General features: G+C 72.8%; 43 protein-coding genes (2 of these 43 running past the window's edge). 11 read left to right on the top strand and 32 right to left on the bottom strand.

Translation table 11 applies throughout. The features are described 5' to 3' along the window. Positions 1–195, top strand: partial view of a hypothetical protein gene (locus AFM16_RS28240; RefSeq protein ID WP_245177819.1) — the 3' portion only. The gene continues 33 nt to the left of window position 1, outside the view; the window shows 195 of its 228 coding nt (coding positions 34–228); its start codon lies off the left edge, out of view; its stop codon occupies positions 193–195. Positions 196–262: 67 nt separating this feature from the next. On the opposite strand, the gene AFM16_RS28235 is transcribed toward AFM16_RS28240, so the two are convergent. From AFM16_RS28235 to AFM16_RS28205, 7 genes are all read right to left on the bottom strand, one after another. Further along, positions 263–1,966, bottom strand: coding sequence for a proline--tRNA ligase (locus AFM16_RS28235; RefSeq protein WP_078635005.1), 1,704 nt, complete (start codon positions 1,964–1,966; stop codon positions 263–265). Between the two features lie 108 nt (positions 1,967–2,074). Next, the gene (locus AFM16_RS28230; RefSeq protein WP_030797031.1) at positions 2,075–2,608 is read right to left on the bottom strand and encodes a GNAT family N-acetyltransferase; all 534 of its coding nucleotides are present in this window, start codon (positions 2,606–2,608) and stop codon (positions 2,075–2,077) included. 21 nt (positions 2,609–2,629) lie between these two features. Continuing rightward, positions 2,630–3,478 (bottom strand): GNAT family N-acetyltransferase, encoded by an 849-nt coding sequence (locus AFM16_RS28225; RefSeq protein WP_030797029.1) that lies wholly within the window; start codon positions 3,476–3,478, stop codon positions 2,630–2,632. A 202-nt stretch (positions 3,479–3,680) separates the two neighbouring features. After that, entirely contained in the window at positions 3,681–4,838 is a 1,158-nt protein-coding gene (ispG, locus tag AFM16_RS28220) for a flavodoxin-dependent (E)-4-hydroxy-3-methylbut-2-enyl-diphosphate synthase (RefSeq protein WP_078635003.1), read from the bottom strand. A gap of 204 nt (positions 4,839–5,042) precedes the next feature. Further along, entirely contained in the window at positions 5,043–6,347 is a 1,305-nt protein-coding gene (locus AFM16_RS28215) for a M50 family metallopeptidase (protein WP_030797027.1), read from the bottom strand. Next, positions 6,344–7,600, bottom strand: coding sequence for a 1-deoxy-D-xylulose-5-phosphate reductoisomerase (dxr, locus tag AFM16_RS28210; RefSeq protein ID WP_078635002.1), 1,257 nt, complete (start codon positions 7,598–7,600; stop codon positions 6,344–6,346). Before dxr ends, AFM16_RS28215 begins: the two co-directional genes overlap by 4 nt. Before the next feature lie 118 nt (positions 7,601–7,718). Next, positions 7,719–9,656, bottom strand: coding sequence for an acyl-CoA dehydrogenase family protein (locus AFM16_RS28205; RefSeq protein ID WP_078635001.1), 1,938 nt, complete (start codon positions 9,654–9,656; stop codon positions 7,719–7,721). Positions 9,657–10,039: 383 nt separating this feature from the next. On the opposite strand from AFM16_RS28205, the gene AFM16_RS28200 reads away from it, so the two are divergent. Both AFM16_RS28200 and AFM16_RS28195 read left to right on the top strand, forming a co-directional pair. Next, the gene (locus tag AFM16_RS28200; protein WP_030797021.1) at positions 10,040–11,053 is read left to right on the top strand and encodes a LacI family DNA-binding transcriptional regulator; all 1,014 of its coding nucleotides are present in this window, start codon (positions 10,040–10,042) and stop codon (positions 11,051–11,053) included. 95 nt (positions 11,054–11,148) lie between these two features. Beyond that, positions 11,149–13,197, top strand: coding sequence for a glycoside hydrolase family 31 protein (locus tag AFM16_RS28195; RefSeq protein WP_030797019.1), 2,049 nt, complete (start codon positions 11,149–11,151; stop codon positions 13,195–13,197). A gap of 37 nt (positions 13,198–13,234) precedes the next feature. Here the strand turns inward: AFM16_RS28195 and AFM16_RS28190 are convergent, their stop codons facing one another. From AFM16_RS28190 to AFM16_RS28160, 7 genes are all read right to left on the bottom strand, one after another. Next, on the bottom strand, positions 13,235–13,948 hold the full coding sequence (locus AFM16_RS28190; RefSeq protein ID WP_030797018.1) for a glycoside hydrolase family 12 protein: 714 nt from the start codon (positions 13,946–13,948) through the stop codon (positions 13,235–13,237). Next, positions 13,909–16,161: a glycosyl hydrolase family 95 catalytic domain-containing protein gene (locus AFM16_RS28185; RefSeq protein ID WP_078635000.1), complete on the bottom strand. Its 2,253-nt coding sequence runs from the start codon at positions 16,159–16,161 to the stop codon at positions 13,909–13,911. Before AFM16_RS28185 ends, AFM16_RS28190 begins: the two co-directional genes overlap by 40 nt. Beyond that, positions 16,158–18,128 (bottom strand): beta-galactosidase, encoded by a 1,971-nt coding sequence (locus AFM16_RS28180; RefSeq protein ID WP_078634999.1) that lies wholly within the window; start codon positions 18,126–18,128, stop codon positions 16,158–16,160. The genes AFM16_RS28185 and AFM16_RS28180 overlap by 4 nt, the downstream gene beginning before the upstream one ends. Next, a complete protein-coding gene (locus AFM16_RS28175; RefSeq protein ID WP_078634998.1) occupies positions 18,125–20,353 on the bottom strand; it encodes a sialidase family protein in 2,229 nt (742 codons plus the stop codon). Before AFM16_RS28175 ends, AFM16_RS28180 begins: the two co-directional genes overlap by 4 nt. A gap of 89 nt (positions 20,354–20,442) precedes the next feature. Beyond that, positions 20,443–21,357 (bottom strand): carbohydrate ABC transporter permease, encoded by a 915-nt coding sequence (locus tag AFM16_RS28170; protein WP_245177818.1) that lies wholly within the window; start codon positions 21,355–21,357, stop codon positions 20,443–20,445. A gap of 5 nt (positions 21,358–21,362) precedes the next feature. Further along, positions 21,363–22,340, bottom strand: coding sequence for an ABC transporter permease (locus AFM16_RS28165; protein ID WP_051781082.1), 978 nt, complete (start codon positions 22,338–22,340; stop codon positions 21,363–21,365). Positions 22,341–22,437: 97 nt separating this feature from the next. Next, positions 22,438–24,144 (bottom strand): extracellular solute-binding protein, encoded by a 1,707-nt coding sequence (locus AFM16_RS28160; RefSeq protein ID WP_078634997.1) that lies wholly within the window; start codon positions 24,142–24,144, stop codon positions 22,438–22,440. Between the two features lie 225 nt (positions 24,145–24,369). Between AFM16_RS28160 and AFM16_RS28155 the strand changes: the two genes are divergently transcribed. Beyond that, positions 24,370–27,222 carry a glycoside hydrolase family 3 C-terminal domain-containing protein gene (locus tag AFM16_RS28155; protein ID WP_078634996.1) on the top strand — a complete coding sequence of 951 codons (2,853 nt, stop codon included), beginning with the start codon at positions 24,370–24,372 and terminating at the stop codon, positions 27,220–27,222. Between the two features lie 81 nt (positions 27,223–27,303). On the opposite strand, the gene AFM16_RS28150 is transcribed toward AFM16_RS28155, so the two are convergent. The 3 genes from AFM16_RS28150 to gabT all read right to left on the bottom strand — a co-directional run bounded on the left by AFM16_RS28150 (position 27,304) and on the right by gabT (position 32,017). Beyond that, positions 27,304–28,749: an aldehyde dehydrogenase family protein gene (locus tag AFM16_RS28150; protein WP_078634995.1), complete on the bottom strand. Its 1,446-nt coding sequence runs from the start codon at positions 28,747–28,749 to the stop codon at positions 27,304–27,306. Between the two features lie 873 nt (positions 28,750–29,622). Beyond that, positions 29,623–30,282: a phosphatase PAP2 family protein gene (locus tag AFM16_RS28145; protein WP_078634994.1), complete on the bottom strand. Its 660-nt coding sequence runs from the start codon at positions 30,280–30,282 to the stop codon at positions 29,623–29,625. A gap of 400 nt (positions 30,283–30,682) precedes the next feature. Continuing rightward, positions 30,683–32,017, bottom strand: a complete 1,335-nt coding sequence (gene gabT / locus AFM16_RS28140) for a 4-aminobutyrate--2-oxoglutarate transaminase (protein WP_078634993.1) — start codon at positions 32,015–32,017, stop codon at positions 30,683–30,685. Between the two features lie 300 nt (positions 32,018–32,317). Between gabT and AFM16_RS28135 the strand changes: the two genes are divergently transcribed. Continuing rightward, complete coding sequence (locus AFM16_RS28135) at positions 32,318–34,735, top strand: ATP/GTP-binding protein (protein WP_078634992.1); 2,418 nt, start codon at positions 32,318–32,320, stop codon at positions 34,733–34,735. A gap of 121 nt (positions 34,736–34,856) precedes the next feature. Next, positions 34,857–36,443: a PucR family transcriptional regulator gene (locus tag AFM16_RS28130; protein ID WP_078634991.1), complete on the top strand. Its 1,587-nt coding sequence runs from the start codon at positions 34,857–34,859 to the stop codon at positions 36,441–36,443. 677 nt (positions 36,444–37,120) lie between these two features. Here AFM16_RS28130 and AFM16_RS28125 read toward each other — a convergent pair. The 7 genes from AFM16_RS28125 to AFM16_RS28095 all read right to left on the bottom strand — a co-directional run bounded on the left by AFM16_RS28125 (position 37,121) and on the right by AFM16_RS28095 (position 44,863). Then, a complete protein-coding gene (locus AFM16_RS28125; RefSeq protein WP_030796986.1) occupies positions 37,121–37,573 on the bottom strand; it encodes a hypothetical protein in 453 nt (150 codons plus the stop codon). Between the two features lie 120 nt (positions 37,574–37,693). After that, on the bottom strand, positions 37,694–39,130 hold the full coding sequence (locus tag AFM16_RS28120) for an NAD(P)/FAD-dependent oxidoreductase (protein ID WP_078634990.1): 1,437 nt from the start codon (positions 39,128–39,130) through the stop codon (positions 37,694–37,696). Between the two features lie 22 nt (positions 39,131–39,152). Next, the gene (locus tag AFM16_RS28115; protein ID WP_030796982.1) at positions 39,153–39,953 is read right to left on the bottom strand and encodes an ABC transporter permease; all 801 of its coding nucleotides are present in this window, start codon (positions 39,951–39,953) and stop codon (positions 39,153–39,155) included. Next, a complete protein-coding gene (locus AFM16_RS28110) occupies positions 39,954–40,883 on the bottom strand; it encodes an ABC transporter permease (protein ID WP_030796981.1) in 930 nt (309 codons plus the stop codon). It lies immediately after the preceding gene. Continuing rightward, complete coding sequence (locus tag AFM16_RS28105) at positions 40,883–42,040, bottom strand: ABC transporter ATP-binding protein (protein ID WP_179123392.1); 1,158 nt, start codon at positions 42,038–42,040, stop codon at positions 40,883–40,885. Before AFM16_RS28105 ends, AFM16_RS28110 begins: the two co-directional genes overlap by 1 nt. A gap of 5 nt (positions 42,041–42,045) precedes the next feature. After that, a complete protein-coding gene (locus AFM16_RS28100; protein ID WP_030796977.1) occupies positions 42,046–43,293 on the bottom strand; it encodes an ABC transporter substrate-binding protein in 1,248 nt (415 codons plus the stop codon). 55 nt (positions 43,294–43,348) lie between these two features. Further along, complete coding sequence (locus AFM16_RS28095; protein WP_078634988.1) at positions 43,349–44,863, bottom strand: gamma-aminobutyraldehyde dehydrogenase; 1,515 nt, start codon at positions 44,861–44,863, stop codon at positions 43,349–43,351. Between the two features lie 212 nt (positions 44,864–45,075). Between AFM16_RS28095 and ybiA the strand changes: the two genes are divergently transcribed. Beyond that, positions 45,076–45,651: a riboflavin biosynthesis intermediates N-glycosidase gene (gene ybiA, locus AFM16_RS28090; RefSeq protein ID WP_078634987.1), complete on the top strand. Its 576-nt coding sequence runs from the start codon at positions 45,076–45,078 to the stop codon at positions 45,649–45,651. Between the two features lie 22 nt (positions 45,652–45,673). On the opposite strand, the gene AFM16_RS39490 is transcribed toward ybiA, so the two are convergent. Continuing rightward, positions 45,674–46,429 (bottom strand): DUF4190 domain-containing protein, encoded by a 756-nt coding sequence (locus tag AFM16_RS39490; RefSeq protein ID WP_179123315.1) that lies wholly within the window; start codon positions 46,427–46,429, stop codon positions 45,674–45,676. Between the two features lie 212 nt (positions 46,430–46,641). Here AFM16_RS39490 and AFM16_RS28080 point away from each other — a divergent pair, with 212 nt between their 5' ends. Beyond that, positions 46,642–47,739 carry an adenosine deaminase gene (locus tag AFM16_RS28080; protein WP_370628078.1) on the top strand — a complete coding sequence of 366 codons (1,098 nt, stop codon included), beginning with the start codon at positions 46,642–46,644 and terminating at the stop codon, positions 47,737–47,739. A gap of 16 nt (positions 47,740–47,755) precedes the next feature. Beyond that, positions 47,756–48,442: a glycerophosphodiester phosphodiesterase gene (locus AFM16_RS28075; protein ID WP_078634986.1), complete on the top strand. Its 687-nt coding sequence runs from the start codon at positions 47,756–47,758 to the stop codon at positions 48,440–48,442. Here AFM16_RS28075 and AFM16_RS28070 read toward each other — a convergent pair. Then, positions 48,439–48,978, bottom strand: coding sequence for a hypothetical protein (locus tag AFM16_RS28070; RefSeq protein WP_078634985.1), 540 nt, complete (start codon positions 48,976–48,978; stop codon positions 48,439–48,441). The two genes, AFM16_RS28075 and AFM16_RS28070, sit on opposite strands and share 4 nt — an antisense overlap. Positions 48,979–49,110: 132 nt before the next feature. On the opposite strand from AFM16_RS28070, the gene AFM16_RS28065 reads away from it, so the two are divergent. After that, on the top strand, positions 49,111–50,049 hold the full coding sequence (locus AFM16_RS28065; protein ID WP_078634984.1) for a DUF8832 domain-containing protein: 939 nt from the start codon (positions 49,111–49,113) through the stop codon (positions 50,047–50,049). Positions 50,050–50,068: 19 nt separating this feature from the next. Here AFM16_RS28065 and AFM16_RS28060 read toward each other — a convergent pair whose 3' ends face one another. Genes AFM16_RS28060 through AFM16_RS28045 form a run of 4 tightly spaced genes read right to left on the bottom strand, consistent with a single transcriptional unit; the run spans position 50,069 to position 52,089 of the window. Beyond that, complete coding sequence (locus AFM16_RS28060; RefSeq protein ID WP_107419166.1) at positions 50,069–50,569, bottom strand: hypothetical protein; 501 nt, start codon at positions 50,567–50,569, stop codon at positions 50,069–50,071. Next, positions 50,553–51,053: an RNA polymerase sigma factor gene (locus tag AFM16_RS28055; protein ID WP_030796961.1), complete on the bottom strand. Its 501-nt coding sequence runs from the start codon at positions 51,051–51,053 to the stop codon at positions 50,553–50,555. Before AFM16_RS28055 ends, AFM16_RS28060 begins: the two co-directional genes overlap by 17 nt. After that, complete coding sequence (locus AFM16_RS28050; RefSeq protein WP_030796959.1) at positions 51,050–51,706, bottom strand: class F sortase; 657 nt, start codon at positions 51,704–51,706, stop codon at positions 51,050–51,052. Before AFM16_RS28050 ends, AFM16_RS28055 begins: the two co-directional genes overlap by 4 nt. Continuing rightward, positions 51,703–52,089 (bottom strand): hypothetical protein, encoded by a 387-nt coding sequence (locus AFM16_RS28045; protein ID WP_030796957.1) that lies wholly within the window; start codon positions 52,087–52,089, stop codon positions 51,703–51,705. Before AFM16_RS28045 ends, AFM16_RS28050 begins: the two co-directional genes overlap by 4 nt. 186 nt (positions 52,090–52,275) lie before the next feature. Between AFM16_RS28045 and AFM16_RS28040 the strand changes: the two genes are divergently transcribed. After that, positions 52,276–53,235, top strand: a complete 960-nt coding sequence (locus AFM16_RS28040) for a 5'-nucleotidase (RefSeq protein WP_078634983.1) — start codon at positions 52,276–52,278, stop codon at positions 53,233–53,235. Positions 53,236–53,263: 28 nt separating this feature from the next. Here AFM16_RS28040 and AFM16_RS28035 read toward each other — a convergent pair whose 3' ends face one another. Continuing rightward, the gene (locus AFM16_RS28035; protein ID WP_078634982.1) at positions 53,264–56,206 is read right to left on the bottom strand and encodes a poly(A) polymerase; all 2,943 of its coding nucleotides are present in this window, start codon (positions 56,204–56,206) and stop codon (positions 53,264–53,266) included. Beyond that, positions 56,206–57,671 carry the 3' portion of an RNA ligase family protein gene (locus AFM16_RS28030; protein ID WP_078634981.1) on the bottom strand. 256 nt of this gene lie beyond the right edge of the window, so the window shows 1,466 of its 1,722 coding nt (coding positions 257–1,722); its start codon lies beyond the right edge, outside the window; its stop codon occupies positions 56,206–56,208. The genes AFM16_RS28035 and AFM16_RS28030 overlap by 1 nt, the downstream gene beginning before the upstream one ends.

Below are 57,671 nucleotides of genomic sequence, written 5' to 3'. Positions count from 1 at the left end.
GATCCCGACGAGGTGAGTATCCACATCGCCAGAGGTTTCCAGGTCCGTGACGTGCTCCGGGAAGTACGGGACATCCTCACGATCGACCTGGGCGCCCCAGTGTCGCGCGGCGGACCGCTGCGCTGCTTCTGCGGAATGCGCGTGGACCTCCCGCGGGAACTGTTCCCCTGTGACTTAGAGGCACAGGCCGGCTGATTCCCCCACGGCGGCGCGATCACGCCGGCCTCCCCCGCCGGCGTGATCGTCGCGCACGCGTGAGCCGTCAGACGGTGAGGCGGGCGATCGCCTCGTCCACCGTCAGCTCCTCGCGCTCACCGGTACGACGGTCCTTCAGCTCCAGGACGCCCTCGGCGCTGCGGCGCCCGGCCACCAGGATCTTGGGCACGCCGATCAGCTCGGAGTCGGTGAACTTCACGCCCGGGGAGACGCCCGCGCGGTCGTCGACCAGGACCCGCAGCCCGGCCGCCCGCAGCTTCTCGGAGACCTCCAGGGCCAGCTCGGTCTGGAGCGCCTTGCCCGCGGCGACCACGTGCACATCGGCCGGGGCGACCTCGGCGGGCCAGCACAGGCCCTTGTCGTCGGCCGACTGCTCCGCGAGCGCCGCGACCGCGCGGGAGACGCCGATGCCGTAGGAGCCCATGGTGACGCGGACCGGCTTGCCGTTCTGGCCGAGGACGTCGAGCTTGAGGGCGTCCGCGTACTTGCGGCCGAGCTGGAAGATGTGGCCGATCTCGATGGCACGGTCCAGCTTGAGGCCGGTGCCGCACTGCGGGCAGGGGTCGCCCTCCTGGACGACCACGACGTCGACGTACATGTCGACCTCGAAGTCACGGCCCGCGACGACGTTCTTCGCGTGCGTGCCTTCCTTGTTGGCGCCGGTGATCCAGGAGGTGCCGGGGGCCACCCGCGGGTCGGCGATGTAGGTGACCTTCTCGCCCAGGCCCTGCGGTCCGACATAGCCGCGCACCAGGTCCGGGCGGCCCACGAAGTCCTCGGCGGTGACCAGTTCGACGGCGGCCGGGGCGAAGTGCGCCTCCACCTTGCCGAGGTCGACCTCACGGTCACCGGGGACGCCGACGGCCACGATCTCGCCGTCCACCTTCACCAGCAGGTTCTTCAGCGTCGCGGAGGCCGGGACGCCGAGGTGGGCGGCGAGGGTCTCGATGGTCGGGGTGTCCGGGGTCGGGATCTCCTCCAGCGCGGCCACGCCCTCGGCGTCCACCGGGCTCAGGGCGTAGGTGATCGCCTCGGTGTTGGCGGCGAAGTCGCAGTTCGGGCAGTCCGCGAAGGTGTCCTCGCCGGCCTCGGCCGGGGCCAGGAACTCCTCGGACTTGGAGCCGCCCATGGCACCGGCGGTGGCGGCGCAGATGCGGTAGTCGAGGCCGAGGCGCTCGAAGACGCGCCGGTACGCCTCGCGGTGCAGGGCGTAGGACCGGGCCAGGCCCTCGTCCTCGGTGTCGAAGGAGTACGAGTCCTTCATCAGGAACTCGCGGCCGCGCAGGATGCCGGCGCGGGGACGGGCCTCGTCACGGAACTTGGTCTGGATCTGGTAGAGGATCACCGGCAGGTCCTTGTAGGACGTGCACTGGTCCTTGACCAGGAGGGTGAAGATCTCCTCGTGGGTGGGGCCGAGGAGGTAGTCGCCGCCCTTGCGGTCGTTGAGGCGGAACAGCTCGGCGCCGTACTCCTCCCAGCGGCCGGTCGCCTCGTACGGCTCCTTCGGCAGCAGCGCGGGCAGGGACACCTCCTGCGCGCCGATCGCGTCCATCTCCTCACGGACGATCCGCTCGACGTTGGCGAGGACCTTCTTGCCGAGGGGCAGCCAGCTCCAGATGCCGGCGGCGGTACGGCGGACGTAGCCGGCGCGGACCAGGAGCTTGTGGCTGAGCACCTCGGCGTCCGCCGGGTCGTCGCGCAGGGTCTTCGCCATCAACTGGGACATGCGCTGGACCGGTGCGTTGGCCATGGTTCTCGTACTCCTGCCGATGGGGGTCCCCCCGCTCGAGCGCAGCCGAGAGTGGGGGAGGGTGATGGCTAGGAGGTTAGCCGGGAGCGCGGTGTGGCCGGAAATCCGTTATCCGCGCAGCAGCGGCAGGGGGGCTCCCATGACGGCGTACGGGCGGGGCGCGCTGGGGAAGAGGACCCTGCGGGCCAGGTCCTGGTAGCCGAGGGAGCGGTAGAGGGCGCGGGCCGGGCTCTCGATGTCGATCGCGGAGAGGATCGAGCGGGGTTCGGCGGCGCTGTCGGTGATCGTGGTGATCAGGGCCCGGCCCGCGCCGCGGTTCTGGTAGGCCGGGTGGACGTGGAGTTCGGTGATGACGAAGGAGTCGTCGAGCCACAGTTCGTTGCGCTGGGCGCGGAGATAGGGCTCCACGACGGTGGACCACCAGTGGGTGCGGTCGTTGGGCATGCCGTAGACGAAGCCCACGAGGCGGCCCTCGGGGGTCGTCGCGCCGTAGGCCCGCGCGCCGTTGTGGGTCATGTGGCGCAGCACGATCTGCCGCCGGACGGCCACCTCGTCGGGCCCGAGTCCGAACGCCACGGCTTGGACCGCGAGGGCCTCGTCCACGTGGGCGGGGAGGTCCAAGGGGCCGATGACGAGGTCCATGGCCGGGAGCCTACAGGGGGTCTAGAAGAGGATGCTGGTGAAGGCGCCGACCTCCTGGAACCCCACGCGACGGTAGGTCCTGCGGGCGGCCGTGTTGTAGTCGTTCACGTAGAGGCTCACGACCGGTGCCACGTCCGCGAGCGCGTAGCGCAGGACGGCGGCCATACCGGGTGCGGCCAGGCCCCTGCCCCGGTACTCGGGGGCGACCCAGACGCCCTGGATCTGGCACGCCCGCGCGGTCGCGGCGCCGATCTCGGCCTTGAAGACGACCTTGCCGTGCTCGTCGAGACGGGCGAAGGAACGGCCGGACCCGACGAGTTCGGCGACCCGGGCCTGGTAGAGCAGACCCCCGTCGCCGGCCATCGGGGAGACGCCGACCTCCTCGGTGAACATGGCCACGCACGCCGGCATGATCGTGTCCATCTCGTCCTTGCGGATACGGCGGACGTAGGGATCCGGGGTGATGTCGGCGGGCATCCGGTCGGTGACCATGAGGGGCTGGTGGGCCCGGACCTCGCGGGCCGGACCCCAGTGGGGTTCGAGGAGCCGCCACAGCCGGCCGGTGGCCTCGGCGGGGCCGACGATCGAGGAGCAGCGGCGGCCGGCCCGGCGGGCGCGGTCCGCGAAGGCGCGTACGGCGCGGGGGGTGGCGCAGATCGGGACGAGGTTGGCGCCCGCGTAGCACAGGGAGGTCAGCATGCCGTCCTCGTACCAGCCCCACATCTCGCCGCCGAGGCGCCAGGGGTCGAGGCCGGCGACCTGGACGCGGGAGGTCACGAAGGCGTTGGCGACCGGGTCGCGGTCCAGGACGGCGAGCGCGGCGTCCAGGTCGCTCGGTTCGAGGACCCGGGAGGTGGTCTGGGTCAACACGTGCGGGGCCTCACCCTCAGGACTGCTCTGGTCTCCGCACTGTACCTGCGGAAGCTGAGCGGTGGGGTGGTGCGGGCGGCGTCCGGGTGCTGGGGGCTGCCGCCCCCAGGCCCCCGCTGTCGGCCCTGGACGGGCCTCGTCCTCAAACGCCGGACGGGCTGAAAACCAAAAGCCTGGCCTGCCCGGCGTCAAGACATGAACCTCAGCCCGCCACCGACACCGACGGCTCGCCCGAGGCGATTCCCTCCGCCTCCATCTGTTCGGCCAGCTTCATGGCCTCCTCGATGAGGGTCTCCACGATCTTGGACTCGGGGACGGTCTTGATGACCTCGCCCTTGACGAAGATCTGGCCCTTGCCGTTGCCGGAGGCGACGCCGAGGTCGGCCTCGCGGGCCTCGCCGGGGCCGTTGACGACGCAGCCCATGACGGCGACGCGGAGGGGGACCTCCATGCCGGTGAGGCCGGCGGTGACCTCTTCGGCCAGCTTGTAGACGTCGACCTGGGCGCGGCCGCAGGAGGGGCAGGAGACGATCTCCAGGCCGCGCTGCTTGAGGTTCAGGGACTCCAGGATCTGGTTGCCGACCTTGACCTCCTCGACCGGCGGGGCCGAGAGGGAGACGCGGATGGTGTCGCCGATGCCCTGGGAGAGGAGGGCGCCGAAGGCGACGGCGGACTTGATGGTGCCCTGGAAGGCGGGGCCCGCCTCGGTGACCCCGAGGTGGAGCGGGTAGTCGCACTGGGCGGCGAGCTGGCGGTACGCCTCGATCATCACGACCGGGTCGTTGTGCTTGACCGAGATCTTGATGTCCCGGAAGTCGTGCTCCTCGAAGAGGGACGCCTCCCACAGGGCGGACTCGACGAGCGCCTCGGGGGTCGCCTTGCCGTACTTCTGGAGCAGACGGCGGTCCAGGGAGCCCGCGTTCACGCCGATGCGGATGGGAGTGCCGTGGTCGCGCGCGGCCTTGGCGATCTCCTTGACCTTGTCGTCGAACTGCTTGATGTTGCCCGGGTTCACGCGGACCGCGGCGCAGCCGGCCTCGATCGCCGCGAACACGTACTTCGGCTGGAAGTGGATGTCGGCGATGACGGGGAGCTGCGACTTGCGGGCGATGGTCGCGAGGGCGTCGGCGTCGTCCTGGGTGGGGCAGGCGACGCGGACGATCTGGCAGCCGGAGGCGGTCAGCTCGGCGATCTGCTGGAGGGTCGAGCCGATGTCGGACGTGCGGGTCGTGGTCATCGACTGCACGGAGACCGGGGCGTCACCGCCGACCGCGACGGAGCCGACCTGGATCTGCCGGCTCTTGCGGCGCTCGGCAACCCTGGTCGGAACGGACGGCATGCCGAGAGAAATCGCAGTCATCTGCTGTGCAACCCCAAGTCGTGGATCAAGGCCCAGGTCCCGTCGATGGCGGGTTCCAGGCTTCGAGATTACGGCACGGGCCCCGGCGCGGGCACATCACGGCGGTCAAACGCACTCGATGGAAGGCGGCCCGGCACAGAAGTGCCGGGCCGCCCTGAACGCCGTATGACCGGCGGATGTCCGCGCGGAGCCGCCGATGGCCTCTCAGGAGATCTTCACCGGGTTCACCACGTCCGCGATCAGGACCAGGAGCGTGAAGCAGACGAAGATTCCGGCCACCACATAGGCCACCGGCATCAGCTTCGCCACGTCGAACGGGCCCGGGTCCGGGCGGCGCAGCACCTTGGCGATGCCTCGGCGCAGCGACTCCCACAGGGCGCCCGCGATGTGGCCGCCGTCGAGCGGGAGGAGCGGGAGCATGTTGAACAGGAACAGGGAGAGGTTGAAGCCGGCGACCACGAAGACGGCCATGGCGAGCTGCTGCGAGGCGGGGATGTCCAGCGTGGCGATCTCGCCGGTGACGCGGGCGGCGCCGACGATGCCCATCGGGGAGTCGGGCTCGCGGGGGGCGTCGCCGAAGGTGGCGTCCCACAGGGCGGGGATCTTGGCGGGCAGGGCGATCAGGGAGTCGACGGCGTCGCCGACGCGGTCGGTCATCCAGGACACGGAGCCGCCGAAGTCCTGCTTGACCACGCCGGTGGCCGCGCTGAAGCCGAGGAAGCCGGCGGTGACGTACTCGCCCTTGACGTAGGTGCCGGCGGAGTCCTTCTTGGCGACCTGGTTGGTGGCGATCGTGGCGTGCAGGGTGACCTTCTCGCCGCCGCGCTCGACGACGATCGCCACGTTCTTGCCGGCGCTGTCGCGGATGAGGTCGGAGAGGGTGGCCCACTGGGCGGTGGCCACCCCGTCGAAGGAGACGATCTTGTCGCCCTTCTTCAGGCCCGCCGCCTCGGCCGGGGAGGGCTTGTCGGTGCTCTTGCAGGTGTCGCGGTTCTCGCTCTGCGCGATGACGCAGGGCGAGACCGAGGCGACGCTGGTGGTCTCCTGCTGGATGCCGAAGCCCATGAGCACGGTGAGGAACAGGCCGATCGCGAGGATCAGGTTCATGAACGGTCCGGCGAACATGACGATGACGCGCTTCCACGGCTTGCGCGTGTAGAACATGCGCGTCTCGTCGCCGGGGCGCAGCTCCTCGTAGGCGGCGGAGCGGGCGTCCTCGATCATGCCGCGCCAGGGGGAGGTGGAGCGGGCGGTGACCCGGCCGTCCGCGCCGGGCGGGAACATGCCGATCATGCGGATGTAGCCGCCGAGCGGGATGGCCTTGACGCCGTACTCGGTCTCGCCCTTGTGCCGCGACCAGAGGGTGGGGCCGAAGCCGACCATGTACTGGGGCACGCGGATGCCGAACAGCTTGGCCGTGGAGAGGTGGCCCAGCTCGTGCCAGGCGATCGAGAAGAGCAGGCCCACGAAGAAGACCAGAATCCCGAGGATGAACATCAGGGTCGTCATGCGCGGGCCTCCGCCGTCCGTGCCGTCAGTTCCCGGGCCCGGGCGCGGGCCCAGGTCTCCGCTTCGAGGACGTCCGGCACGGTGAGCGAGGTTCCCGTGCGCGGGGTGCCGTGTTCCTCGACGATCCGCGTCACGGTCTCCATGATCCCGTTGAAGGGCAGCGCGCCCCGGCGGAACGCCTCGACGCACTCCTCGTTGGCGGCATTGAACACCGCCGGTGCCGTCCCGGCCAGCTCGCCCACGTGCCGGGCGAGGTTCACCGAGGGGAAGGCGTCGTTGTCGAGCGGGAAGAACTCCCAGGTCGACGCGGTGCTCCAGTCGAAGGCGGGGGCCGCGTCGGGGACGCGGTGGGGCCAGCCGAGGCCGAGGGCGATGGGCCCGCGCATGTCGGGGGGCGTCGCCTGGGCCAGTGTCGATCCGTCCGTGAACTCAACCATCGAGTGGACATACGACTGCGGGTGCACGACCACCTCAATCCGCGAGAAGGGAATGTCGTAGAGGAGGTGTGCCTCGATGACCTCCAGCCCCTTGTTGACGAGGGTCGCGGAGTTGATCGTGATCACCGGGCCCATGGACCAGGTGGGGTGGGCGAGGGCGTCCTCGACGGTGACGTGCGCCAGCTCCGCCTTGGTGCGGCCACGGAAGGGGCCGCCGGAGGCGGTGACCACGAGCTTGCGGACGTCGGCGCGGGTGCCGGCCGCGAGGGCCTGGAAGAGCGCGGCGTGCTCGGAGTCCACCGGGATGATCTGGCCGGGCTTGGCGAGCGCCTTCACCAGCGGGCCGCCGACGATCAGCGACTCCTTGTTGGCGAGCGCGAGCGTGCGGCCGGCCTCCAGGGCGGCGAGGGTGGGCGCCAGGCCGATGGAGCCGGTGATGCCGTTGAGGACGGTGTGGCAGTCGGAGGCGGCGACCTGGGTGGCCGCGTCGGGTCCGGCCAGGACCTCGGGCAGCGGCTCCCCGGTGCCGTACTCGGCGGCGAGCGCCTCCCGCAGCGCCGGTACGGCGTCCTCGCGGGCCACCGCGACGGTCCGCACCCCGAGCCGGCGGGCCTGCTCGGCCAGGAGGGCGACCCGGCCGCCGTTGGCGGACAGGCCGGTGACGCGGAAGCGGTCCGGGTTGCGCAGCACGAGATCGATGGCCTGCGTGCCGATCGACCCGGTGGAGCCCAGGACCACCACGTCCTTCGGGCCGTCGCCCGCGACGGGATCGTAGACGAGGTGCGGGTCGGCGAGAGGTGCTGGACTGTCGGTCATCCCCCCATTGTTGCCGCAACGGACCGGCGGCCGGACAGGGTGCCCCCTCCTGGTCCGGCCCGGTCGCTCTCGCGGCGGGCCGGGGAGGGGACACCCTGTCGTCCGGGCGTGCGGTGCCTCACCCGATGGGGCGGTGCACGTTCTCCCGTTCGCTGGGTCCCGGGGTGGTGTCGGCGATCCAGGGGCCGTCGCCCGAGGGGTCGACGACGCCCTCCTCCAGCCACTCGTGGCCGCCCGCCATGACCGCCTTGACGATCACGCCGTCCGTGTCGTCGGTGTTGGCCCACAGGCGGGTGAAGAGTTCGTCGACGCGCAGCCGGGACTGACGGCAGAAGGCGTCGGCGAGCTGGTACGCCTCACGGCCGTGCTCGCCGCGGGAGCGCAGCAGCTCGGCCCGGACGCAGGCCGCGCTCATCGCGAACAGTTCGGCGCCGATGTCGACGATCCGGCCCAGGAAGCTCTGCTTGGTCTCCATCCGGCCCTGCCAGCGGGACATGGCGTAGAAGGTGGAGCGGGCCAGCTTGCGGGCGTGGCGCTCGACGAAGCGCAGATGCGCGCCGAGGTCGGTGCCGCCGTGCCTGAACTCCTTGTACGAGGACGGCAACTGGCCCGGTCCCGCGACCAGCTTCGGCAGCCACTTGGCGTAGAAGACACCGGCGTTGGCGCCCGCCCTCGCCTTGTCCTGGAGGGACTTGTCGGGGTCGATGAGGTCCCCGGCGACGGAGAGATGGGCGTCGACGGCCTCGCGGGCGATCAGCAGGTGCATGATCTCCGTCGAGCCCTCGAAGATGCGGTTGATGCGCAGGTCGCGCAGGAGCTGCTCGGCGGGGACCGCGCGTTCGCCGCGGGCCCGCAGCGAGTCGGCCGTCTCGAAGCCGCGGCCGCCGCGGATCTGGACGAGTTCGTCGGCGATCCGCCAGCCCATCTCGGAGGCGAAGAGCTTGGCGAGCGCGCCCTCGATGCGGATGTCGTTGCGGTCCTCGTCGGCCATCTGGGAGGACAGGTCGAGCACCGCCTCCAGGGCGAAGGTGGTGGCCGCGATGAAGGAGATCTTGGCGCCGACCGCCTCATGGCGGGCGATGGGCTTGCCCCACTGCTCGCGGGCCGCCGACCACTCGCGGGCGATCTTCAGGGACCACTTGCCGGCGGCCACGCAGGACGCGGGCAGGGAGAGCCGGCCGGTGTTGAGGGTGGTCAGGGCGATCTTCAGACCGGAGCCCTCGGGGCCGATGCGGTTGGCGGCGGGGACCCGGACCCGGTGGAAGCGGGTGACGCCGTTCTCGATGCCGCGCAGGCCCATGAAGGCGTTGCGGTTCTCGACGGTGATGCCGGGCGAGTCGCTCTCCACGACGAAGGCGGTGATGCCGCCGGGGTGGCCCTCGCTCTGGGGGACCCGGGCCATCACGACCAGGAGGTCGGCGACCACGCCGTTGGTGGTCCACAGCTTCACACCGTCCAGGACGTAGTCCTCGCCGTCCGGCACCGCGCTCGTGGCGAGCCGGGCCGGGTCGGAGCCGACGTCCGGCTCGGTGAGCAGGAAGGCGCTGATGGCGGTGGTGGCGCAGCGCGGCAGGAAGCGCTGCTTCTGCTCGGGGGTGCCGAACATCTTCAGCGGCTGCGGCACGCCGATCGACTGGTGCGCGGAGAGCAGCACGCCGACGGCGGGGCTCGCGGAGCCCACCAGGGCCAGCGCCTTGTTGTAGTACACCTGGGTGAGGCCGAGACCGCCGTACTTGGGGTCGATCTTCATGCCGAGGGCGCCCAGTTCCCTGAGGCCGTCGATCACCTCGTCGGGGATCCTGGCCTCGCGCTCGATCAGCGCGCCGTCGATCTTCGTCTCGCTGAACACGCGGAGTTTGGCCAGGAACTGCTCGCCGCGCCGGACCGCCTCCTCGGTGGGGAGGGGGTGAGGGTGGATCAGGTCGAGCCGGAAGCGGCCCAGGAAGAGTTCCTTGGCGAAGCTCGGCTTGCGCCAGTCCTGTTCCCGGGCGGCCTCGGCGACCTGACGGGCCTCACGTTCGGTGACGACGGGCTTCTTGAGGGGTGGTGCGGACATGAGGCTCACCTCGCCGCGAATCGGGATCCGGAACCGAATGGTTACCGATGGGTGCTACCCGATCGTTGGTACCCGATCCGGGGGGACCCCGCCACCCCTCTCGTGCCCTGGGCGACCCGTCCCGGCCGACCGTGCCGCCTTGTGACGCCCCGGTGGCGGGCCGTGTCCGGGCGGCCACCCGGAGTGTGCGGGGACTGCTCCCAACGGGTGAGGGCGGGGCGCGCCGGCCCGCCCCTCCCCGCTGTCACCCCCGGCTCTGATTGTCGAAGCGCTTCGACAGCCTATGGACACCCACTCCCGCTAGAGCTACTGTCGAACCACCCTCACTCGGACCTGTTCACCCTGCGCACTGTCGAAGCGCTTCACAAAGCTTGGAGAGCTGGATGGTCACCCTCGCCGAGGTCGCCCAGCACGCCGGAGTCTCGGCGAGCACGGTGAGCTATGTCCTCAGTGGCAAGCGGTCCATCTCCACGACCACCCGGCAGCGGGTCGAGCAGAGCATCCGCGAGCTGGGCTACCACCCCAACGCGGGCGCGCGCGCCCTGGCGAGCAGCCGGTCGAACATCATCGCGCTGATGGTGCCGCTGCGCACCGACATGTACGTGCCGGTGATGATGGAGATCGCCATCGCGGTGGCCACCACCGCCCGCGCCCATGGCTACGACGTCCTGCTGCTCACCGGCGAGGAGGGCCCCGACGCGGTCCGCCGGGTCACCCGCAGCGGGCTCGCCGACGCGATGATCCTGATGGACGTCCAGCTCGACGACGAACGGCTGCCGCTGCTGCGCGGCGCCGGCCGGCCCTCGGTGCTGATCGGACTGCCCGCCGACACCACCGGACTGACCTGCGTGGACCTCGACTTCACGGCGACCGGCGCGCTGTGCGTGGAGCATCTCGCCTCCCTCGGCCACCGCGATGTCGCCGTGATCGGCGAGGCCCCGGCGGTCTACGAACGGCACACCGGGTTCGCCGAGCGCACCCTCGACGGACTGCGCGCCCGCTCCCGGGAGCTGGGCGTACGGCTGCTGCACCGGCCCTGCGAGGGCGGGTACGACGCGATGGCCGTGACCCTGGCCCGCATCCTCGACGAACGGCCGGGCACCACCGGGTTCGTCGTGCAGAACGAGTCGGCGGTCGAACCGCTGCTCGCGCTGCTGCGCCAGCAGGGGCGGGCGGTGCCCGAGGACGTGTCGGTGGTCGCGGTCTGCCCCGAGCAGGTCGCGGTCCAGGCGTCGGTGCGGCTGACCTCGGTCGCCATCCCCGCGCAGGAGATGGGCCGGCACGCCGTGGAGCGGCTCGTCGCCAAGCTGGACGGCCGGGGCACGGACGACGTGGTGCTGCTGGCGCCCGAGCTGACGGTCCGGGCGAGTTCGGGTCCGGCACCGGCCGCCTCCTGAGCCACCGCTCACTCCTCCGTCCGCACTCCGCTGTCCGCACTCCTCCGTCTGCACTCCCCTGTCTGCACTCCTCCAGGAGCACAGGAGCACCCCACGTGAATCAGCCTGCCGAAGACCAGACCGGCCGAGCCACCGTCAGCCTCGCGCAGTCCTCCCCCACCGTCGGCACCTTCCGGGAACGCGACGGCGCGCTGGAGTGGACCGGCCGTCAGGAGACCCTGCGGATCGAACCGTGGGGCCCCGACGCGGTCCGGGTCCGCGCCCGCCTCGGCGGCCCCCTGCTCGACGATCTGCCGGGCGCGCTGCTCCCGCAGGCGCCGCCGACGTCGTCCAGCGTGAAGACCGAGGACGGACGCGGGCTGCTGACCGTCGGCGCGCTGGGCGTCGAGGTGGACAGCGAGGGGCTGGTCCGCTTCGTGCGCACCGCCGACGGCACGGAGCTGCTCGCCGAGGAGCGCGCCCACTTCTGGTGGCCCGGCCCCCGTCTCTACACGCCCGTCGGCAACGGCCACCACCGGCTGGAGCAGCGGTTCGCCGCCTACGACGACGAGAAGCTGTACGGCCTGGGCCAGCACCAGCACGGGCGGCTCGACCAGAAGGGGCTGGTGCTCGACCTGGTGCAGCGCAACGCCGAGGTGACGATCCCGGTGCTCACCTCCAGCCGCGGCTACACCCTGCTGTGGAACAACCCGGCGATCGGCCGGGTGGAGCTGGCGGGCAACGGCACCCGCTGGGTGGCGGACTCGGCGCGCCAGATCGACTACTGGATCACGGCCGGGGATCCGGCGGACGGCCAGCGCCGCTACAGCGCGGTGACGGGCCGTACGCCGATGCTGCCGGAGTGGGCGGCGGGCTTCTGGCAGTGCAAGCTGCGCTACCGCACGCAGGACGAACTCCTTTCCGTGGCCCGGGAGTACCGGCGCCGGGGGCTGCCGCTGTCGGCGATCGTCTGCGACTTCTTCCACTGGACGCACCTGGGCGACTGGAAGTTCGATCCGGCCGAGTGGCCGGACCCGGCGGCGATGGTGCGGGAGCTGGAGGAGCTGGGCGTCAGGCTGGTGGTCTCCGTCTGGCCGTCGGTGTCCCCGCTGTCGGAGAACCACGCCGTGCTGGAGCAGCGCGGCCATCTCATCGGCACCGAGTACGGTCCGACGGCGCACGCCGACTGGCCGGACAAGGGCGTCGCGTCCACGGTCCAGGTGGCGTTCTACGACGCGACGAACCCCGGGGCGCGGGACTTCCTGTGGTCCCGGATCCGGGACAACTACCTTGTGCCGTACGGCATCAAGGCGTTCTGGCTGGACGCCTGCGAGCCGGAGCTGAAGCCGGGCTTCCAGGAGAACCTGCGGTACTGGGCGGGGCCCGGTCTGGAGGTCGGCAACCTCTACCCGGCGGACAACGCGCGCGCCTTCCACGACGGGCTGCGGGCCGCCGGCGAGGAGGTGATCACCCTCAACCGGTCGGCGTGGGCGGGCAGTCAGCGCTACGGCGCCGCCCTGTGGTCGGGTGACATCGGTGCCGACTTCGCCACCCTGCGCCGCCAGATCGCGGCCGGTCTCAACACCGCGCTGTCGGGCATCCCGTGGTGGAACACCGACATCGGCGGCTTCCACGGCGGCGATCCGGACGACCCGGCGTACCGGGAGGTCATGGTCCGCTGGTTCCAGTTCGGCGCGCTGTCCCCGCTGATGCGGCTGCACGGCTTCCGCGACCCGGGCATGCCGCTCGGCCCGGACATGACGGGCGGCCCCAACGAGGTGTGGTCGTACGGCGAGGAGGCCGGGGCGGTCCTGGAGGCGTATCTGCGGCTGCGGGAGCGGCTGCGGCCGTATGTGCTGGACGTGATGCGGGAGGCGCACGAGGAGGGGCTGCCGCCGATGCGGCCGCTGTTCCTGGAGTTCCCCGGCGACCCGGCGGCCTGGTCGGTCGACGACGCCTATCTCTTCGGCCGGGACCTGCTGGTGGCGCCGGTGCTGACGGCGGGCGCCACCAGCCGTACGGCGTATCTCCCGGCGGGGGCGGTGTGGACGGACGCGTGGACCGGTGAGACGTACCCGGGCGGGGCGGCCGTGACGGTCGACGCGCCGCTGGAGCGGATCCCGCTGTTCCTGCGGGACGGGGCGCGGCTGCCGGTGGCCGGATAGCGGCCCCGCGGCAGACCGGCGCCCCGGCCCGCCCGCGTCAACTGCTGCTGACGGTGAGGTTGTTGGTCACGAAGTCGAGGCCGCCCGAGGACGAGGTGATCTCGTACCCGAACTGCACGTCCCCGATGGTCTCGTTGCCGAACCAGCCCTTCGTGTCCTTGATCCACTTCAGGATCGGCAGGATGTTCACGGTGCCGGAGGAGGAGTCGGAGGTGCGCAGGAAGGAGAACACCTCGTTGGCGCCGTTGCTGCCCTTGTGGACGCTCCAGGTGTGACCGCCGAGGGTGACGGTGCCCTGGGAGGTGCCGAGCGGTCCCACGGCGCCGTTGTAGTTCACCCAGAGCATGATCTCGTAGTCGTAGTCCGTGTCCCAGATGTCGTACGACGTGTTGTACGCGCCGGACGACGGGACCGTGACGTTGTAGCTGCTGGAGAGCGAACCCAGGGAGGTGATCGTCTTGTTGATGACCTTCTTGGAGTTCGGGTAGGACTTGATGCCGCCGGTGTTCGGATGGTTCGCCCAGACGCCCCAGTTCGTACCGGAGTTGGCCCAGACGCACTGGCTTCCGGCGCCGGAACCCCAGATGTTGTTGTAGAGCGTGTAGCCGCCCAGGGTGGTGTTGCCCCACTGGTCGCAGGAGTTCCAGACGGCGGCCGAGGCGGGGGCGGCCGCCATGCCGACGGTGATGCCGAGGGCGAGGGCGGGGGCGGTCAGGGCCTTGGCGAGCCCGGCCCGTGTGTGTGGTGCCATGGTGTCCCTTCCATGGGTGGGGGGAGGTGCCACGTCCCCGCGGTGAGGACGTGTTCCGCGCCGGCGACGAGGTCGAGCGCTCTCGCCTCGCCGTCGGGGGTCCGGACGTCGACGCGCACGGTGCGCGTCGGCCGCAGCACGGCTCGCAGGCCCCGGGGACCCCAGAAGAGGTCGGCCTGAGCGCCGAACCGGGTGCGCACACCGCGCAGTTCGCCCGCGGGCAGCGCGGCCGGCACGGCGGGGAGCAGGACCAGCCGCTCGGGCGTGGAGTGGATCAGTGCCTCGATCAGCACGGCCGGCAGGGTGTGGGCGGCGTCGGCGTTGTAGACGTGCCGGTGGGGGTAGTGGGCGCTCATCAGGGAGGCGTGGAAGAAGTCGCCGTCCAGGACGGCGGCGAGGGCGTGGCCGACCCGGGGGCCGTCGAGCAGCCTCGCCGCGATCAGGGCGTGGTGCAGATGGCCGTGCGCGGAGTCGTTCTCGGCGCCGCGCAGGGCGAGCGCCCGGTGGGCGGCGGCCGCGAGGCGCGGAGTGTCGTACGGGGTGATCTCGTCCAGCGGCCACACGCCGTACAGATGGCTGAGGTGGCGGTGGTCGTAGGTGTCGTCGAGGCCGGGGCGGGCCCATTCGGCGAGGGCGCCGTCGGCGTTGATCCGGTGCGGCGGGAGACGGTCGGCGAGGGCCCGCCATCGGTCGGCGTCCGGGCCGGGGTGGCGGTCGGCGGCGGTGCGCAGGGCGTGCCGGGCGGCGGAGAGGTCCATGGCCGCGTCGAGTGCGCCCCAACTGCCGTTCGCGGGACGGTTCTCGGGCGAGTAGGAGGGGACGACGACGAGCCGTCCCCCGGCGTCGGTGCGGGTCAGGAAGTCCTCGTAGAACCGGGCGACCTCGGCGAGCGCGGCGGCGGTGCGCGGGTCGCGGACGCCGTGGGCCTCGTCGTGGTCGACCAGCGGCTTGAGCAGCCAGTCGGCCCCTGCCGTCCACAGGTGCAGCGGGTACTCCCGGCTGAAGTGGTACGACAGCCCGGACTCGCCGTCGCTGTGCGCGGGCGCGACCATGCCGCGGGCGCCGAAGACGGCGCGGGCGTTCTCGCGCCAGTCGTCGCGCTGCCGGTGGATCAGGCCGGCGAGGGCGGCGGTGACCTCGGGGAGGGCGGCGGCCGTGGCGGAGGCGGTCTGGAGGTTGAGGTTCGCGTCGTGGGTGAACGCCCCGGACCACGCGGTGTCCCAGTCGCCGGTCCACAGGCCGGTCAGCCGGGGCGGGTTGAGACCGGAGGAGGAGAGCAGATGGTAGCGGCCGGCGGCGAAGAGGCGTTCCAGGAGCGCCGGGCTGTCCGGGCGCTTCAGCAACTCCGAGCCGGGCAGGGCGCGTTCGGCCGGGTCGGCGTGCAGGTCGAGGGTGACGCGCGTGTAGGCGGTGCGGTGCAGGGCGAGATGGCGGGCCAGGAGGGTGTCGTAGGAGTGCGGCAGTGCGGCGAGGGCGCGCCGCTCGGCGGTGAGGTCCAGGTCGCCGGTGTGGCGGCGGACGCGGGTCAGGAGCAGCACGGACGCGGCGCCGGTGATCCGGACGCCGGGGAGGGCGAGTTCGGTGCTGCCGCCGGTGACCACGGCGAGGGTCACGCCGGTGTACCCGCGCTCGCTCGCCGGGTAGCGGGCGCGCAGGGTGAGCAGGGCACCCTCCGGGATGCGGACCGCGCCGTGGCCGACGGCCAGGTCGGCGGGGGCGCCGGGGAGCCGGTGGTCCAGGGAGAGGTGCAGGTCGGGGGCGGTGACGCGGTGGACGATCACGTCGTCGGCGCGGGAGACGAAGACCTGGCCGGTCCGGTCGGCACGGCGGGCGGTGATCTCGCCGGTGGTGAAGTCGACGGTACGGCGGTGGTCGTGCGGCTCGGGCGGGGGTGATGCGGCCCTGAGGCGGAGTTGGAAGGCCGGGTGGAAGGGCTGGACCCACTGGAGGGGCCGGCCGTCGGTGAAGCTCTCGGCGGCGGTCAGGTCCCCGGCGAGCAACCGGTCCTGGAGGGCGGGGAGTTCGGCGGCCAGCTCGGGCGGGCGGGCGTGTTCGCCGCCGTTGGGGCGGACCAGCGTGTGATGGGTGACGACGACCCGGTCGTCGTCCGGATCACCGAACACCAGGATGCCGTGCCGGCCGTTGCCGCTCAGGAAGGCGTCCTCCCAGCGGGCGGCGGGCCGGGGTTCCCAGGTGCCGTGGACGGGGTTCACGGGCGCAGCACCGCCACGCCGTACCGGCCGAGGGTGATCTGTCCGGTGAGCTTGTCACCGGTGAGCAGGTCGGTGTGCGGTCCTGGCAGGTCGACGGTCACCGGGTCGCGCCCGTGGTGAAGGAGGAAGAGCAGCTCACCGCGGCGTACCGCCTCCACGCGCGCGGGCAGACCGGCGAGGACCGGGCGGGCGCCCGCGTCGGCGGCGATCCGGGTGAGCAGGGCGCGCAGGGCGTCCGGTTCGGGGAGCGTCGAGAGGTACCAGGCGCGGTCGCGGCGCACCACGGCGGGCAGTCCGCCGAGTTCGCCGCCCGTGTAGCGGGCCTCGACCGTGGCGTCCTCGGCCGCCTCGATCTCCTCCGACCACAGAGTGCCCCGGAAGCCGTCGCAGTCGGCGCTCTCCCCCTCCTCCAGCGGCCACCACTCGTGCAGGACGTCGATGCCGAACAGTTCTCGCAGCCGGGCGTCCATGCCGCCGGGGCGGATCCGGTCGTCCTGGTCGGCGACGCCGGTGAGGAAGCCGCAGACCAGGGTGCCGCCGGCCCGGACGTACCCGAGGAGGTTGTCGATCGCCGCGTCCGTCATCGCGTACGACTGCGGGACGACGACCAGCCGGTAGCCGCCGAGGTCGTGATCGGGGTGGGCGAAGTCGGTGGCGAGGTGGGCCTCCCACAGGGCGCGGTGCCAGGCGTGCAGCACGGCCGGATGGTCGACGCGCGCGGAGGGGCGGGAGTCCTGGGCGCTCGCCCACCAGGCGTGCCAGTCGTGCAGGATCGCGATGTCGGCGTGGTTGCGGGTGCCGGTCACCTCGCCGCCGATCAGGGCCAGTTCGGCGCCGATCCGCTTGATCTCCTGGAAGGTGCGGCCCCGCTCCCCCGCGTGCCCGAGCATGCCGGAGTGGAACTTCTCGGCGCCCTGCCGGGACTGGCGCCACTGGAAGTGACAGACGGCGTCCGCGCCGCGGGCCACGGCCTGGAAGGACCACAGCCGGTGCAGGCCGCGCGGTCTGGGGTGGTTCACCGCGCGCCAGTCGACCCGGCCCGCCGCCTGCTCCATCAGCATCCAGGGGCCGCGGGCCTGCGAGCGGGTGAGGTCCTGGACGAGCGCACCGTGCTGAGCGCCGAGGGGGTCGCGCGGGTCGGGGTAGAGGTCGACGGAGACGACGTCCTCCTCCTCGGCCCAGCGCCAGGCGTCCTGGCCGATGAAGAGCGGCATGAAGTTGGTGGTGACCGGCACCCGCGGGGTGTGCCGGGTGACGATGTCCCGCTCGGCGGTGAAGCACTCCAGGAGCATGTCGGAGGTGAAGCGCCGGAAGTCCAGCACCTGGGCGGGGTTCCGGAGATGGTGCGGGGTGCGCGGCGGCAGGATGCCGTCCCAGGTGTCGTAGCCCTGGCTCCAGAAGGCCGTGCCCCAGGCGGTGTTGAGGGCGTCGAGGGTGCCGTACCGGGCGCGCAGCCAGCGGCGGAAGCGGGCGGCGGCCTCGTCGCCGTGGTCGGCCGTGCAGTACTCGTTGTTGATGTGCCACAGGGTCAGCGCGGGGTGGTCCGCGTAACGGGCCGCCAGCGCCTCGGTGATGGCGGCCGCGTGGGCGCGGTAGGCGGCGCTGGAATGGGAGAAGTGCTGCCGGCCGCCCCACCACTCGATCCGGCCGTCCTCGGTGCGGGGCAGGGTGTCGGGGTGCAGCCGGCCGAGCCACGGCGGCGGGGCGGCGGTGGGGGTGGCCAGGACCACGCCGATCCCGTGCTCGTGCAGCAGGTCCATCAGCCGGTCCAGCCAGCCGAACTCCCGTGCCCCCGGCCGGGGTTCGAGCCTCGCCCAGGAGAAGACGCCGACGGTCACCGCGTTGACGCCGGCCTCGCGCATCAGCCGGACGTCCTCCCGCCAGGTCTCCTCGGGCCACTGCTCGGGGTTGTAGTCGCCGCCGAACAGGATCCGGCCGCGGGTGACGTCCCGCAGGCCCGGCCTCACACCGGCTCCCCGTACTGGATGCCCCGCCCGTTGGTGGCGACGTAGACACGGCCGTGGATCCGCGGGTCGGCGGCGAGGGCCGCGCCGGTCCAGCCCCAGCGGTGCCGGTCGTCGTCGATCCGGACCCAGCTCGCCCCGCCGTCGTCGGAGCGGTGCACGGCGGTGACGTCCCCGGTGGCGCCGACCTGGTAGACGGCCGGGTAGGAGGCCCCGGCGGCGGCCCTGCCGAAGGCGACGGTGTACGACGCCCAGCAACTGGTCGACCTGGTGAAGGACGCCCCGCCGTCGGTGGACCGGTACAGGCCGTTCCCCTTGGTGCTCAGCCAGAGGTCGCCGGAGCGCCCCGGCGCCGCCGCCAGTTGGAACTGGCTGTCCCCCGCGGGCAGTCCGCCCGCCCGGCCGGTGAAGGTGAGCCCGCCGTCGGTGCTGGCGTACAGGGTCCCGCTGCCGGTGTCGTACGCGTAGAAGCGGACCGGATCGGCCGGGTCGGCGAGCGGGGTGGCGCCCGCCGGGAAGGTGGGCACCTCGGTCCAGGTCCTGCCGCCGTCGGTGGAGCGGTGGGCGGGGTACCCGGTGCCGTCCCAGTGCACGAAGCTCCAGAGCAGCACCCGGCCGTCGGCGCCGACCGCGATCGGCCCCGGCGCCTGCGCGGCGAGGGCGGGCTGTGCCGCGAAGGGCTCCCAGGTGCGGCCGCCGTCGTGCGAGAAGGCGCCGTTGCCGTGGTCGCCCCAGCCGGTGCGGACGACGTACGACGGCCTGGCCGCGGCCTGGGCGAGTCCCGTCGCCGTCCCGAAGACGGGGTTCGTCGCCATGCCCCGCGACGGCGAGGCCGTGAGCCGCTCGTGGTACATCACGCCGATGTCCCCGAGCCCGCTGATCAGATGCGCGGGACCGGTCGGCGGCGAGATCAACTGCCGTACCGAGGACTCCTCCAGACCGCGGATCCGCGGCGCCCAGTGGCACAGGTCGCGGGTGCCGTAGACGGTGGCGCCGGTGCCGTACAGGACGTGCCGGGAGTCGTGCGGGTCGACGGCGACGGTCTGGATCCACCAGCCGAACTTGGGCTTCTCCTCACCCCACTTGAGGTAGGGCGTCTCGGAGACGTCGAGAACGGCGGTGTCCTTCAGGGACGTCCAGGTGCGGCCGCCGTCCGTGGTCCGGTACAGGGTGTCGACGGCCGCCCAGCGGTTGTTGGTGGAGACGACGACCGTGCCGGGGCGGCGGGCGTCCACGGCGACCCCGCCGTAGCCAAAGGTGTCGCCCGCGGCGGGCGCGGCCGGGGTCACGTCGGTCCAACCGCCGCCGGTGACCGACAGTTTGTGCACACTGCCGGCCGACTGGCCGTTGGGTCCCGGGGCGTCGGCGTACGTCACGTACAGCTCACCGGCGTGGCGGTCGTGGGCGGCCCGGACCGGGACCTTCGCTGCGGGACCGGTGGGCTGTCCGGGTACGGCCTCCCAGGTGCGGCCGTCGCTGGTCCGGAAGAGGTTCGGGGAGCCGGGGGTGCCGTCGGAGTCGCCCCACCCGGCGTAGAGGGTGCGGCCCGCGGCGACCAGCAGGGTGACGCCCTGGCCGGTCGCGCTCGGCGTGCCCGGGAAGCCGTCGGCGGCCGCCCATGTGGCGCCCCGGTCGGTGGATCGGAGGAGCCCGTCGTGGCGGGTCCCCAGCCACAGCGTGTCGCTGTCCCGGGGGTCGACGAGGAGGCGCTCCCCGGTGCCCCGGCCGTCCTCGTTCGCGCCCAGCTTCACGGCCAGGTCGGCGCGGGTCCAGGTGGCGCCGCGGTCCTCGGAGCGCAGGACGGCGCCGTCGCCCGCCCAGGACTGGGCGTAGGTGCCGAGCGCGAGGTAGAGGCGGTCCGGGTGGGCGGGGTCGACCGCGAGGGCCTCCACGCCGAGCAGGTTCCAGTCGTCCCAGCCGAGGTGGTCGGTGAGCGGGGTCCAGCGCGCGGGTCCCTCGTCCCAGCGGTAGGCGCCGCCGATGTCCGTACGGGCGTAGGCCAGGCCGCGGACGGTGGGGTGGAAGAGGACGCCGGTGACGAAGCCGGTGCCGCCGATGACGACGTTGCGCCAGCGGTAGCCGGGGGCGCCCTCGGGGGCGGGTGCCGTCCCGGCGGCGGCGGTGGTGCCGGTGGCCGCGCGAGCCTCTCCGGCGGGCAGCGCGGCCGGTACGGACAGCGCGGCGGCGGCCGCGGTGCCGGCGAGGACGGTACGGCGGGTGACGGGCATGGGGGAACCTCGCAGCGGGTGGGTGACGGGGAGCCGGGGGTGCCGTGGAGAGCCGCGGGGGTGCCGTCGGGGGCGTGCCACAGGGGCGCTCACCCCTTGACCGCGCCCGTCAGCATCCCCTTCTTGAAGTGCTTCTGGACGAACGGCGAGAGCACGGCCACCGGCAGCAGCGCCATCACCATGACCGCCATCTGCACGGCCAGACCGGACAGTTCACCGGTCTTGATGGCCTGGCCGAGCCCGACCGGGGCCTCCTGCTTCTGCACGAGCTGGATCATGACGTTCTGGAGCGGCATCATCTCCTGGTCGTTGAGGTACAGCGACGCGTTGAACCAGGCGCTCCAGTACCCGACCGCGTAGAACAGCGTGATGACGGCGAGCACCGCGCGGGACAGCGGCATCACGATCTGCCACAGGATCCGGACGTCCCCCGCCCCGTCGATGCGCGCGCTGTCGGTCAGTTCCTGCGAGATCCCCATGAAGAAGCCGCGCAGCACCAGGATGTTGAAGACGCTCAGCGCGCTCGGCAGGATCAGCGCGAGATAGGTGTCGGTGAGGCCGAGGGACTGCACCAGCAGATAGGTCGGGATCAGACCGGCGCTGAAGAACATCGTGGCGAGCAGGAGCATCAGCAGCCAGCGGTGTCCGAGCGAGCCGGTGCGGGACAGGCCGTAGGCGCACAGCACGGACACGGTCATCGAGAACGCCGTGCCGACCAGGGTGATCAGGACGCTGATCACCGCGGCCCGGGTCACCTGGCCGCCGCTGAGCAGCTCCCGGTAGGCGACGAGGGTGAGGTCCCTGGGGATCATCACCAGGCCGCCCGCCTCGTCGATGGTGCGGCGGGAGGACAGGCTCGTGACGACCACGATCCACAGGGGGAAGAGCACCCCGAGGCAGGCCAGCGTGAGGACCAGGCCCTTGCCCGCCACGCCGGCGCGGCCCGGCGCCTCCTCCCAGGCGGGCCGGGGCGGCGCGCTCCACCAGCGGGTCTTCCCGGTCACGGCGCTCACTTCTTGTACACCCCCTGCTCGCCCATGAGATGGGCGACCTTGTTCGCGGCGAGGACCAGCCCGAGGCTGACGACGCCCTTGACCAGTCCGGCGGCGGCCGCGTATCCGAAGTCCTGGTTGCGGACGCCGTTCCACCAGACGAAGGTGTCCAGCACCTCGGAGGCACCCGGTCCCACGGAGTCGCGTTGCAGCAGGATCTGTTCGAAGCCGACCGTCAGCGCGTCCCCGACCCGCAGCACCAGCAGCAGCGCGATCACGGGGCGCAGCGCGGGGAGCGTGACGTGCCACATGCGGCGCAGGCGTCCGGCGCCGTCCATCGCGGCGGCCTCGTAGAGGTCGGCGGGGACCGAGGACAGCGCGGCGAGGAAGACGATGATCCCCCAGCCCGCGTCCTTCCACACGCTCTGCGCGGTGATCAGGAACTTGAAGGTCTCGGGGTCGGTCATGATGTCGAGGCCGTCGTAGCCGTGTTGCCGCAGGAGCTGGGACAAGATGCCCGCGCCGCCCAGCAGTTGCTGGAAGACGGCGATGACCAGCACCCACGAGAAGAAGTGGGGCAGGTACAGGACCGCCTGCGCGACCGCGCGCACCCGGGGCCTGATCACGCTGTTGATGAGCAGCGCGAGCAGGACGGGGATCGGGAAGAACAGCACCAGTTGGAGGAAGAACAGCACGAGCGTGTTCACGACGGCGTCCCAGAACGCCGAGTCCTCGACGATGCGCCGGAAGTTCTCCAGCCCCACCCACGGGCTGTGCAGCATGGAGACCACGCCGTTGTCGCTGATGTACGGGTCGTACTCCTGGAACGCCACGATGTTGCCCAGGATCGGCACATAGTTGAAGAGCAGGAGCAGGGCGACGGCGGGCAGGGTCATCAGCAGCAGGACGCGGTCGCGCCGGAACCGCAGACGCAGGCTCAGCCTGCCCGGCGGGCGTTCACGGGGCGTGGGCGGGGGCGCGGGCTCTTCCGGTATGTGATGCGGATCGTCCGTGCCGGCCGCGTCGCGCGGCACCGTGCTGTGGGACACGGCGGTTCTCCTTGCCTCGGTCGCGGACCGTCTCGGTCCCGGATCAGCTCGCCGCCGTGCCGTTGTCGTCGAGCAGCTTCTGGTACCAGTCCCGCAGCTTGTCGCCGCCCTTGCTGCGCCAGTCGGAGACGGCCTGCTGCATGTCGCCGATCTTCTTGCGGCCGCGGATGATGTCGTCCTCCAACTGCTCGAAGTCGTTGTAGAGGTTGGTGTAGCGGGCGGGCTCGGTGATCTGCATGCCGTAGAAGGACGACTTCTTCGTGAAGGCGCCCATGCGCTGCTGCCATTCGACCTGGCCCCGGGCGACCTCGGGGAGGTCGGGGTGGGCGAGGGTGGCGGCGGGGCTGGCGATCATCACATAGGCGTTGAGGACATCGATGTTGCCCTGGTCGGTCTTGACCGGGACACCGTCCTCGAGGGTGTAGTGGGTGCCCTCGACGCCGTAGTTGGTGAGCATGAACTCCTTGGTGCCGTACGGCGCGGCGGTGACGTTGGCGACGGCGAGGACGTCCCGGACGACCGACTCGGACGCCTTCCTGTTGACGAAGGCGAAGATGCCCGCCGGGTTCTTGGCCCACAGGGTGGGGTCACCGCCGTCGTGGCCGAAGAGGTCCATGCCCCAGATCCGGAAGTCCGGGTTCTGGGTGGCCTGGGCGGCGGCCTGGCCGTACCACTGCGAGATGTCCTGGTTGTAGATCAGGAACTCGCCGGCCACGAACTTGGGGGCGGGGTCGGTGGCGCTGCTCTTGCCCAGCTTGGCGTCGGGGTGGACGAGGTCGGCGGCGAACAGCTTGCGCGTCCACTCGATGGCCTCCAGGTACTCCTGGGTCTCGACGCGGTTGATCAGCTTGCCGTCGACGACGTTCCAGCCGAGCGACTTCTCGTCGCCGGACAGGACGCCGAACATGTTCCAGGCGGTCCACTTCATGTCGAGGCAGGCCCACCGCTTGGCCCGGGCGTTGGTGATCTCCTTGGCCAGGGCGAAGAACGCGTCGGCGGAGTCGGGGACTTCGTACCCCTCCTCGTCGAAGACGTCCTTGCGGTAGAAGGGCACGATGTTGGTGACGTACGAGGACGGCATCGGCAGACCGCGCAGCTTGCCGCCGAAGATGGAGCGCCGCCAGGCGTCGGTGGGGATCGCGGCGAGGTTCGGGTACTCCTTGACGGCGTCGCCGGACAGGTAGGGCCCGAGGTCGGCGAACTTGCTGATGATCGCGCTGGGTATCTTGCCGGTCATGTTCCAGCCGGGGACGACCACGACGTCCGGTACGTCGCTGGAGGCGAGGACCGCGCCGAGCTTCTGGTCGTAGGTGTTGCCGTCCTGGTTCTGCCAGACGACGTCGACGCCGATGAGGTCGTTCATCGCCGTGTAGTAGGCGTTTCCGCCCTTGGGCGGGGAGCCCCAGAACGGCGACATGACGGTGACGCGGCCGCCCTTGCCGAGTTTCTTGGGCACCGAGGTCTTCAGGCCCGCCAGGTCGAGTTCGGCGGTGAAGCCCGCGGCGGAGCCGTTCTTCGACGGGATGTCGGGCGTGACCACCGTGCCGGCGACGAACGCCGGGAGGATCTTCTCGGCGTCCTTGCCCGAGGTGGTGCCGTCGCGCGAGCCGCCGTCCGTGCCGCCGCAGGCGGTCAGCAGCGGCACCCCTCCCGCCACCGCCGCGCCGGCGACCGCCGTGGCGGCGAGGAAGCTTCTCCGGGAGGTCACGGGGGAAGCGGGGGGAGCGGAGGAAGCGGCGTTCGGCGTCATCGCGGCAACCCTTCAGTCGAAGCGCTTCGATGTTGCAGCGAGGTTAAGTGAACGCCCTGGGGCGCACAAGGGTCGTTCCCAAGATTCCTCGGACCCTCAGGGGTGGCCTGTTCGTATGCGCTGCTTGAAAGAGCGGTGTGCTTCTCTTGACACCCGGCGGTGCGCCCGCCCAGCATCGAAGCGCTTCGAAAGAGTCGTCCCGCTTCCGCGCAAAGGGATCCCCACGTGACCGCATCCACGCCGCCCACGCCGCCGTTCCGCGATCCGGATCTGCCGTTCGCGAAGCGCATCGACGATCTGCTGGCGCGTCTCACCCGGGACGAGAAGATCTCCTTCCTGCACCAGTTCGCCCCGGCCGTCGAGCGGCTGGGCGTCGCCGCGTTCCGCACCGGCCAGGAGGCCCTGCACGGGGTGGCGTGGATGGGCCCGGCGACGGTGTTCCCGCAGGCCGTGGGGCTCGGCGCGACCTGGAACCCGGAGCTGGTGCGCCGGGTCGGCGCGGCGGTGTCCGAGGAGGCCAGGGCGATGCGCGCCCGCGACGACCGGGTGGGCCTGAACGTCTGGGCGCCCACCGTCAATCTGCTGCGCCATCCGCTGTGGGGCCGCAACGAGGAGGGCTACTCCGAGGACCCGAAGCTCACCTCGGCGATCGCCACCGCCTACACCCGCGGCCTGCGCGGCGACCACCCCGTGTACTGGCGCACCGCCCCGGTCCTCAAGCACTGGCTGGCCCACAACAACGAGACCGGCCGGGACGTCACCTCGTCCTCGGTCCGCCCGCGCGTGCTGCACGAGTACGATCTGCGCGCCTTCCGGGAGACCGTCGAGGCGGGCGCGGTGGCCGGGGTGATGCCGGCGTACAACCTGGTCAACGGCCGCCCCAACCACGTCTCCCCGTATCTGCGCGAGCACCTGCGGACCTGGACGGACGAAGAGCTGCTGATCTGCTCGGACGCGGGCGCGCCCTCCAACCTGGTCGACACCGAGCACTACTTCGACACCCACGAGGAGGCGACGGCGGCCGCGCTGCGGGCGGGCGTGGACAGCTTCACCGACCACGGCACGGACGCCTCGACGGTCACCGCCCGGGTGCGCGGGGCGCTGGAGCGGGGCCTGCTCACGGAGGCCGATCTCGACGCGGCGGTCCGCCGGCAGCTCTCGGTACGGTTCCGTCTCGGCGAGTTCGACCCGGACCACGATCCGTACGCGCGCGGCGGGGAGTTCGACACCCCGGCCCATCGCGACCTCGCCCGGGAGGCCGCCGAGCAGGCGGTCGTCCTGCTGCGCAACGACGGGGTGCTGCCGCTGGCGGACGGCACCCGGATCGCGGTGGTCGGCCTGCTCGCCGACGAGTGCAAGCTCGACTGGTACAGCGGCACCCTGATCCACCGCTCCACTCCCCTGGAGGGGCTGTACGAGCGGTTCGGCGCCGACCGGGTGGAGTTCGCGGAGGGGGTGGACCGAGTGCTGCTGAGGACGTCGGCGGGGAGGTGTCTGCGGGTCCCGGCCGCGCCCGGGGACGCCGCCGACGAGGCGGCGCGCGGCGCCGAAGGCGCCCTGGACCCGGCGCTGCTCGCGGGCCGCACCGACCTCCCGCCGCTCACGACGGACGCCGTCGGCACCGAACTCGCGCTGGTCGACTGGGGCGACGGCGTGCTCACCCTGCGCGCGCCCGACGGCCGGTATCTCTCGGTCGCCGAGGACGGTTTCCTGCGCGCCTCCGCGGAGCAGCCCGGCGGCTGGGTGGTCCAGGAGACGTTCCGACTCGAACCGCACGACGGCGGTCGCCTGCTGCGGCATCTGGGCACGGGCCGCCCGGTCCGGGTCGCCGCCGACGGGGTACGGGTCGCCGACGAGGCGTCCGACGATCCCGAGGTCTTCGAGGTCGTCGTCGTGGAACGCGCCGAGGCCGCGGTGGCCCGCGCGACGGCCGGTGCGGACGTGGTCGTGGTGGTGGCGGGCAACGACCCGCACATCAACGGCCGGGAGACCGAGGACCGTACGACCCTGCGGCTGCCCGCCCACCAGGAACGCGTCCTCGCCGCGGCCCGCGCCGGGTCGGCGCGCACCGTGCTGGCGCTGGTGTCGTCGTACCCGTACGCGATCGAGCCGGGCCCGCTGTCGGCGGTGCTGTGGACCGCGCACGGCGGACAGGCCGCCGGCACGGCCCTCGCCCGGGTGCTGGCCGGGGACGTCTCCCCCGCCGGCCGGCTCCCGCAGACCTGGTACGCCGACGACGCCGGTCTGCCCGACCTCCTCGACTACGACGTGATCGGGAGCCGCCAGACCTACCTGTACGCCGAGGGCCGGCCGCTGTACCCCTTCGGGCACGGGCTGGGCTACGCGTCGTTCTCCTACGCGGGCCTGTCGGTGCGGACCGGGGACGGCACGGTCAAGGTCGCGTGCACGGTCACCAACACCGGGGACCGGACGGCCGACGAGGTCCCGCAGCTCTACACGCGCGCGGTGGAGCCGTCGGTCGCCCGGCCGCGCCGTGAGCTGCTCGGCCACCACCGGATCACGCTGGCGCCGGGCGCCACGGCGGAGGTGTTCTTCGAGGTCCCGCTGTCCGCGTTCGCGTTCTGGGACGTGGCCCGCGGCGGCCCGCGCGTGGAGCCCGGCCCCTACGAGCTGCTGGTCGGCGGCTCCAGCGAGGACGTCCGGCTGCGTACGACGGTCACCCTGGACGGCGAGCCGGCCGCCCCGCGCCCGGTCCGCCGGGACGGGCTGGCCGCCGCCGACTTCGACGAGCAGAGCGGCACCGAGATCGTCGACCGGGCGCGGACGGCGGGCGACGCGGTGACGCCGGTGGGCGGCGGGACGGGTGAACTCCTCTTCCGGGACTGCGACTTCGGGCCGGACACCCGCCGGGTGACGGTGACGGCGGCCGGGTCGGGTGCGGTGGAGCTGTGGGTGGACGGCGGCGGTCCGGCGCCGGTCACCGTGCCGGTCGAGGCCACGGCGGGGCCGTACGACCACCGCACGGTCGAGGCGTCCTTCGCGGTCGGCGGGGTGCGTGATCTGCGTCTGAGGCTGCGCGGGCCGCTGCGGCTCGCGCAGGTCGGCTTCTCCGGCTGAGGGTCCGGGCGAGGACCGGCACGACGAAGGGGCCCGGCACCGAGGACATCGGCGCCGGGCCCCTTCCCGGGACCGGGTCGGTCAGAGGGCGAGGCCGGTGAGGACCAGCACGCGCTCGTAGGTGTAGTCGTCCATCGCGAACCGGACGCCCTCGCGGCCCACGCCGGACTGCTTGGCGCCGCCGTACGGCATCTGGTCGGCGCGGTAGGACGGCACGTCGCCGACGACCACGCCGCCGACCTCCAGCGCGCGGTGGGCGCGGAAGGCGGTCTGCACGTCGTGGGTGAACACGCCCGCCTGGAGGCCGTACTTGGAGGAGTTGACGGCCGCGAACGCCTCGGCCTCGCCGTCCACCTTCTGCACGGTGAGGACCGGTCCGAAGACCTCCTCGCAGGCGAGGGTGGTGTCCGCCGGTACGTCGGTCAGGACGGTCGGCGCGTAGGAGGCGCCGTCGCGCTTGCCGCCGGTGAGCAGGGTCGCGCCCGCGGCGACGGCCTCGTCCACCCACGACTCGACGCGCCGGGCCGCGTCCTCGCTGACCAGCGGGCCGACGTCGGTCGCGCTGTCGGAGGGGTCGCCGGTGACCTGGGCGTCGACGGCGGCGACGATCCGCGGCAGCAGGCGGTCGTACACGGACGCGTCCACGATCACCCGCTGCACGGAGATGCAAGACTGGCCGCCCTGGTAGTTGGAGAACGTGGCGATCCGGGTCGCGGCCCAGTCGAGGTCCGCGTCGGAGGCCCAGTCGGCGAGGACGACGGCCGCGCCGTTGCCGCCCAGCTCCAGGGTGCAGTGCTTGCGCGGCACCGAGTCCATGATCGCGTAGCCGACCTTCTCGGAGCCGGTGAAGGAGATGACCGGCAGCCGCTCGTCCTGGACCAGGGCGGGCATGCGGTCGTTGGCGACCGGCAGGATCGACCAGGAGCCGGCCGGCAGGTCGGTCTCGGCGAGCAGATCGCCGATGATCAGGCCGGAGAGCGGGGTGGCGGGGGCGGGCTTGAGGATGATCGGCACGCCGGCCGCGATCGCCGGGGCGATCTTGTGGGCGCACAGGTTCAGCGGGAAGTTGAACGGCGCGATGCCGAGCACGACACCCTTGGGGAAGCGGCGGGTCAGCGCGAGCCGGCCCTGACCGCCGAGGTCGGTGTCGAGGCGCTGGGCCTCGCCGCCGTTGAACCGGCGGGCCTCCTCGGCGGCGAACCGGAACACGGACACGGCCCGGCCGACCTCGCCGCGCGCCCACTTCACCGGCTTGCCGTTCTCGGCGGAGATGAGCTGGGCGATCTCCTCGGAGCGCTCGGCGAGCCGCTTGCTGACATGGTCGAGCGCGGCGGCGCGGACGTGCGCCGGGGTGGCGGCGAAGTCCTCGCGGACGGCGTACGCGGCGGCCACGGCCTCCTCGACCTGCGCGTCCGTCGGCACACTGACCTTGCCGACGAGCCGCCCGTCCCAGGGCGAGGTGACATCGAAACTGTCCTCGCCGGAGACCTGGCGGCCGGCGAGCCAGAAGGCGTGGCTGGAAGTCATGTCGATTTCCCGGCCCTTCCGCGTTGGGGATTCCTATGGCTTTCGCTCCCCACGGTAGGCGCGCCAACGCACCAGAGCGCTTGTCCGACTCGTACGGGTGGGGGGGCGGGGGTACGCCGGATTGGCGGGGTGGGCGGGGGTCAGCGGGGCGGGGCTGATCGGCGCGGGGGCGGACCTGAAGGGGCTGGGCCCCATCGACGCGGGGTCGGCCATCAGGGGGCTGGCGGGGGCGGACGTGAGCGGGGCGGCACCGGTGCGGCGCGCGAGCGGCCCTCAGCGAGGCCGCGCCGGATCGCCCCGGGGGGCAGACCTGGGCAGGACCGCGCCGGACCGCCCCGGGCACAGACCTGAGCTGGGCTGCGCCGGATCGACCCGGGAGCTGGCCACAGCGGGCTCCGCCGGTTTGGCGCAGCCACCGCGCCCGCCGCCCGGGCCCAGTCGCGCCCGCCGCGCGTGACCCGACGCGGTCCACACCGCCTCGCCCGGGGACGGACCTCAGCGGGGCTGGCCGGATCGGCGCGGCGGCGGCCTCAGCGGGCTCCCCCGGATCGCCCAGCAACCGCGCCCGTCCCGCCGCCCACCGGCTTGGCCGAGGCGCCGAACGCCCAGCCACACCCGTCACACCGACGCGACCCACACCACCTCGCCCGGGGATCGGCCGACGGAGCCAGCCGGATCGACACGGGGACGGACCTCAGCGGGCTCCGCCTGACCGGCGCAGCCACCGCGCCCGCACCCGCCGCTCGCCGGCATCACCCCGCCGCCCAACGCCCAGCCGCACCCGCCGGACACCCGACACCAACCGCACCACCCCGTCCGGGGACGGACCCCGACGAGGCTCCGCCGGATCAGGGCAGGGGCGGCCGCCAGGCTTCAGCGGGGCGCCCGGCGCAGCAACAGCCAGAGGATCGTGAGCAGGGTCGTGCACAGGCACCAGCTTGCGAAAACGTCCAGGGGCCAGTGGTAGCCGCGGCGGGTCAGGCCGTAGGAGACCGTCAGGGCGAGGACTGACGCGGTGGCTACGGCCGTGCGGCGTTGTGTGGGCGTGGGCAGCCAGGGGAGGAGGAGCAGGGCCGCGCCGCCGTAGGCGATGGCCGCCGTGGCGGTGTGGCCGGAGGGGAAGTAGCCGGGGCCCGGCGGTACCACCGGCGTGCCGTACCGGGCGGTCCAGGCTTTCAGGGGGACGACGATCAGCGGGACCAGGGCCATCAGGATCATCGCGGCGAACGACGGCACCCACCAGTCCCGTCGGCCGGCCACCCAGGCCCGCCGGGCCACGTACACCGCGACCAGCAGCAGTACCGGCACCGCGACGGGCACGTCCCCCAGGTCGGACATCAGCTCGGAGGCCCGGTCCGGGTGGACGAGGGTCCGGCTGATCCGCTCGTCCAGCCGCAGCAGCGGTCCGTCGACGACGACCTGCCAGGTGATCAGCGCGAGGAGGGCGATGGGGAGAGTGAGCAGCAGGGGCACCGACGACCGGTGTGTGGACTTCTGCTGCTCAGGGCTCTGCTGGTCGGAGCGGGGTGGCATGAGGTACACCCTCTCAGCCCGGCCCTACCGGCGGCGCCTGAACGCGCCTGTGCTCAGAAGGAGGTCGGCCACCCCGGAACAGGGGGGGTGGTTCCGGGGTGGCCGTCCGGATCGGGACGCCGGCCGCCCCGGGGGGTTTGGGGCGGGCGACCGTCCGATCGGTGTGGAATCCGAAACCTCGGGCTCCGGTGGTGTGCGCGAGGGCACGCCCAGGTCGAAGCCGGGAGGCTCCCACCCGGTTCGCCCGCAGTCCCCTGCGGGCGGGGTGTATCTCTCATCTGGGTAGAACGTACGGCAGTGGCAGGCGGTACGACAGACGGAATCCCGTCCCGCCATCCACCTCGCACACGTTCTTCACACGCTCTGCCGCACGGGGGGAGTCGGCTGCGCGCCGCCCCGCTCAGATGCGGGCGAACGCCTGCTCGATGATGTCGAGTCCCTCCTTGAGGAGGTCGTCGCCGATCACCAGCGGCGGCAGGAAGCGCAGCACGTTCCCGTAGGTGCCACAGGTCAGGACCAGCAGGCCCTCCTGGTGGCACGCCTTGGCCAGCGCGGCGGTCGCCTCCGGGTTCGGCTCCTTGGTCGTACGGTCCTTGACCAGCTCGACGGCGATCATCGCGCCGCGGCCGCGCACATCGCCGATGACGTCGAACTTCTCGGCCATCGCGGTGAGACGGGACTTCATGATCGCCTCGATGTGCTTCGCCTTGGCGTTGAGGTCCAGCTCCTTCATCGTCTCGATGGAGCCGAGCGCACCGGCGCAGGCGACCGGGTTGCCGCCGTAGGTGCCGCCCAGGCCACCCGCGTGCGCGGCGTCCATGATCTCGGCGCGGCCGGTGACGGCGGCCAGCGGCAGACCGCCGGCGATGCCCTTGGCGGTGGTGATCAGGTCCGGGACGATGCCCTCGTCCTCGCAGGCGAACCACTGGCCGGTGCGGCAGAAGCCGGACTGGATCTCGTCGGCGACGAAGACGATGCCGTTGTCGGCGGCGAACTGGCGGATCGCCGGGAGGAAGCCCTTGGCGGGCTCGATGAAGCCGCCCTCGCCGAGCACCGGCTCGATGATGATGGCGGCCACGTTGTCGGCGCCGACCTGCTTGGAGATCTGGTCGATGGCCTGCGCGGCGGCCTCCGGGCCCGCGTTCTCCGGACCGGTGGGCCAGCGGTAGCCGTAGGCGACCGGGACGCGGTAGACCTCCGGCGCGAACGGGCCGAAGCCGTTCTTGTACGGCATGTTCTTCGCCGTCAGCGCCATCGTGAGGTTGGTGCGGCCGTGGTAGCCGTGGTCGAAGACGACGACGGCCTGGCGCTTGGTGTAGGCGCGGGCGATCTTCACCGCGTTCTCGACGGCCTCGGCACCCGAGTTGAACAGCGCGGACTTCTTGGCGTGGTCACCCGGCGTCAGCTCGGAGAGGGCCTCGGCGACCTCCACGTAGCCCTCGTAGGGGGTGACCATGAAACAGGTGTGGGTGAAGTCGGCGAGCTGGGCCGAGGCCCGGCGTACGACGGCCTCGGCGGAGGCGCCGACCGAGGTCACGGCGATGCCCGAGCCGAAGTCGATCAGACGGTTGCCGTCCACGTCCTCGATGACGCCGCCGCCCGCGCGCGCGGTGAACACCGGCAGCACGGACCCCACGCCCTGCGCGACCGCGGCGAGGCGGCGGGCCTGAAGCTCCTGCGACTTCGGGCCGGGGATGGCGGTGACGATCCGGCGCTCCTGCGGAAGGGCGGTCATGAGGGGCTCCTGAAGGTTCTGGAGGTTCTGGGGTGTCCTGCGGTGGTGCGGACGCGTTTCTTCTTTTCTCGCAGGCTAGGACGGGTCACGGAGGGTCGGCATGCTCCATGTGGGCGGTGTCGGCCGGACGGCTTGTCCGCCGTGGACATAGCCGTGGACACAGCCGTGGACATGGAGGTGCGCCGCGGCTCCACGGGAACAACGCCGCGGCCCCGGCCGCGTAAGCGGTGAACTCCCCTTGCCCGCGCGTTAGATTGACCGCTGACGGTGGACGGAACGGCTGGTCAGGGAGCAGGGGCGATGGACAGCGACGGGACGCAGGACGCCCGGGGTACGCACGCGAATCCTGTACCGCGCCCGGCCGGGCCGCCGCGGATGCCCGCGGTACCGCCCCGGCCGGCCGGGGGGCCGGGGGCCGTGCCTCCGCCCGCGTCCCCGCAGGACCAGCCGGACCAGCCGGACCCGCGGTCCGCGTCCGCCGTCGCCGCGTGGCTGGACGAGGAGCGCCCGGCGGCCGGGCCCGGCATCTGGCGGTTCGGGTACCGGCTGCCGAAGGCCGCGCGAGCGTCGGAGCGGCTGGCCCCGGTCACGGTGATCGGCATGATCGTGCCGCTGGTGGTGGCGCTGGTGCTGTGGTCGCTGTGGCGGCGCGGCGCCCTGCCGTACCAGTTCACGCTGCTGCGGGTGTTCACCCCCGGTGACTGGTGGTGGGGCGGGACGATCGCCTCGCCGAAGACCTTGGAGGGCGCCGAGGCCCGGGTGGTCTACGACGGGGTCTTCTTCGCGGTGCTCGCCTTCTCGATGGGCCGGCTGGGCGGCTGGCCGGAGACCGTACGGCACTTCGTGGGCCGCCGGCCGCAGCCGTCCCGGGCGCTGCTCGCCCTGGTGTGCGCGCTGTCCGCGCTGAGCCTGGTGTTTCCCGAGGCGTTCCCGGGCGTCGGCTGGGACGCGCTGCCGGTCGTCGATCCGGTCTTCTCGCTGATCGTCCTGATCGCGGGCGGCTACGAGGTGTTCGCCTCCGTCCTGTTCACCGACGCGCTGTACGCGGCGATGACCCTGCTGATCGTGTGGCCGTTCGCCAAGGTCGGCGGCTGGGTGCCGTATCTGAAGGAGCGGCTCGCCGCCCGGCGCGCGGCGACCGGGGCGGCGCCGCTGCCGGCCACCGTCGAGCGGCCGCGTTCGCAGTGGCCGGAGCTGCGCGAGGCCGGGCAGTACGAGGCGGCCGACCTGCTGACCGCCGAGGTGGCCGGCGGGCGGATGAACGACGTGGACTGCGCGCGGGTGCGGCGGGCCTGGACGACGGGTCTGCCCGACTTCCGGGAGACCGTACTGCGCGCGGGCGGGGCGGCCTGGGCGCATCCGTCGGGCGCCCGCGATCTGCCCCGGCGCGGGGCACGTCACGATCTGCTGGCCGGGCAGGTGCGGGTCGGCCGCTGGGTGGCCGCCGAGCGCGCCCCGGCGAGCTACCACGACGCGGGCGCCGCGCTGGGCCCGGAGGCGCTGGGCACCTCGCTGCTCGCGGTCGGGCCGTCCGGGTCAGGAAAGACCCGCTCGCTGGTGGAGCCGCTGACCGAGGCACTGGCGCTCCAGGCGCTGACCGGCGGCTGCGCGGTCGTCGCGGTCTCCTCCCCCGGCGGCCGTCCGCTCGGCTCCGACGACGCGTTCGACGTGATCGTGCGGATCGGCGACCCGTCGTCCGTGCACGACCTGGACCCCTACGCGGAGTCCGAGGACGCCGACGAGGCCGCCGCGATCCTCGCCGAGGCGCTGGTCGGAGACCTCGACACCGTGAACGCCCAGGGCGCGGCGACCGCGCTCGCCCAGCTCCTCGGCCCCTACCGGGCGGCGTACGGCCGTTTCCCGGGCCTGCCCGAGCTGCGCGAACTCCTGGAGGGCGAGCCGGAGGCGCTGGCCGCGCTGCGGGAGGCCGTGGCCGGGGACGAGGTGATGCGCCGTGAGCTGGAGGCCCGCGCCCGGCAGACCGGCACCGCCGGGGATCCGGGCCGGGCGCTGGCCGACCGGCTGGCGCTGCTGAACCGTCCGGCGTTCGCCGGGTTCTTCGGCGGGGGCGGCGAGACGCACCGGGCGTTCTCGCTGCGCGCGGTCGCCCACCATCCGCTGCGGGTCCGTGTCGACCCGCCCGAGCACGGGCACGAGGAGGCGGGCCGGCTGATCACCCGGCTGGTCCTCGCCCAGTTCCAGGCGGTCGTACGGGAGGGTCGGCGCGGCCACTTCGCGTGTCTGGTGCTGGACGACGCGACGGGGGCGGTCACCGCGGGGTCGGTGCGCCGGATCCAGCGGCTGCGCTCGCAGAACGCGGGCGTGGTGCTGGCGCTGCGCACGGTCGCGGACGTCCCGGAGGCGCTGCACGGGCCGCTGTACGGGGCGGTGGGCTGCCGGATGGCGTTCTCGGGGATCACCACCTGGGACGGCGCCCGGTTCGCGCAGACCTGGGGCACCGAGTGGGTGGAGACCACGGAGGTCGCCAAGCACACCGTCTTCGCCGACCAGCCGATGACCCGGGCCATCCACGCGCTGCGCAAGCTGGTCACCGGGCGGGCGGTGACCACGGACGCGGTGACGGTACGCCAGGTCGAGCGGGAGCGCTGGTCGGCGTCCCGCCTGGCGCACGAGGTGCCGCCGGGGCACGCCGTGCTGTCGCTGACGACCGTACGGGGCGAGCACGCGCCGCCGCTGCTGGTGGACCTGCGGGGCTGAAGCGCGGAAGCGGGGCCGGGGATCCATCCAGTGAGGCAGAATCGGCACTGACCCTTCATACGAAGCGGCCAAGTGATCGCCCCGCTGTTCCCCGCTCCTCCCCCTCTCCCCTGAAGGCCGTATGCCGCCCACGCTCGCCTCGCTCGTCCATCACTCCGCGCTGAAGCTGACCGTGCGGGCGGGCGAGGACCGCTTGGACGTCCCGGTGCGGTGGGCGCACGTCAGCGAGCTGGCGGACCCCGTGCCGTACATGGAGGGCGGGGAGCTGCTGCTGATCACCGCGCTGAAGCTGGACGCGGAGGATCCGCAGGCCATGCGGCGCTATGTCCGGCGGCTGGCGGGCGCCGGGGTGGTCGGGCTGGGGTTCGCCGTCGGGGTCAACTACGAGGAGATCCCGGAGGCACTCGTGGACGCGGCCCGCCAGGAGGGCCTGCCGCTGCTCGAAGTGCCCCGGCGCACGCCGTTCCTCGCGATCAGCAAGGCGGTGTCGGCGGCGATCGCGGCCGACCAGTACCGGGCGGTGACCGCCGGGTTCGCGGCCCAGCGGGAGCTGACCCGGCAGACGCTGTCGGACGGCCCGGAGGGGCTGCTCGCCGCGCTCGCCGGACAGGTCGCCGGATGGGCGGCGCTCTACGACGCCTCGGGCGCCGTCGTCGCCGCCGCGCCGGAGTGGGCGGGCCGGCGGGCGGCGCGGCTCACGGCGGAGGTGGAGCGGCTGCGGGAGCGGTCGGCACCGGCCTCGGTGGTGGTGGGCGGCGAGGAGAACACCGAGCACGACGACCGGGTGGAGCTGCACTCCCTCGGCACCGGGCGGCTGCCGCGCGCCGCGCTGGCGGTGGGCACGGCGGCGGCCCTGGGCACGGCCGAGCGGTACGCGGTGCACTCGGCGATCGCGCTGCTCACCCTGACCACCGAGCGCTCCCGCTCGCTGCACGCGGCGGAGCAGCGCATCGGCTCGGCGGTGCTGCGCATGCTGCTCGCGGGCGAACCGGACCACGCGCGGGCCGTCGCCGGGGACCTGTACGGCGAGCTGCTCGACGCCCCCTTCCGGGTGATCGTGGCCGAGCCGGCCGCGCCGACGGACACCGGCCGGGAGGCGCTCGGCGCGCTCGCCGAGGTCGTCGAGTCGGCGGCCGCCCGCTCGGGTGCGGCGGTGCTGGTGGTGCCCGAGGGCGAACGTCTGGTGGTGCTGGCGGCGGACGAGGGCGCGGTGGTGACGGCGGCCACCCGGTACGCGTCGACGCTGGAGGGCGCGCGGGCGGCGGGCGAGGTCCGTGAGGAGGAGCCGGTGGTGGGTCTGTCGGCGCCGGCCGGGCCGATCGCGGCGGCTTCGGCCTACCGGCAGGCCGAGCAGGCGCTGTCGGTGGCCCGGCGCCGGGGCCGGGTGCTGGTGGAGCACGAGCGGCTCGCGGCGGGCTCGGTGCTGCCACTGCTGGCGGACGACGCGGTCCGGGCGTTCGCGGACGGTCTGCTGCGCGCGCTGTACGAACACGACGCGACCGGCCGCGGCGACCTGGTCGCCTCCCTGCGCGCCTGGCTCTCCCGCCACGGCCAGTGGGACGCGGCGGCCGCCGACCTCGGCGTCCACCGCCACACCCTCCGCTACCGCATGCGCCGCGTGGAAGAAATCCTGGGCCGCTCCCTGGACGACCCGGACGTACGGATGGAACTGTGGCTGGCCCTGAAGGCGACCACACCGGACGAGTGACGGCGGCGCCGCCGGTGACCGCGGTGTCCGGGGCGGGGCGAGCGGCGAAGCCGAGCCGACGGACCCAGCACGACGAGCACCACGTCCGCCGCGAACCGGCGCCGGAGTCGTCCGGGGCGGGGCCACAGACCGGCGGCGGGCGTGCGTAGGGGCCGCCTTCCCGCGGGGAGTCGGGAAAGCAAGGCCCCGCCCGGGGCGCCGGAAGGCGCGCACGAACACGACGTCCGCCGCGCGCATCCGCGGTGGGGGCGGGAGCACGGGCCGACGGCGGGATCCGCGTGGCCCGTCGCGGGCCGGGTCTCGCCGGGCCACCCACGCACGTGAGGGCCGACCTTCGCGGGGCCGGTCCGGATCGTCGGACGGCGCACGACGAGCACCACGTCCGCTGTGCGAGCCCGCGCCGACATCGTCCGGGCGGGGCTCAGTCCGGCTGTGGGATCCGCGTCAGCCGTCGAGGGCCGGGCCCCACCAGGCAGCCGACACCGACAAGTGGGGGCCGGCGTCCCCGCAGGGGGCGGGAAGGCGGAAGGGCGTGCGCGAGCACCGCGTCCGTCGTGCGGACCCGCGGTGGAGTCGTCCGGGGCGCGGGCGCGGGCCGACGCCGTGGGGCTCGGCCTTCCCGCGGGGGGTCGGGAAGGCGGGGCCCGTCCGGGGCGTCGGCGCGGCAGGGCCCGGGGTCAGTCGCGGGCGTCCCCGGGTGGGCCCGCCGCCGCCTCGTGCATGGCCAGTTCCAGCAGGGAGGGGTCGGTCAGGGTGCCGGAGCCGTCCGGGGGGACCAGCCAGCGGACGCCGCCGGTGGCCCGGCCGGGGTACGGGACGACGATCCAGGTGCCCGCGCCGGCCGTGCGGATACCGGTGCCGATCCAGCGGGCGGCGGTGCCCGGCGGCACGAAGAACCCCATCCGGTTGTCGCCGAAGTCGACGAGCACCGGTCCCGGCCGGTCGAGGATGCGGGTGAGCACGTCGAGCGTGGGGTAGCCGAGTTCACCCGGCAGGATGAGTACGTCCCACGCCCTGCCCGCCGGCAGCAGCGCCACCCCCAGGGGGTTGCGCTCCCATTCCCAGCGGCAGGACTCGGGATCCGGTGCGACGGATGTCAGCCATTCGACCGCCGTCTTCGCCCCAGCCATGAGAAGACCTCCCTCTTCCTCTGCGTGACGCGGTCGCGCCACCGTGAGGGAGAGGGAGGTTCCCGGCGAGCATTACGCGGGTTCCGGAACCTCTATGGAGTGAACCGGGTCACACGCCCGCTAGCTGTCGAAGCCCAGGCCCATCTTGTCCATGGTCCGCAGCCACAGGTTGCGGCGCCCGTCGTGCGCGTCGGCGCGGGCCAGCGACCACTTGGTGAGCGCGATGCCGGTCCAGGCGAACGGCTCCGGCGGGAACGGCAGCGGCTTGCGGCGGACCATCTCCAGCCGGGTCCGCTCGGTGCTCTCCCCGGCCAGCAGGTCGAGCATCACCTCGGCCCCGAACCGGGTCGCGCCGACACCGAGGCCGGTGTACCCGGCGGCGTAGGCGACCTTCCCCCGGTGGGCGGTGCCGAAGAACGCGGAGAACCGCGAGCAGGTGTCGATCGCCCCGCCCCACGCGTGCGTGAAGCGGACGCCCTCCAACTGCGGGAAGCACGTGAAGAAGTGCCCGGCGAGCTTGGCGTAGGTCTCGGGCCGGTCGTCGTACTCGGCGCGCACCCGGCCGCCGTACGGGTAGACGGCGTCGTAGCCGCCCCACAGGATCCGGTTGTCGGCGGACAGCCGGAAGTAGTGGAACTGGTTGGCGGAGTCGCCGAGTCCCTGCCGGTTCTTCCACCCGATCGCGTCGAGTTGGGCCGGGGTGAGCGGCTCGGTCATCAGCGCGTAGTCGTAGACCGGGACGGTGTACGACCGCACCCGCCGGACCAGGTTGGGGAAGATGTTCGTGCCGAGCGCCACCTGCCGGGCGTGGACCCGCCCGTACGGGGTGCGGACGGCCATGCCGGCGCCGTACGGCTTCAGCGCGAGCGCCGGGGTGTGCTCGTGGACGCGGACGCCGAGCCGCATGCACGCCTTCTTCAGGCCCCAGGCGAGCTTGGCGGGGTGCAGCATCGCCACGCCCCTGCGGTCGTACAGGCCCGCCCGGAAGGTGGGCGAGTCGACCTGCGCGCGGACCGCGTCGGTGTCGAGGAACTCGACGCCGTCGGCGAGGCCGCGGCGCTCGATCTCCTCGTACCACTCGCGCAGTTCCCGCGCCTGGTACTCCTCGGTGGCCACGTCGATCTCGCCGGTGCGCTCGAAGTCGCAGTCGAGGCCGTACCGGGCGACCGCCGCCTCGATCTCGTCGAGGTTGCGCGCGCCCAGCTCCTCCAGCCGGTGGATCTCGTCGGGCCAGCGGGCGAGCCCGTTGGGCAGCCCGTGGGTGAGGGAGGCCGCGCAGAAGCCTCCGTTGCGGCCCGAGGCGGCCCAGCCCACCTCGCGGCCCTCCACCAGCACCACGTCCCGCTGCGGATCGCGCTCCTTGGCGACGAGCGCGGTCCACAGTCCGCTGTACCCGCCGCCGACGACCAGCAGATCGCAGGTCTCGGTGCCGGTCAGCGCGGGCTCGGGGTGCGGCTTGCCCGGGTCCTCCAGCCAGTACGGGACCGGCTGCGCCTCGGAGAGCGACTTTGTCCAGGTGTTGTCTTCAGTACCACGGCTCATGGCGCTTGGGGCCATGATTTCAACTCCCTACAGGGGCTTATGCCTTTTGTCTGTTGCGGCGATTGCTGATGACCATGGAGGTCAGGACGAACAGTACGGCGATGAGGAACATGGCCGTACCGATGACATTGATCTGAACGGGTGTGCCGCGCTGTGCGGAGCCCCAGACGAACATCGGGAAGGTGACGGTCGAGCCGGCGTTGAAATTGGTGATGATGAAATCGTCGAAGGAGAGCGCGAAGGCGAGCAGCGCGCCCGCCGCGATTCCGGGTGCGGCGATCGGCAGGGTGACCCTGATGAACGTCTGGAACGGGCCGGCGTAGAGGTCCTGGGCCGCCTGCTCCAGTCTCGGGTCCATGGACATGACGCGCGCCTTGACGGCCGTCACGACGAAACTGAGGCAGAACATGATGTGCGCGATCAGGACCGTCCAGAAACCCAACTGAGCACCCAGGTTGAGGAACAGGGTGAGCAGCGAGGCCGCCATGACGACCTCGGGCATGGCCATGGGCAGGAAGATCAGCGAGTTGACGGCACCCCGCGCGCGGAACCGGTAGCGGACCAGCGCGAAGGCGATCATCGTGCCGAGGACGGTCGCGCCGAGCGTCGCCCAGAAGGCGATCTGGAGGCTGATCGACAGCGAGCCGCACATGTCGGCGACCCCGCAGGGGTCTTTCCAGGCGTCCGTGGAGAACTGCTGCCACTGGTAGTTGAAACGGCCCTTCGGTTTATTGAAGGAGAACACCGTGACGACGATGTTCGGCAGCAGCAGATAACCGAGGGTGAACAGTCCCGCGATGACGACGAGATGGCGCTTGAGCCAGTTGACGAAGGGCATTTAGACCAAGTCCTCCGTCCCCGACCTGCGGATGTAGAAGGTGACCATGAACAAAATGGCGGCCATGAGAATGAAGGAGAGGGCCGCCGCGGTCGGATAGTCCAGGACGCGCAGGAACTGCGTCTGGATCACGTTTCCGATCATGCGGGTGTCGGTCGAGCCGAGGAGTTCGGCGTTGACGTAGTCACCGGCCGCCGGGATGAAGGTCAGCAGGGTGCCGGAGACCACGCCGGGCATCGACAGCGGGAAGGTGACCTTGCGGAAGGTGGTGACGGGCCGGGCGTACAGATCGCCGGCCGCCTCGTGCAGCCGTCCGTCGATGCGCTCCAGCGAGGTGTAGAGCGGCAGCACCATGAACGGCAGGAAGTTGTACGTCAGACCGCACACGACCGCGAGCGGCGTGGCGAGGACCCGGTCGCCCGAGGTCCAGCCGAGCCAGCTCGTGACGTCCAGGACGTGCAGGGTGTTGAGCACCTCCACGACCGGTCCGGAGTCCGCGAGGATCGTCTTCCAGGCGAGGGTGCGGATCAGGAAGCTGGTGAAGAACGGCGCGATCACCAGGATCATGATCAGGTTCCGCCAGCGGCCCGCGCGGAACGCGATGAGATACGCCAGCGGATAGCCGAGCACGAGACACAGGACCGTGGCGGCGGCCGCGTAGGAGACCGAGCGCAGGAACTGCGGCCAGTACTCGCTCAGCGCGTCCCAGTAGGTCGCGAAGTGCCAGGTGACCTTGTAGCCCTCTTCGAGGGAGCCGGTCTGCACGGACGTGGACGCCTGGTAGATCATCGGCAGCGCGAAGAACACCACCAGCCAGAGCAGACCCGGCAGCAGCAGGAGATACGGCGTCCAACGGCCGCGCTTGCGGGGCGGTTTCCCCTTGGCGGCGGCCGGGGCGAGCGGCGGGGGCGCCTCGGTGAGCGTCGCCATCAGACCGCCGCCTCTTCCTGGATGCCGGCGTCGATGTCCTGGGCGGCGTCGAGTCCGAACGTGTGCGCGGGGCTCCAGTGCAGGACGACGTCGGCGCCGGGGACCAGCCGGGCGTCACGCTCGATGTTCTGGGCGTAGACCTCGAACTCGGGGCAGACCGTGCTGTCGATGACGTACTGCGTGGAGACGCCGATGAACGACGAGTTGGCGATCTTCCCGGTGATGCGGTTGCGGCCCTCGGGTATCTCTCCGGCGTCGTCGGCGTGGCTGAGGGTGATCTTCTCCGGGCGGACGCCGACCAGCACCTTGCCGCCGGTGGCGGCGGGCGCGGAACATCGGGCGCCGGGCAGCACCAGCTTGCCGCCGCCCGCCTTGAGGACGATGTCGTCGCCGCTCCTGGTGTCGACCTCGGCCTCGATGAGGTTGGAGGTGCCGAGGAAGTTGGCGACGAACGTGGTCTGCGGGTTCTCGTACAGGTCCGCGGGCGAGCCGAGCTGTTCGACCCGGCCCGCGTTCATCACCGCGACCGTGTCGGCCATGGTCATGGCCTCCTCCTGGTCGTGGGTGACGTGCACGAAGGTGATGCCGACCTCGGTCTGGATCCGCTTCAGTTCGAGCTGCATCTGACGGCGCAGCTTGAGGTCGAGGGCGCCCAGGGGCTCGTCGAGGAGGAGCACCTTGGGGTGGTTGATGAGCGCGCGGGCGACGGCGACGCGCTGCTGCTGGCCGCCGGAGAGCTGGTGCGGCTTCTTGCGCGCCTGCTCGCCGAGCTGGACCAGCTCCAGCATCTCCTCGACCTGCTTCTTCACGCTCTTGATGCCGCGCCGGCGCAGACCGAAGGCGACGTTCTCGAAGATGTCGAGGTGCGGGAAGAGGGCGTAGGACTGGAAGACGGTGTTCACCGGGCGCTTGTACGGCGGCAGGACGGTGACGTCCTGGTCGCCGAGGTGGACGGTGCCGGAGGAAGGTTCCTCCAGTCCCGCGATCATGCGCAGGGTGGTGGTCTTGCCGCAGCCGGAGGCGCCGAGCAGGGCGAAGAACGAACCCTGCGGGACGGTCAGGTCCAGCGGATGGACGGCGGTGAAGGAGCCGTAGGTCTTGCTGATGCCGGTGAGGCGGACGTCGCCGCTGCCGCTGCCGTTGTCGGTGGTCTTCATCGTCGTCACGCCCCAGTGAGCTTCGCGAACTTCGCCTCGTAGGCCGTCTCTTCCTTCGAGCTCAGGGAGCGGAAGGAGTGGGACTTCGCCTGCATGGCCTTGTCGGGGATGATCAGCGGATTCTCCGCCGCATCCGGATCGATCCTGGCGAGATCGTCCTTCACGCCGTCGACGGGACAGACGTAGTTGATGTAGGCGGCCAGTTCGGCGGCCGGTTCCGGCTCGTAGTAGTAGTCGATGAGCCGTTCGGCGTTCGTCTTGTGGCGCGCCTTGTTGGGTATCAGCATGCTGTCGCTGGACGTCATGTAGCCGCTGTCCGGGATGACGAAGTCGACGTCGGGACTGTCCGCCTTGAGCTGGACGACGTCGCCGGCCCAGGCGATACAGGCCGCGAAGTCCCCGCTGGTGAGGTCGGAGGTGTAGTCGTTGCCGGTGAAGCGGCGGATCTGGCCGCTGTCGACGCCCTTCTGGATGCGGGCCACGGCCGCGTCGTAGTCGTCGTCGGTGAACTTCTCCGGGTCCTTGCCCATGTCCAGCAGGGTCATGCCGATGCTGTCGCGCATCTCGGTGAGGAAGCCGACCCGCCCCTTGAGCTTGGGGTTGTCCAGCAGGTCGGAGACCGACTTCACCTCGACGCCGTCGAGCGCCTTCTTGTTGTAGGCGATGACCGTGGAGATGCCCTGCCAGGGGTAGGAGTACGCCCGGCCCGGGTCCCAGTCGGGGCTGCGGAACTGCTGGGTGAGGTTGGCGTACGCGTGCGGCAGGTTGGAGGCGTCCAGTTTCTGGACCCACCCCAGGCGGATCAGCCGGGCGGCCAGCCAGTCGGTGAGGACGATCAGATCACGGCCGGTCTCCTGGCCCGCGGCGAGCTGCGGCTTGATCTTGCCGAAGAACTCGTTGTTGTCGTTGATGTCCTCGGTGTACTTGACCTTGATACCGGTCCGCTTGGTGAACCCGTCGAGCGTCGGATGACTCCTGCCGCTGTCGTCGACGTCCATGTACTCGGTCCAGTTGGAGAAGCTGACCGTCTTCTCCTCGGCCGAGTGGTCCTCGGCGGACGTGCCGCCCTCGGTCTTGCCGGCCGCGGGGATGCCGCAGGCGCTCAGCGCCCCGACGCCGCCCAGGGTGAGCGCGCCGCCGGCGGAGGCGCGCAGCAGCGACCGGCGGGTCAGGGCCGCCCTGCCGTTGCGGAAGCTGCGCCGTATGGCGGCCACCTGGGCCGGGCTCAGGCGGTCGGGCTCGTACTGCTCCATGCGCGTGGTGCCCTTTCGGGAGGTCCGGCCGTGGTGGTCGGCCGGTCGTCGTCGCTTATGAGTCCCCGAAGATGGTGCGGTGCCACGGCTTGCGCGCCACCGCGGTGTTGTCGAACATGACGTGCTTGACCTGCGTGTACTCCTCGAACGAGTACACGGACATGTCCTTGCCGAAGCCGGACGCCTTGTAGCCCCCGTGGGGCATTTCGCTGATGATCGGGATGTGGTCGTTGATCCAGACGCATCCGGCCGCGATCTCCCTGGTGGCCCGGTTCGCCCGGAAGACGTCCCGGGTCCACGCGGAGGCCGCGAGCCCGTAGGGGGTGTCGTTGGCCAGCGCGAGGCCCTCGTCGTCGCTGTCGAAGGGCAGGACGACCAGGACCGGCCCGAAGATCTCGGACTGGACGACCTCACTGTCCTGTGCCGCGTCCGCGATCAGGGTGGGCAGATAGTACGCGCCGTTCTTGAGTTCTCCCAGGGGGGTCTCACCGCCGGTCACCACGCGCGCGTAGCCGCGCGCCCGGTCGACGAAGGCGGCGACGCGGTCCCGCTGGACGTGCGAGATCAGCGGGCCGAGGTCGGTGCCCGGGGCGAACGGGTCGCCGACCCGGACGGTCTCCATGAGCGCGGCCGTCCGCTCGACGAACGCCTCGTAGAGCGGCCGCTGCACGTACACGCGCGTGGCGGCGGTGCAGTCCTGGCCGGTGTTGATGAGGGCGCCCGCGACCGCGCCGTGCACGGCGGCCTCCAGGTCGGCGTCGTCGAAGACGACGAAGGGTGCCTTGCCGCCCAGCTCCAGGTGGAGGCGCTTGACGGTGGCGGTGGCGACCTCGGCGACCCGCTTGCCGACCCCGGTGGAGCCGGTGAAGGAGGTCATGGCCACGTCGGGGTGGCCGACCAGGTGCTCGCCGGCCTCCCGCCCGGTGCCGTTGACGATGTTGATGACGCCGTCCGGGATCCCGGCGTCGGTCGCCGCCTGGGCGAAGAGCAGGGAGGTGAGCGGGGTGAGTTCGGCGGGCTTGAGGACGATCGTGTTGCCCGCGGCGATCGCCGGGAGGATCTTCCAGGCGGCCATCTGGAGGGGGTAGTTCCAGGGCGCGATGGAGCCGACGACGCCGATGGGCTCGCGGCGGACGTACGAGGTGTGGTCGCCGGAGTACTCGCCCGCGGACTGGCCCTGGAGGTGACGGGCCGCGCCGGCGAAGAAGGCGGTGTTGTCGATCGTCCCCGGGACGTCGAACTCCCGGGTCAGCTTCAGCGGCTTGCCGCACTGGAGGGACTCGGCGCGGGCGAACTCCTCGGCGCGGTCGGCGAGGACGGCGGCGAAGCGGTGCAGGGCGTCGGAGCGCTCGCCCGGGGTGGCCCCGGCCCAGCCGGGGAAGGCGGCGCGGGCGGCGGCGACGGCCGCGTCCACGTCGGCGGTCGACGCGAGTGCGTAGGTGAAGACCTCCTCGCCGGTGGCGGGGTCGACGACCGCGTGGGTGCGGCCCGAGGTGCCGTGGGTGAGACGGCCCGCGATGTACTGGGCGCCGTCCGTGAATCGTTCCTGTGCGGGGAACCGGTCCTGCATGTCCCTCTCCTCCGCCTTCGCCCCCACTGTCCACAGGGGCGGGTGCGTAGCTCCAGCTCGATTTGAGTGACGATCCTGACAGAGCGATAGCACTCCAACAAGTGATTCCGTTGTTGCCTTTTGGTTACGCGACGGAATCTGTCGACCAGGTGTCGAGTCGAGACGGAAAAGGCAGGACGCAGTGTCAGTGGTGCCTGCCATGCTGGCGTGTCATGGAGAGGATCGAGGACAGCACGGACATCAAGGACACGGAAAGCCTGGTCGCAGAGGTCCGATCAGGCGCGCGGGTCAAGTACCTGCTCTTCTGGGGCCACCGGCCGCTGCCGGACGGCCGGCTGGGCCCGAGCTGTCTGAGCCAGTGGTGGCCGTCGCCCTTCGTGGTCGACGGGGTCACCTATGCGACGGCCGAGCACTGGATGATGGCGGAGAAGGCGCGGCTCTTCGGCGACGCCGAGGCGGAGCGGCTGGCGCTGGCCGCCGGTCATCCCTCGCAGGCGAAGAAGGCGGGGCGGCTGGTGCGCGGCTTCGACGACACGGTCTGGGAGCGGGAGCGCTTCCGGATCGTGGTGGAGGGCAGCGTCCACAAGTTCGCCTCGAACCCGGGTCTGCGGTCGTTCCTGCTGAGCACCGGGGAGCGGGTGCTGGTGGAGGCGAGCCCGGTGGACCGGGTGTGGGGGATCGGCCTCGCGGCGGACGACGAAGCGGCGCTGGACCCGCAGCGGTGGCGCGGCCCGAACCTGCTGGGCTTCGCGCTGATGGAGGCGCGGCGGCGGCTGAGAGAGACCTGAGCGAGGTGACGCTCAGGAGGGGTCAGGAAGCGGGGGCGAAGAAGAACACGACGCCGAGGCCCAGGCCGAGGACGATGCCGACCGTGCCGCAGATGATCCCGGCCAGCGCCTGACCGCCGTTGGTGGCCTCACCGCGCTTCGCCTTCCCGCGGCCGATCGCGCCGAAGACGACGCCCATGATGCCGAGGACGATCGCCGCCGGCCAGAGGCAGAACACCGCGGCCGAGATGATCCCGAGCACCAGCCCGGTGATCCCCATGCCGTTGCTCTCGCCGCCGGGCCCGGGCCAGCCGGGGTACCCACCGTGCTGATGATGCGGGTAGCCGTAACCACCGGGATAGCCGTAGGGCACCTGCACCTGCCCCGGTCCGTCCGGAGAGAGGGGCGGCGGCGGGACCTGACCGGCTTGCGGGGGCGGCGCGAAGGGGTTGGGGGGCGGGCCCCCCGCCGTCGACGCCGTGGCCGGGTGGGGCGGCGGGAAGGAACCGAGGCCGCCGCCCGGGACCTGCGGGGCGACCGGACTGGCCCACGGCTGGTCCGGGGTGACACTCGGCAGGGAGGTGACGGTCATCTGGTCGTGCACGGACGGCGGCGCCGGGGCCATCGGCTCGTTGGAGGCCACAGTGGCACCGGGCCCACCCGGCGCGGCCCAGGGGTCCGCCTTGCCCAACGGCACCTTGGGACCCGCGTCCTGCGGACCGCCGTCCCCGTCGGATGCGGGCGCGGGCCACGGATCGCGTCCGGCGTCCCCGGCCGGAGTCGGCACGTCGTCGGACATACGCGGTGTCCCCTCCCTCAGTCCCTCAGTCGTACGTTCCGTCATGCTACGGCCCCTGGACGGCCGGGTGCGGAGGGGGGCGGGCCCCCGGTCAGGGGCGGCCCCGGGTCTGGGCGTCCGGCGCCTACGATGATCTCGACCCATCGATCAGCCGATCATCCGCGTTCCGGCCGGCCCCTGCGGCCGGGGGCGCTGTCCCGGGGAGGACCACCTTGACCGATCGTTTCGACGCCTCCGACGTGCCGGCCGTGCCCGCGGGCCCCACCGCGGATGCCGGCGCCCGTGATCTGCACGGGTTCATCGCGGGGCTGCCCAAGGCCGAACTGCATGTCCATCACGTCGGCTCCGCCTCCCCCCGGATCGTCTCCGAGCTGGCCGCCCGGCACCCCGACTCCAAGGTGCCCACGGACCCCGAGGCCCTGGTCGACTACTTCACGTTCACCGACTTCGCGCACTTCATCGACGTGTATCTGTCGGTCGTGGACCTGATCCGCACCCCGGAGGACGTCCGGCTGCTCACCTTCGAGGTCGCCCGCGATCTGGCCCGGCAGCAGGTGCGCTACGCCGAGCTGACCATCACGCCGTTCTCCTCGACCCGGCGCGGGATCGACGAGCGGGCGTTCATGGAGGCGATCGAGGACGCGCGCAAGGCGGCCGAGGCGGAGTTCGGGACCGTACTGCGCTGGTGCTTCGACATCCCCGGCGAAGCCGGACTGGAGGCCGCCGAGGAGACCGCGCGGCTCGCCACCTCCGACCGGATCCGCCCGGAGGGCCTGGTCTCCTTCGGGCTCGGCGGCCCCGAGATCGGCGTACCGCGCCCGCAGTTCAAGCCCTACTTCGACCGGGCCATCGCCGCAGGGCTGCACTCCGTGCCGCACGCCGGGGAGACCACGGGACCGCAGACGGTGTGGGACGCGCTCACCCATCTGCGGGCCGAGCGCATCGGACACGGCACCAGCTCCGCCCGCGACGAGAAGCTGCTCGCGCACCTCGCCGAGCACCGCATCGCGCTGGAGGTGTGCCCGACCTCCAACATCGCCACCCGCGCGGTGCGCACCCTGGACGAGCACCCGGTCAAGGAGTTCGTGCGGGCCGGCGTCCTGGTCACGATCAACTCCGACGACCCGCCGATGTTCGGCACCGACCTCGACAACGAGTACGCCGTCGCCGCCCGGCTGCTCGGCCTCGACGAGCGCGGCCTGGCCGGCCTGGCGAAGAACGCGGTCGAGGCGTCCTTCCTCGACGCGCCCGGTAAGGCCCGCATCAGGGACGAGATCGACACCTACACGGCGGAGTGGCTCGCCCCCTGACCGCCACAATGGGCCCATGCAGACCGTGACTGCCGTGGCCCACCGCGGCGACCCGTACCGCTTCCGTGAGAACACGATCGACTCGCTGCGTTCCGCGCTCGACCGCGGCGCGGACGCCGTCGAGATCGACGTACGGCTCACCCGGGACGGCGTGCCCGTGCTGCTGCACGACGCCACGCTGAAGCGGCTGTGGGAACTGGACCGCCCGCTGACCTCGCTGTCGGCGGCCGAGGTGCAGGGGCTGACCGCCGGCCGGGTGCCGACCCTCGCGGAGGCGCTCGCGGCGACCGAGGGCGCCCGGGTGATGATCGACCTGCCCGGCACCCGGGAGCCGCGCACGGCCCGCCGGGTGGTGGACGCCGTACGGGAAGCGGGGGCCGCCGACCGTGTCTACTACTGCGCCGACGCCACCGCGATGCTCGCCGTGCGCGCGGCCGACCCGTCCGCCGAGATCGCCCTGACCTGGACGAGCCTGGCCCCGCCGCGCCCCGTCCTGCTGGCGGCGGTGCAGCCCCGCTGGCTCAACTACCGCTTCTCCCTGGTCGACCGGAACCTCGCGGCCCGGGTCCACGACGGCGGTCACCTGCTCTCCGTGTGGACGCCGGACACCCGCCGCTCGATGCGGCGCCTCGTCGAGCTGGGCGTCGACTCGATCACCACCAACCGCATCGACACCCTGACCGCCGTACGCAAGGAGAGTTAGCCCCGGAGGGCGGCTCCGGCGGGGGCCGCGGCCCAGGGGGTCGGGCCCAGCCGCTCCAGTTTCTTGATCTTCTCGCGGACGACATACAGCGGGATCACCCCGAAGACCCCGAACGACATGTCGATCACGCTCCACCAGAAGGGGATCCCCCGGACCGGTCCGCAGATCAGCGCCAGCGGAATGATCCCGGCACAGGCGATCATCGCGAACTCGATCACCCAGATGTTGCGGACCGGGTCGCGGTACGGCCCGTAGAAGGCGACCGCGATGACGAGATGGGCGAAGGCCAGCCAGTCCGTGCCGTAGAGCAGGAACGGATACTCGGCGTCGGCGGTGTCGAGCCCCTGACGGACCCGCACGATCCAGTCCATGGCGGCGGGCAGACGCTCCGGCACGGACAGCGCCCGCAACAGGTCCTCGGTCCAGCGCAGTTCATGGACGAGGGGGAAGGCCGTGGCGCCGCTCAGCACCAGGCACACGACGAAGAAGACCAGCCAGGCGCGGATGCCCTTCAGCAGGGCGGCTCTGTCGCTCATGGGGGTCACCCTACGCCAGTAATTGAACGCGTTCAAAAATCTTCCACTTTCGCTATACCCCCTCGGGGTATAGGCTGTGCCCCATCCAACCGGATACCCCCCATGGGTATGGAGCCAGGACGGGAGCCCGCGATGAACCCCCTCCAGAAGATCGGCGCGTTCACGGCGGCGCTCGGGGCCGCCTTCGGCGCCGCCTACGGCATCGGCGTGGGGATCGGGCCGCTGGACGCGGACCCCGAACCCGCCGCGCACAGCGAGAGCCACGCTCCACCGGCCCGCGTGGAGACCCCCGCGGGACTCCAGGTCTCCGAGCGCGGGCTGACCCTGGACCTGCGGACCACCGCCCTCCCGGCCGGGCGCCCCGGCACCCTGGAGTTCGTCGTCCGGGACGCCCACGGCGACGCGCTCACCGCCTACGACCGTGCCCACGGCAAGCAGCTCCACCTGATCGTCGCCTCACGCGACCTGACCACGTACCGCCATCTGCACCCGGTCCGGGCCGCCGACGGGACCTGGAGCACGCCGGTCACCCTCCCGGCTGCGGGCGCCTACCGCGTCTTCGCGGACTTCGTCCCGGCGGGCGCCGAGAAGGGCCTCACCCTGGGTGCCGACCTGACGGTCACCGGCCGCTACGCGGCCACGGAACTGCCGCCGCCCTCGCCGACCGCCACGGTGGACGGCTACACCGTCACGCTCGACGGCTCCCTCGCCCTCGGCCGGGAGAGCGACCTGACCTTCACGGTCCGCGACGCCCACGGCGACCCGGTCACCCGCCTCCAGCCCTACCTCGGCGCCTACGGCCATCTGGTCACCCTGCGCTCCGGCGACCTGGCCTATCTGCACGTCCACCCGCACGACGCGGCCGAGGGCGACACCACCTCGGGCCCCGCGGTGTCCTTCGCCGCGACCACCCCGAGCGCGGGCACCTACCGGCTGTTCCTCGACTTCAAGGTGGGCGGCGAGGTGCGGACGGCGGCGTTCACGGTGACGGCGGGGACCGGGGCGGGGGCGGGCCACACCGCACCGCCGCCCGCCGAGACCGGGCACGAGGGCACGCACGGGCACCCCTGACGGAAACCGCCCAGCCGCTTCAGCGGGAGGTGGGCGACCGATCCGCCGGGGTCGTGGCCCGGCGGAGATCCCGGCCCTGGGTCTCACGAGGAACGGACGTCTCCGGAAGGCTCGGGCTCGGGACCGGGCGCGGCGCATCGGTGGCGCCGCGGGCATCGCGGTCCCCGGTCCCCTGGGAAGGGACCGCCGTGGCCCGGTCGGTGACGGCCGGCGGGCTGGGCGACACCGAGGGTCTGGTGGCCGGGGGCGGCGCGAGGGGCGCGGTGGGCGCGCCCGGGGCGTCGTCCGCCAACAGGCGCAGCGGGAGGAGCACCGCGAGCCCCGCGATCACGCAGGTCGCGGCGGCACCGGCGGCCGCGCGCAGCCCCCGGCGGCGGGCGGCGCCGCGGCGGATCTCCTCGTACCGGCCGGGCGGCGGGGCGAGCCGGCCGGCGGGCGGGGGCCGCAGGACGACGGTGAGCGGGTCGTCGGGGTCGAGGTCGTCCGGGCCGTCGGCGAAGTCGTCAGCGGGTGTGATCAAGGCTTCTCCTCAGGTGGGCGCGGAGCAGTTCGCGGGCCGCGTGCAGATCCGCCTTGACGGTTCCTTCCTTGCGCCCGGTCAGCACGGACACCTCCCGGATCGGCATGTCAGCGTAGTAGTGCAGCAGGATCGGCACGCGCAGCCGGTCCGGCAGGGACTGCACGAGCAGCCGGACCGAGGGGTCGCTCTGCTCGGCGTGCGGGCTCACCGCGGCCTCGGCGGTGACCCGGCGCACGGCCCGCCGCTCGCGCTCCAGCTTGCGCCAGTGGTCGCGCACCAGATTGGCGGCGGTGACGTAGAGGAAGCCCTGGGGTTCGGCGACGGACGTCCAGCGGGCCCAGAGCCGGGTGAACGCCTCCGAGGCGATCTCGTGGGCGGTCCCGTCGTCGTCGACCAGCCGGCGGCACCAGCCGGCCAGCCGTGGGTAGAGGGCGGCGAACAGTTCGGACGCCGCCCTCTCCCGGGACCTGACGGGGCGTTTCAACGTTCTCCCGCGGAGTTGTCCGGCGCCGTGCCGCCCGGCTGGTCCAGGGCGGCGAAGACGATCACGTTGTCGCGGTAGCCGTCCCCGGTGCGGGGGCCGCCGCAGGTGATGAGACGCAGTTCCGGCCGGTCCACGTTCCCGTAGACGTCCTTTGTCGGGAACCGCGCCTTGTCCACGGTCCGTACCTCGGTGACGGCGAACCGGGCCGTCGTGCCGTTCTCCAGGCGCGCCTCGATCGCGTCGCCCCGGCGCAGCCGGTCGAGCCGGCGGAAGACGCCGTCCCCGTACGGGCCGACCGTGACATGGCCGAGGAAGACCGAAGGGCCGGTCCGCCCCGGGGTCGGCGAGTGCCGGTACCACCCGGCCCGGTCGTCCGCCTCGACCGGCGGCACCTCCACGGTCCCGTCGGCGGCCAGTCCCAGCCGGACGACCGGGGTGTCGACGTCGACGGCCGGGATCCGCAGCCGGACCGGTTCCGAGCGCGCGAGGGGAGGCGCGTCCCGGGCGGTCGTGGCAGCGGGGCCGTGCGGGGAAGCGGGTCCGTGCGAAGAAGCCGGTCCGTGCGTCGAAGCCGGCCCGTTCCCGGCGCAGCCGGTGGTGAGCAGCGCGGTCAGGGCCGTGGCGGCCAGGGCGCGCCTGGAGAGGGGGCTCATGCGCCGGTCGTCCTCCGGCGGCGTACGAGGACGAAGCCGGCGCCCGCCGCGCCGGCCACCGCGGCCGCGCCCCCGCCGATCAGCCCGCCGTGCCCGGCGGAACCCCCGGCCCCGGCCTCGCTCACCTCGCCGGTGTCGGCGCCGCCACGCGGGACGGCGGTGACCTGGTCGGACCGCGAGTCGGTGGGGCGGGTGGGCGCCGGGACCGGGGTCGCGTCGTCCTGGGCGGGGCGCGTCTCGCTCGGCCGGGGTTCGGCGGGGCGGGACTCGGAGGGGGTGGGGACGGGGCTCGGGGTGCGGGTCCCGTCGGCGAACGCGGGCAGCGCGCCCGCGAGGACGGCCGTGGCCGCGAGGGCCAGGGATCCGAGGACGGTTCGGCGCATCAGTCGCTCTCCTTCGTCGGTCCGCACCCCCGGCGGCCGGGAGGGTCTCCACGGGCCGTGGTGCGGATCGGACGGAGAGACGAGACAGCCCCGGACCCCGTTGTAAAGAACTGGCAAAGTGTGCGGGCGGCTACAGTCGGCGCGAGCGCGCGTCGCCGGCGTGCGAGGACGTCTCGGGGAGCCCTCATGTCGCGGTACAGCCTGGAGAACCGGCTCGTCGTCGGGATCGCCTCCAGCGCCCTGTTCGACCTCAAGGAGTCGGACGCGGTGTTCCGGAAGGAGGGCGAGGAGAGCTACCGCGCCTACCAGCGGGCCCACCTCGACAGCACGCTGCGGCCCGGGGTCGCGTTCCCCTTCATCCGCCGGCTGCTGTCCCTCAACGACCTGAGCCCGGACGGCGATCCGCTGGTCGAGGTGATCATCTTGTCGCGCAACGACCCCGACACGGGCCTGCGGGTGATGCGCTCGATCAACGCCCACGGCCTGCCGATCACCCGTGCCGTCTTCATGCAGGGCCGGGCCCCGTTCCGGTTCATGCCGGCGCTGCACATGTCCCTCTTCCTCTCCGCCGACGCCGACGACGTACGGGAGGCGGTGGCCCGGGGGCTGCCCGCGGGCCGGGTCCTGGGGTCCGCCGTGGACGACGACCCCGACGACCACGATCTGCGGATCGCCTTCGACTTCGACGGCGTCCTGGCGGGCGACGAGTCGGAGCGGGTGTTCCAGGAGGGCGGCCTGGAGGGCTTCCGCACGCACGAGACCGTGAACGTGGCGACCCCTCATGACGCGGGCCCGCTGCGGGACTTCCTGCGCGACATCAACAAGCTCCAGCGGGCGGAGGAGGCGCGGCGCAGGACGGACCCGGAGTACGCGATCCGCGTGCACGTCTCCATCGTCACGGCCCGCAACGCGCCCTCGCACGAGCGTGCCGTGCTGAGCCTGGACAACTGGGGCGTCACCGTCAACGACGCGTTCTTCCTGGGCGGCATCGACAAGGGCACGATCATGGAGGTGCTGCGGCCGCACATCTTCTTCGACGACCAGGTCAGTCACCTGGAGGGCACGGCGCCGACCACCCCGAGCGTCCACATCCCGTTCGGGGTGGTCAACGAGCGGGTGCCCGGGGCCGACGCCGGACGCGGGTGATCAGGGGAAGGTGATCAGGGCAGGGTGTTCAGGGCAGGGTGGAGACCGCTCCACCCTCCGCGTACGTCACCTCGACCCCGGGCAGCCCGGTGCCCCAGCGGGCGGCGATCTCCGCGAGCCGCTCCGCGCCGGGAGGTGTGCGGCCGAGCCCGATGAGACAGCGGGTGCCCTCCGGGGCCGCGGGCAGCGTCCTCGGCCAGGCGTGCGCGTCCCGTGCGCCCGCCTCCTCCAGCGCGCCGAGCAATGCGCGCATCCGGCCGCGGACCCGTCCGTTCAGCTCGTCGGAGTCCTCCCGGCGGCGGGGCGTCACGGTCACCACGGCCCAGGCGGCGTGCCGTCGGTGCAGGGGCGGCGGGGACAGCAGCGCGGGCCACGGATCGGTGCCGGTGACGGCCGCGTCCTCGACGGTCTCCCAGGCCCGGTACAGCTCCTGGCTCAGCAGGTCCCGGCCGCCCGGGCCGACCTGTTCGGTGCAGGACCGGACGGGCGAGCTCGGTGTCAGCACGGTCAGCGGCGCGCCGGTGGCGTCGGCGTCCCCGGTGAGGGCGACGGGCTCGCGCCAGTCCCACGCCGCCCAGGTGCCGAAGAACCGCCGCAGCAGCTCACCCGCGTCGGTACCGGCGGGCGCCTCCCGGACCGTACGGGCCGCGAGGACCGCCCACGCGACACCGGGCAGCCCGCCGAACGGCGCGCCGTCCAGTCCGCGCGCCGCCGCCCACGCCTTCACACCCCGCGCCAGTTCCGCGAACCGGGACACCGCCTCCGTACCGGTCGCCGCCAGGATCGCGTCCGCGTCGGACACCGCGCTCAGCGCGACCGCCGCCGCCTCGCCCAGTCCGGCCCGCCGGGCCACCGCGTCCCGGGCGGGCAGCGCCCCGGTGGCCACGACCACCAGGTCCACGTCGAGCCCCTCGGCACGGAACCGCAGCCCCGGCACCCGGGCGCCGACGACCTCCCGCACCCGCTCGGCACCCGGCAGCGCGGCCCGCACCCGCTCCCTCACGGCGGCGAGGTCCGGTGTCCCGGGCAGCGCCGCGACCAGGTCCAGGTCGGCTCCCGCCGTGGCGCACCCCATGCGCCGCGACCCGGCGAGCCACACCACGCCGCCGTCGGGCGCGAGCGCGTCGGCGAGAGCCCGTACGACCCGGTCGGCGGCCGCGTCGTCCGTGGCGGCCAGGACCCGCCGGCCGGCGGCGGGCGCGGCCCAGTCCTCCCAGTCCCGGTCGGGGCGGCCGACGGCGGGCTCGGGCAGCCAGCGCACCTCGCCGGTGCCGAGGGCGACCGTGGCGCGCGGGCGCATCGGCTCGTCGCCCCGCCGGGACAGCAGGACCAGATCGCCGACCCGGGCCGTCAGGGGGCCGAGACGGGCCGCGCAGTCGACGAGGACGGCCTGCGGGTCGCCGCTGCGGCCGAGGCTCAGATGCGGGGTGAACGCGGAATGCCGGCCGCGGCAGCGCGGGAAGCGCCGCGCGAGCGCCCGCCACAGCTCGGCCCACGGCGTCCCGTCGTCCGCCGCCGGGTCCAGCCAGACGGTGGTGCCGTGCCGGTGGGCGAAGGTGTGCAGCCCCTCCAGCCGGGCGGTGAACGGCTCGACCTGCGCGGCGGCCTCGGCGAGCAACGGTGCCGCCCGCTCGAAGTCGGCCTCGGGGACGAAGCCGAACAGCACGTTGACATGCGGCGGCCAGCGCCGGATCTGCACGTCGTGGTCCCGGCGCACGTCCTGGACCGCCGGCCACAACGCGCGCGGCGGGATCCACGCCAGGGCCGTACGGGGCGTCTGCGCCACGTCGAGGACATCGGTCGCTGTGCCGGTGCCGGTGCCGGTGCTCGCGCCGATGCCGAGGTCGGCGACAACCCCGTAGTGGTCGGAGACGAACAGCCCTTCCGGGGTGGGGGTGTCGCCGAGCAGCGCCGCGCCGGTCGCCCGGAGCCCGTCGGCACCGGCCCGGGCGTCGGCCTGGGCGTCGGCGTCGGCGGGCCGTACGAAGATCCGGTCGAGGCGGGAGGCGCGGCCGCTCAGCGAGGAGACGGCGGCCAGCGGGTTGACGCCGGGGTCGAAGGTGGGCGCGTCGTCGTGCGGGCCGTGCGTCTCGGTCCAGGCGTCGAGCAGGCCGAGCGTGCGGGCCGGGCCGGGGCCGCCGTCGTTGAAGTCACCGGCCAGCACCAGAGCGCCCGGCACCCCGGCCAACCCCTCGGCGAGCCGGTTCAGTTCGGCCTCGCGCCGGGCGGGCCCGGCCTCGGAGTGGTCGCTCGTCAGATGGGTGGCGGCCACGGTCAGCGGCCCGGACGCGGTGTCGACGACGACGGCGGTCACGCCCTTGTGCGGGCCGAGGGCGTGCAGGGCCGCCTCCCGTACGGGGAGCCTGCTGAGCAGGAGCAGCCCGTGGCCGTCGACGTCCTTGCCGTAGGGGTCGGTGCCGAGGGTGTAGCGGGCCCGTACCCAGGGGGCCGCCAGCAGCAGGGCGAGCAGCGGTGCCTCGACCTCCTGGAGGGCGATCAGGTCCGCGTCGGCGCGCTCCAGGGCCGCCAGCAGCAGCGGGCGGCGCAGGGCGGTGTCGATGCGGTGGCTGTCGTAGCGGTCCCACAGCGTGTTCCAGGTCAGCACGCGCACCCCGGCCGGGCCCGGCTCCCGGGTGGCGGGCTCCGCCGGGGTCCAGCGTCCGGCGGCCGCGTCCCAGGCGTGCGGCACGCGCGCGGTGAAGAAGGGCGCCGTCAGCCGCCGCGGGTCGCGCACCCGGCCGGCGCGGGACTCGTCGATCCGGTCCACCCCCGTGGCGCGGTCCCACACCAGCTCGCCGTCCGCCTCCACGAACAGCACCCGGTGCCAGGGGATCTCGCCGCCCGGCACGAACGCCGGCAGCGGCACCCGCTTGGGCGCGGCACCGCGCTGGTTGACGCCGAGCACGAACCGCGCGGGGTCGAAGCGCGCGTCCCAGCGCACCCGGTGGTAGATCTCCTCGCTGGTGCGCATCAGACGTCCTCCCCGTCCGCTTCCAGTGTGCCGTCGCGGTCGGCGACGGCGCCGTCCGCGCCCGCGTACCAGGTGCGGTGCGCCTGGCCGGGGTACGGCGGCACGAACCGGCGGAGCTGGTCCGTGAGCACGTCGGGCGGCACGGGATGGGCGCGGCCGGCGTTGCGCCGTACGAGTTCGTCCTCGTCCGTGAGCAGCACGGCGTGCGTGATGAGCGCGTCGCGGCGGCGGGCGACGCTGTGCACCAGGGACCGCTGGTGCGGGTTGAGCGAGGTGGCGTCCCAGACGACCGTGCCGCCGCCCGCGAGGGCCGTGTCCAGCCGGTCCAGGCCCTCCCGGAGCACCTCCCCGTTGGCCTTCTGGTCCGCCCGTGAGCCGCGCGCCGCGCGCAGCCCGTCCAGGGACACGACCGTGCTGTCCAGGCGGGCCGCGAAGGCGCTCTTGCCGCTGCCGGACGGCCCCACCAGGTGCACCAGCCGGGGGAAGTCCCCGTCGCGCCACCGCCAGGTCGCCGCGACGGCCTCCCCGACCGTGGCGACCCGCCCCCGGGCGTACGCCTCGCGGGTCTCGGCCCAGCAGCGGTCGGCCGCCGCGCCCCGGATCCCGTCGCGCTCCAGCGCCTCGCGCAGCCCGGTCCGCAGCGGCCCGAGCGGCGCCGCGCCGAGCAGTCCGGACTCCTCCGCGTGCAGCGCGGACCACTCCACCTGCTCCCGCGCGTCCTTCTCCTGCGCGACCGCTCCGGCGACGGCGTGCAGGACGCCCAGGTCGGCGGCGAACGACATCCGGACCAGCCCGGCGCGCCGCTCCGCGTCCGGGTACGGCCGGTGCAGCGCGGTGTGCAGCCCCACCAGGTCGGCGACCCGCCGCGCGAGCGGCACGCCCAGGGTGCCGACGGTCCGGGCCGCGAGCCGGGCCCGGGGCGTGCGGTGCAGCAGCGCGGCGAGCACACCGGCGAGCCGCGCGTCCCCGTGCCGCCCGAGCGCGTCGAGCCGGGGTACGACGGCTGCGGCCGCGGCCGGGTCGTGGTCGGGCACGCCCAGGTGGTCGGCGAGCCCCGCCGGATCCGGCGCCGCCCCGGACCGTACGGCCCACAGCGCGGCGGCCGGGCCGAGGCCGTTGGGCACGACGGCGGTGTGCATCCAGTGCGTCCCCGTCGTCACATGCCCAGGGCGCACCCACTTGGCGAGCCGCCCGGCGAAGTCCTCCCGGGCGAAGCCGTCGGCGGTCCGTACGACGTACCCCTCCTGCCGTCCGGTCTCCACCCGCAGTCTGCGCAGGGCCCGTTCGTCGAACACCCCGCGCCACAGCACCGGGACCGGCGGCACCCCGAGTCCCCGCAGGAACCGTACGGTCGCGTCCCAGTCCAGACAGCGGCCGTGCTCGTCCCACACGGAGAAGCCGTAGAAATAGCCGTCCAGGGTGTCGTAGGGGATCGAGTGCCGGGCGTACAGGTTCTCCCCGCAGA

The sequence above is a fragment of the Streptomyces antibioticus genome (genome assembly GCF_002019855.1).
Lineage (GTDB): Bacteria > Actinomycetota > Actinomycetes > Streptomycetales > Streptomycetaceae > Streptomyces > Streptomyces antibioticus_B.
This window is presented reverse-complemented; position numbering and strand designations above follow the sequence as displayed.

What these genes read in the sequence shown, in the direction of transcription:
- AFM16_RS39490 (WP_179123315.1), bottom strand. Translation starts at nt 46,429, where the DNA reads ATGTCCGACGACGTGCCGACTCCGGCCGGGGACGCCGGACGCGATCCG.
- AFM16_RS28160 (WP_078634997.1), bottom strand. Translation starts at nt 24,144, where the DNA reads ATGACGCCGAACGCCGCTTCCTCCGCTCCCCCCGCTTCCCCCGTGACC.
- AFM16_RS28095 (WP_078634988.1), bottom strand. Translation starts at nt 44,863, where the DNA reads ATGCAGGACCGGTTCCCCGCACAGGAACGATTCACGGACGGCGCCCAG.
- AFM16_RS28065 (WP_078634984.1), top strand. Translation starts at nt 49,111, where the DNA reads ATGAACCCCCTCCAGAAGATCGGCGCGTTCACGGCGGCGCTCGGGGCC.
- AFM16_RS28070 (WP_078634985.1), bottom strand. Translation starts at nt 48,978, where the DNA reads ATGAGCGACAGAGCCGCCCTGCTGAAGGGCATCCGCGCCTGGCTGGTC.
- AFM16_RS28230 (WP_030797031.1), bottom strand. Translation starts at nt 2,608, where the DNA reads ATGGACCTCGTCATCGGCCCCTTGGACCTCCCCGCCCACGTGGACGAG.
- AFM16_RS28205 (WP_078635001.1), bottom strand. Translation starts at nt 9,656, where the DNA reads ATGTCCGCACCACCCCTCAAGAAGCCCGTCGTCACCGAACGTGAGGCC.
- AFM16_RS28050 (WP_030796959.1), bottom strand. Translation starts at nt 51,706, where the DNA reads ATGAGCCCCCTCTCCAGGCGCGCCCTGGCCGCCACGGCCCTGACCGCG.
- AFM16_RS28120 (WP_078634990.1), bottom strand. Translation starts at nt 39,130, where the DNA reads ATGGCCCCAAGCGCCATGAGCCGTGGTACTGAAGACAACACCTGGACA.
- AFM16_RS28135 (WP_078634992.1), top strand. Translation starts at nt 32,318, where the DNA reads ATGGACAGCGACGGGACGCAGGACGCCCGGGGTACGCACGCGAATCCT.
- dxr (WP_078635002.1), bottom strand. Translation starts at nt 7,600, where the DNA reads ATGACCGACAGTCCAGCACCTCTCGCCGACCCGCACCTCGTCTACGAT.
- AFM16_RS28035 (WP_078634982.1), bottom strand. Translation starts at nt 56,206, where the DNA reads ATGCGCACCAGCGAGGAGATCTACCACCGGGTGCGCTGGGACGCGCGC.
- AFM16_RS28040 (WP_078634983.1), top strand. Translation starts at nt 52,276, where the DNA reads ATGTCGCGGTACAGCCTGGAGAACCGGCTCGTCGTCGGGATCGCCTCC.
- AFM16_RS28215 (WP_030797027.1), bottom strand. Translation starts at nt 6,347, where the DNA reads ATGACGACCCTGATGTTCATCCTCGGGATTCTGGTCTTCTTCGTGGGC.
- AFM16_RS28105 (WP_179123392.1), bottom strand. Translation starts at nt 42,040, where the DNA reads ATGAAGACCACCGACAACGGCAGCGGCAGCGGCGACGTCCGCCTCACC.
- AFM16_RS28110 (WP_030796981.1), bottom strand. Translation starts at nt 40,883, where the DNA reads ATGGCGACGCTCACCGAGGCGCCCCCGCCGCTCGCCCCGGCCGCCGCC.
- AFM16_RS28190 (WP_030797018.1), bottom strand. Translation starts at nt 13,948, where the DNA reads ATGGCACCACACACACGGGCCGGGCTCGCCAAGGCCCTGACCGCCCCC.
- gabT (WP_078634993.1), bottom strand. Translation starts at nt 32,017, where the DNA reads ATGACCGCCCTTCCGCAGGAGCGCCGGATCGTCACCGCCATCCCCGGC.
- AFM16_RS28125 (WP_030796986.1), bottom strand. Translation starts at nt 37,573, where the DNA reads ATGGCTGGGGCGAAGACGGCGGTCGAATGGCTGACATCCGTCGCACCG.
- ybiA (WP_078634987.1), top strand. Translation starts at nt 45,076, where the DNA reads ATGGAGAGGATCGAGGACAGCACGGACATCAAGGACACGGAAAGCCTG.
- AFM16_RS28115 (WP_030796982.1), bottom strand. Translation starts at nt 39,953, where the DNA reads ATGCCCTTCGTCAACTGGCTCAAGCGCCATCTCGTCGTCATCGCGGGA.
- AFM16_RS28235 (WP_078635005.1), bottom strand. Translation starts at nt 1,966, where the DNA reads ATGGCCAACGCACCGGTCCAGCGCATGTCCCAGTTGATGGCGAAGACC.
- AFM16_RS28200 (WP_030797021.1), top strand. Translation starts at nt 10,040, where the DNA reads ATGGTCACCCTCGCCGAGGTCGCCCAGCACGCCGGAGTCTCGGCGAGC.
- AFM16_RS28100 (WP_030796977.1), bottom strand. Translation starts at nt 43,293, where the DNA reads ATGGAGCAGTACGAGCCCGACCGCCTGAGCCCGGCCCAGGTGGCCGCC.
- AFM16_RS28150 (WP_078634995.1), bottom strand. Translation starts at nt 28,749, where the DNA reads ATGACTTCCAGCCACGCCTTCTGGCTCGCCGGCCGCCAGGTCTCCGGC.
- ispG (WP_078635003.1), bottom strand. Translation starts at nt 4,838, where the DNA reads ATGACTGCGATTTCTCTCGGCATGCCGTCCGTTCCGACCAGGGTTGCC.
- AFM16_RS28075 (WP_078634986.1), top strand. Translation starts at nt 47,756, where the DNA reads ATGCAGACCGTGACTGCCGTGGCCCACCGCGGCGACCCGTACCGCTTC.
- AFM16_RS28145 (WP_078634994.1), bottom strand. Translation starts at nt 30,282, where the DNA reads ATGCCACCCCGCTCCGACCAGCAGAGCCCTGAGCAGCAGAAGTCCACA.
- AFM16_RS28175 (WP_078634998.1), bottom strand. Translation starts at nt 20,353, where the DNA reads ATGCCCGTCACCCGCCGTACCGTCCTCGCCGGCACCGCGGCCGCCGCC.
- AFM16_RS28045 (WP_030796957.1), bottom strand. Translation starts at nt 52,089, where the DNA reads ATGCGCCGAACCGTCCTCGGATCCCTGGCCCTCGCGGCCACGGCCGTC.
- AFM16_RS28130 (WP_078634991.1), top strand. Translation starts at nt 34,857, where the DNA reads ATGCCGCCCACGCTCGCCTCGCTCGTCCATCACTCCGCGCTGAAGCTG.